The sequence below is a fragment of the Photorhabdus aballayi genome, assembly GCF_026153155.1.
GTDB lineage: Bacteria > Pseudomonadota > Gammaproteobacteria > Enterobacterales > Enterobacteriaceae > Photorhabdus > Photorhabdus luminescens.
In genome coordinates, this window is record NZ_JAPFCD010000022.1 from 1 (window position 1) to 57,671 (window position 57,671).

General features: G+C 51.8%; 4 protein-coding genes and 2 pseudogenes (1 of these 6 running past the window's edge). 4 read left to right on the forward strand and 2 right to left on the reverse strand.

The window, feature by feature from the left end:
- The 4 genes and pseudogenes from OO184_RS12740 to OO184_RS12755 all read left to right on the forward strand — a co-directional run.
- Positions 1–907, forward strand: a pseudogene (locus tag OO184_RS12740) (bacteriophage T4 gp5 trimerization domain-containing protein); the annotation flags it as partial.
- A gap of 2 nt (positions 908–909) precedes the next feature.
- Positions 910–2,268, forward strand: coding sequence for a VRR-NUC domain-containing protein (locus tag OO184_RS12745; protein ID WP_265379510.1), 1,359 nt, complete (start codon positions 910–912; stop codon positions 2,266–2,268).
- A gap of 14 nt (positions 2,269–2,282) precedes the next feature.
- Positions 2,283–3,434, forward strand: a complete 1,152-nt coding sequence (locus OO184_RS12750; protein ID WP_265379511.1) for a DUF3396 domain-containing protein — start codon at positions 2,283–2,285, stop codon at positions 3,432–3,434.
- 37 nt (positions 3,435–3,471) lie between these two features.
- A pseudogene (locus tag OO184_RS12755) lies at positions 3,472–3,819 on the forward strand (type VI immunity family protein); the annotation flags it as partial.
- A gap of 551 nt (positions 3,820–4,370) precedes the next feature.
- On the opposite strand, the gene OO184_RS25010 reads toward OO184_RS12755, so the two are convergent.
- On the reverse strand, positions 4,371–40,775 hold the full coding sequence (locus tag OO184_RS25010) for a non-ribosomal peptide synthase/polyketide synthase (RefSeq protein ID WP_283256297.1): 36,405 nt from the start codon (positions 40,773–40,775) through the stop codon (positions 4,371–4,373).
- A gap of 1,218 nt (positions 40,776–41,993) precedes the next feature.
- On the reverse strand, positions 41,994–57,671 hold the 3' portion of the coding sequence (locus OO184_RS12770) for a non-ribosomal peptide synthetase (RefSeq protein WP_265379512.1). It continues 696 nt past the right edge of the window; only the last 15,678 of its 16,374 coding nucleotides appear in the window; the start codon falls outside the window, past its right edge — the gene reads right to left on this strand; the stop codon is at positions 41,994–41,996.

Below are 57,671 nucleotides of genomic sequence, written 5' to 3' on the forward strand. Positions count from 1 at the left end.
GGCAACGGTTTCGGTTTTATGGCGATCCCTCGCGTCGGGCAGGAAGTGATAGTCAGTTATCTCAACGGCGATATCGATCGCCCGATTGTGACGGGGTGTACCTATAACGGCCTCAACCGCCCGCCGCTTAATTTACCGCTGGAGAAAACCCGTACCACCTTTAAAACCCGGACTCACCGGGGACAGGGATTTAATGAACTGCGCTTTGAGGATGCCAAAGGAAGCGAGGAAGTGTTTATTCATGCTCAACGGGATATGAAAACGCAGATCCTCTGGGATAAAACCGCGCAGAATAGGTAATGACCAGAAAACAGAAGTGGCGCATAACCGCACGGCGATAATTAAAAACGATGATGATGAAGCCGTGCAGGGCTTCCAGACGCTTGAAGTGGGTCAAAATCAGACGGTGACGATTAAAGGTCAGCAAGCCGTTTCCATTGGTAAAAGTCATCAACTGAACATCGCCGATAACCAGCAAATCACCGTGGGTAAACATATCACAGTGCACTCTGAAAGCGGGCAAATCATCATTGGGAACGCAGGCGGGCAGATAGTCATTGACCCGATAGGCAATATCCGTATCGAAGGGGTCAGCATCACGATGACCGACCATATCACCGGCAAGAAATCCGCCGGTGCGCTGTTTGACTACTCCGCCCGTTATACCCTGCTCAGCGAGCAAAGCGATAAGCCGTTGGTGGATGTCCCCTACACCATTACCACTGGCGATGGTCAGGTCATCCCGGGTAAAACTGACGCGCTGGGCAGAACGATGACGGTACAGAGTGCGGCAGAAGAAAATCTGCAACTGAGTTCACCGGAAACCCCACCTAAACCGAAGCAAACCTTATATCAGGCCAGTGATAACACACCGGTAGAGCATGTTATGGAATTTACGGAGGAATAAGTATGGCAATATCCAACAACGGCAAGATGTGCCCGGCTGTCACATCAATCACCTGTACGATGGAAATAGGGGTCTTTCCCGCCGATGAAGATCCCTGTTATCTGGCGAGAAAAGCCGAATACGCTCTGCGCCTGCCGGCAATGATTGTCACCAAACTGGGCGCTATTCGCTTTCTTAATCAAGTCATTATGAGTGGGTTGATTAAGGTTGAGGAGCTTAAGCATGACTTTCTATGGCCCTATAAAGCGGAAGTAGTGTTTGCTATCAGAGGAGAGCAGGATGTCCCCTTACCCATGCTGGCGACTAGCCAAAACTCTAAACAGCGTTATGGTGATAATTTACCGCAATCCAGTAATCCGTTTGCCCGGCCTTCTGCCGAAGACGCGGAGAAATTTGGGATTAAACGTATTCGGCGCCCCGATATTATTCTGGTTAGAGATGAGGCTCTTCGCTGGCCGGGCAGAAATGCCGCCTACTTCGATGGTTCTGTGCATCCCGATAATCTGAAAATGTTGATTGAGGTAAAATTTCCGGGAGATGATCTTTCTGACGATCAAGAAAAGGATTATATCCAGATTGCGACAGAAAAACGTTTTGGTGTAATGCGCGTCATGGATAATCGCACTGAGGAGCAAAAACAGTACGATGAGGCGTGGCGAAAACATTATCAACCCGGTTCCCAACACTATAAAAACCCCATCCCACTGGCCCCGCTGCCGCCCGGTTCGCATTCTGATGACGAAGCTTTACTCACCCCTCCCGTAGAGGGTGTACCGGGGACCATTCCGCAACCCCTGACAAAAAATCCACCGCTGCTCAGCACTTCCCGCTGGTCGTTTTTACCCAGCTATGAAGACTGGGTTATCCTCGGACAGGAGGTGGCTGGTCTGGCTGAAAATGGGTTGAATTATGTCCGAGATAGTACCCGGGAGCTCCTTGCCCAGTTTGGTATCTGGTTCAATCAAGCCGGTAAGTGGGTGTGTGAAGAAATTATTGATCCGGTCACTCATCAAGTCAGCTATGCGTTTTCCTGGGTTAATGAACAAACGGGGAAAATCGTGACCTGGACTGAGAATGAGATAAAAGCCCGGTGGCAAACCGTTCAACAGGGCTCAGATATCACTCTGGAAGAGCTGAAAAACATTAGCTGGATGCAAATATTAAAAGAGGTGGGTGAAGGCATGCTGGAATTAGTTGTAATTATTGCCGGCGTTGCCGTTGTTATCCTGGTCACCGTTGCCGTCGCTGCCGCGCTGATTGCACTGGTGGAAATTTTAGCTGCCGCTGCCGCAGTGAGCGCCGCCGCGTTAGCCGCCGTCCTGGCAATATTGGCGAGTGTGACATTCGCCACTGCCTCATAATTCATGGAGAAAATATGGATACTTTAGATTACTTTGCCCAGTTGAAATCACAACTGGCCGCGTTTACCTTCCTCAATGGCGATGGGCTAACCGTTTCTCGTCTTGGGATTTCTATCACTCTGTTTTTTAAACAAGGCTACACCCAGGAGAAAAAACAACGCATTCTGGCTTGCTACCGCCGCTTTCGCGAAGAATTTGGCCCTCACCTACGTTTTCATCGTCATTCACTGAAAGGACTAAAAAAATATTCCCCAGAAAATATTGCCAAAGTCGAAGAAGGTATTCTTAATCAGAAAAAAAACCAGCTTTCTACTTGGGATATCAGTGACGCCAAAAATATCTATGAAGCTCCCCGCTATCTGATGCACTACCTGGATTCCGATGAAGCTGATGGTGACGACAGTAGTTCTTACCTGAGTCTGGTACTGCCCTGGGATTATCTGAAAGAACAAGAGGGCATGACCCGGTTTATGGCCTGGCTGGACTTTCTGTGTGAACAACTCGAACCGGACAGTGGGGACTGCGGTTATTGTCTGGTGCTGCCCAGAGATTACCATGACTACTTTCCCTTAGAGTACCAGCTAGCGCAGCGTTACCCTGCATTGCAGGTTAATTCTGCGGTTCATACAGCCAAATTACAGTATGGACATTCCATCCGTGGCATTAACTGGATCACCTTACTGTCCAAACGATTTGTAAATCGACTGGGTGGGGAATTCTGGATACGTCATGTGCTGGCCCGCCACCTCTACCCGGATGTGGTGATTACGCCTTACTCTAATGGTCTGATGATCCGGGCCGGTCAATACCCGGACCTAACGCCGCTACCGGGCAGTGTCCCGGAGAGTTATTTTGCCATTAACCAACTGATACGTCCGATCCGGGTGATACCTCGTGAAGGCCATTCATTGCATTTTTATGGCGCTGGTCATTTTGATGATATTTCCACCCTAGCCTGGTATGCCCGTTATGACCGGGGACCGCTGCAAGTGACCCCTTTGAAAGGTAACCATCCGGCACTGGTCAGCGGGATCTGGCAAACCGATAGCCTGCCGGGTCAGCAGTACTTCTTTGCTCAGGGGGCGACGGCTTTTGATGTTGAAGGCGCAGAGACGGGCACAACTGTATGGCATCTGATACGGGAAGCGGCAAACATGTGGGAATAACAGATTATCCACTGCCTCATAATTTACGGAGAAAATGATGGAAACTGTAGATTACTTTGCTCAGTTGAAATCACAACTGGTCGCGTTTACCTTCCTCAATGGCGATGGGCTGACCGTTTCTCGTCTGGGTCTCTCGATTACCCTGTTTTTTAAACAGGGTTACACCCAAGAGAAAAAACAGCCTTGTGGTTGGGTGGTCAGTGATGCCAAAAATGAAGATGAGGCACCTCGTTATCTGGTGCGTTATCTGGATTCCAGAGAAATAGATAGTGGCGATGATAGCTCTTACCTAAGCTTGACACTGCCTTGGGATTATTTGAAAGAACAGGATGGTATGACCCGCTTTATGGCCTGGCTGGGCTTTCCGTGTGAACAACTTGAACCGGACAGTGGGGATTACATCCCGTTTTCTATGAAGATGAGGTGGATATTAATTTCAACCCGAAAATCGGAGCGGATTGGTGTTTCAAAGGACAACAAAAACGGGTTATATTTAGATTGTTTGCAACAAATTAACCATTCGGTGTCTTATCTTAACTATCAATTTGTAATTCTAAATAAGATATTTCATTTTCGTTTCTATTTTTTAATCATTTCCTTTAATTTTCCGCAATTTTCATTAACAAACACTGAATTTCATCATTAAAAGCAGAGCCGTTATCTGTATTTATTATATATGCATGCTAAACCAAATTATATTTTGGCTGCTATATATTAACACCAAAAAATATGATTATTTTCAACTTTATATTAACTCTTATTAATTATTCATAAAAACCAATATCACACAATTAAATATATTTTTATTATATTTTTATATAGTAAGAAATCAGACTTAGATTAAATTCTAAAAATAAGAAAAAATCCGGTATAAATAATATATACCGGATTATCATATCAAGGTTAAATTATTCAGAACTTCTGACTATATCAGTATTACGATGTCTCTTCATCACAACTGATTACCAGCGCCCTATTCAAAGCCTGAGCTAAAGCGGTTTTATTCTCATCATCCTCCAATAAACTGAAATGGTCACCCGGTATCGCAATCAGCTCAAGCGAAGTATCAGACATTATCTGCGCCCAACCCAACGATGGCTCCATGCTCACTGACTCCGGTTTTTCATCCGTCATAAAAGAAATAGCAGGGGAAGGCTCTACCGCATAGAACTGATGCAGCGTTATCGCTAATGCTGGCGGCTCATAATCCGCAACTATTTGCGCGTAACGCTCGATCTGCCCCCAACGTTTTGCGATCACATCCGCATGCAGATTTGCCGGATATAATGCCAATTCTTGTGCTGCTTCAATAAACTGCACAAAATTCAACTCATCGATTCGACGGTATAACTCTGCAATCTCTTCCTTGTACTCCTCCTCCGACTGTCGAGCCAGTTCAATAAAGAACCGATATTTAGGTTGCATGATCTGTTCCCCTAAATAATGCGGCGCAGGCGCATCAATCAACCCCAAGAAATTGACCATTTCACCCGCATTCAAAAGCTGCTGAGCAATAGCATAAGCCAATATTCCACCAGAAGAGTAACCACATAGCCGATAAGGGCCTTCTGGTTGAATAGCCTTTATCAAGGTGATCATTCTCGCCGCTTGCTGCTCCATCGTTACCATCGGCTCTTCATTAATCGACGGCCAAGGTAGCGCATAAATCGGATGGCCCGATGGGATATGTCGGGCCAGTCCGAAGACATAGGAGTAATCCCCCATGCCGCTAGGAACAAAGAATAGCGGCAACCCTGTCCCATCCAGTCGCACCGATACAGCGCTATTTTGCGGCTGAGACAATAGATCTGAGGTGATTTTCGCAGCCAGCTCAGCCAACACCGGGAATTGGAACACAGCATTCAATGTGCAAACCAAACCCCGACCAGCGGCAAGATTTATCATTCGCATGGCAAGCAGTGAATGGCCCCCCAACGTGAAGAAGTTGTCATACCGGCTTATCTGCTCAACCCCTAGCAACTCACACCAGATAGCCGCCAATGCAATTTCCGTTTCCCCTTGTGGCGCTTCATAAATCTGACGGGCAAACGCTTCATTGTCAGGAGCTGGCAAAGCCCGACGATCCAATTTACCGTTCGGCGTTAGCGGAAATGCATCCAGACGCACAAAAGCTGATGGCACCATATAGTCAGGTAAAGTTACACTCAAGTGGGTACGCAGGTTATTGGCCAGCCCTTCATCCGCTGGCACCACGACATAGGCAACCAGCCGTTGGTCTTGCCCTTGCCCCAATGCCAACACCACAGATTCGCTTACTGCCGGGTGTTCCACCAATCGAGCCTCAATTTCCCCCGGTTCAACGCGGAAACCGCGGATTTTCACCTGCTGGTCGTTGCGGCCCAGGAATTCCAGATTGCCATCCGGCAGGTAACGGGCTAAATCCCCAGTACGGTACATACGAGTACCCGGTTGATCACTAAACGGATCAATCAGGAAACGTTCCGCCGTCAGCTCTGGACGATTCAGATAACCCCGTGCTACGCCGGCACCCCCGACATACAATTCACCTGTGACCCCTAACGGCACTGGCTGACCGTATTTATCCAACAGATAGAGGGTTAAATCTGGAATACGGGCGCCAATAGGGCTGGTCGTCTGTTCCACATCATGCGGATTCAGTTCCCGATACGTCACATGAACCGTCGTCTCCGTGATACCGTACATATTCACCAACTTTGGTGATGTCTCTTCACGCAGACGATACCACGGCCGTAACATCCCCGGATCGAGGGCTTCTCCCCCAAAGATGATATAACGCAGCTGGTCCGGCAATGGATTAGCAACATAACTGGCAATAAAGGCTTTGAACGCGCTCGGCGTCTGATTCAATACGGTGATACCGTGCTGACACACAAATTGATGCAGCTCTTGAGGAGAGCGAGCGATCGCGTGCGGCACCAGCACCAGTTTAGCGCCGTAGCGTAACGCTCCCCATAATTCCCATACCGAGAAGTCAAACGCGATGGAATGGAACAGGCACCAAACATCTTGTCGGTTAAAGTGATACCAGGATTCAGTCGCATCAAACAAACGCTGGATATTACGATGTTCGACCATCACCCCCTTCGGCGTCCCTGTCGAACCCGAGGTGTAAATTATATAGGCCAAATGCTGTGCGGTTAATGCCAATACCTGTGGGTTACTATCCGGCTGATCAGGCAAAATATTCGGGTCGAGTACCGTCAGCTCAGTCAACATTTTCTCGCCCAACGTACTACGTCCGGTATCATCCGCCAGCACAATAGCCGGGGCGGCATCAGTCAGAATATGTGCCAGACGCTCGCCGGTATAAACCGGGTCCAGCGGCACATAGGCGCCACCGGCTTTCAGTATTGCCAATACCCCCACGATCATTGCCGGTGAACGTGATACACAAATCGCCACTCGCTGATCGGGCACGACGCCCAGTGCGATAAGCTGATGGGCCAGCCGGTTAGCGCAGGTATTTAATTCCGCATAACTGAAAGTCTGCTCTTCATGCACTAATGCTATCGCATCAGGGGTTTGCTCTACCTGTCGTTCAAACAACTGATGAATACACAATGCCTCAGAATAGGCGGTTCCCGTGGCGTTCCAGTTTTTCAGCAACAGTGTACGCTCTGCTTCCGGTAGAATGCTCAATGTCCGTACCGGTGTTTCCGGGGCCTGCTCCAGCGCTGCCGCCAAACTCTCCAGTGCCTGTTGCATATAGCCGCATACCCGTTCCGGCTCCAACGGCTGTGCAACTTGAACGGTCAATCCCAAGGATTCGCCAAAATCCTCTACCGACAGCACTAACGGATAATTGGTTCGCTCCTGCGCATCAAGGAATTCAATACCATTTACAAGTTCATCCAACGTTGCTGAAAATGCATTATGTCGATAGTTCAACAAGCTGCTAAAGAGGGGGATTTCACCCTGCACACCACTGCAACGCTGAGCCAACGCCAGTGAAGCGTGTTCGTGTTCCAGTAATCCTGCCAGTCGGGTATGGGCGGCCTGCACACTGTCCCGTACCGGGGTATCATCAATGTCCAGCCGCAGCGGCAAGGTATTGATAAACAGCCCCATCCCGTTGTCAGCCCCTTCTCCCGCCGCCATGCGCCCAAACAACACGGTGCCGAACACCACTTGCTCTTGATCGCTGGTACGCGACAACACCTGCGCCCAAGCCAAATGACACAATGCCGCCAGACTGACGCCCAAACGCCGAGCCTGACTACGCAAACGATCATTCAGTTCCGGCGCCAGCATCCGATGGGATTCCGTCACCTGTGAACCATCACGATGCACCTCCGTCAATCCGAATGGCAATGTAGGTTCATCCACCTCCGCCAACATCTCGCTAAAGAAACGGGTATGTTCCTCCTGACTCATCCCCAGCCGAGCTTCAGCCACCAAATTACGGAAAGAAACTGGGGAAGGCAGGCTCTCCTCCTGTTCGGCAAGATACGCCTGAACCTCACCGTTCATCACATCCATCGTCGTATGGTCGCCAATCAGGTGATGCAGCAATTGCAATACCATCCAACGGCCATCAGCCTCCTGCGCCACCACAAACCGCAACAACGGAGCTTGATTCAGGTCAAGACGATAATGACGAGGATTAAAACGTTGAGCCAGTTGATCACAAATCGGTCCATCTGCCGGGTCTAACGTCAATTCAGTGACCGATAAAGGCGCCTGACGCCAGACTACCTGAGCCGGCACAGATAACTCTTGCCAGACAAAGGCGGTACGCAGAATATCATGGCGATCAACCACTTGTTGTACTGCCGTCAGATATCGGTCCAGTAGCGTCCGATCAGCGAAGACCACCTGACCGGCTAACAAATAGGGATCTCCTTCGTTTGCCAGTAAGTGGTGGAACAAAATGCCATCCTGCAACGGCGACAGGGCATAGATATCCTGAATGTTGCTCACCCCACCCGGCACTTGTCTGACGATGCGGTCAATGTCAGCCTGAGTCAAATCAATCAGCGGCAACATCGCTGGTGTCAGGGCCGTAGTTGCCGAAGTGATGACGTTAGGCGGCACTATCACAGCCTGATGCTGTCCCAACGTTTGCGCCAGGTCTGACAACACCGGCGATTGGAACAGATCACGCGCCGTCAGTGTCAATCCTAAATGACGCAAGCGCTCAACCATCCGTATCGCAAGCAACGAATGACCACCCAAGGCAAAAAAGCTGTCGTACCGGCTTATCTGCTCAATCCCTAGCAATTCACGCCAGATAGCCGCCAGCGCTATTTCTGTTTCTCCTTGAGGCGCAGCGTAAACTTGGTGGACAAAGGCGTCACTGTCCGGTTCCGGCAACGCTTGATGATCCAATTTACCGTTAGCAGTCAATGGAAACGCATCCAGCCGCATAAAGGCCGACGGCACCATATAGTCAGGCAAAATAGCACTCAGATGGGCACGCAGACTGCTCACCAATCCGTCACGGGCTTCCGCCGCCACATAGGCCACCAGTCGTTTCTCCTGCCCTTCGCCTCGTACCAACACCGCTACCTCACGTACCGTTGGGTACTCTGCTAACCGAGCTTCAATTTCCTCCGGCTCAATGCGGAAGCCGCGGATTTTAACCTGCTGATCATTGCGGCCCAGGAATTCCAGATTGCCATCCGGCAGATAACGGGCCAAATCCCCGGTGCGGTATAGGCGAGCATCCGGGTTATCACTGAACGGATCAACAAGGAAACGCTCAGCGGTCAATTCAGGCCGATTAAGATAACCACAGGCCACTCCATCGCCCCCAACATAAATCTCTCCGACCGCTCCTAACGGTACTGGCTGACCGCAAGTATCCAACAGATAAACCCGCGTGTTAGCTACCGGTCGTCCGATCGGGATACGGGCCGCTCCGGGCGCTAATGCTGTGATACGGTATGTGGCCGTAAAGGTAGTGCCTTCACTCGGCCCATAGCCATTTAATAGCTGTTGTGGCGGACTGGTATTCAGTACCTGACCGATAACATGGGGATCAAGGGCATCTCCGCCAACAATCAGGCATTTTATCTGTGGAAGAACCGGAGACAGCGCCGCTGCTAACTGGTTAAACAATCCGACACTCAACCACAGAACAGTGATTCGCTGAACCTGTAAAACTTGTACAAACGCCTGCGGCATCAACAAAGTGGCATGATCGACAATCACTAACGAACCACCATTGAGCAACGGCGCCCAAACTTCAAATGTGCTGGCATCGAAAGCCGGATTAGCGGCAAAAGCTACCCGATCATTCGGTTCGATTTCAGCATAGCCATTATTGATAACCAGCCGGACCACCGCACGATGCGGCACCAAGACTCCTTTAGGTGTCCCGGTAGAACCGGAGGTGTACATGATATACGCTAACTCAGTGCTGGAACGCGGTAAGTCAAGGTTAAAGCGATCCTCTTCGTGGCCCATGTCTGTCTCATCCGAGAGACGAAGCAACGGTACAGCCAAGTTAGCCGGAATATCCGCCCGTGTATCGGTGAGCAGTAACTTAGCTGAACAATCACTTATCAGCCAGTTTTTCCGCTCATCCGGTACACTGGGATCAATCGGCACGTAAACAGCGCAGGCTTTGAGAACCGCTAATTGGGCTACCACCAGTTCTATCGAACGCGCTAGCAAGAGCGCAATATGATCACCGGGACAAACGCCTTGCTCGATCAATTGACGAGCCAATCGGTTAGCGCGGATATTTAATTCGGCATAACTAAGCGTTTGCTCTTCATACACTAATGCTATCGCGTCAGGGGTTTTCTCCACCTGTTGTTCAAACAACTGATGAATGCATAATGCCTCAGGATAGACGGTTTCCGTGGCGTTCCAAGTTTCCAGTAACAACTTGCGCTCCGCCGGAGAAAGAATATCAATTTCCCTGACCGGCTGCTGAGGATTAGCTACCATCGCTTGCAGTACTGTGTGCAGATATCCCACCTGCCGCGCCATTGTCGTTGGATCAAACAGGGCGGTAGCATAACTTAATGCCCCCACGATCCTGCCCTCTTCTTCTGACAAGCCCAGTTCAAGATCAAACTTGACAACATCAACAGCTTGATCAACCGGTGAAACTACCAATCCCGGTAATCCCCACTCCGTGTTCTCATTATTCTGCCAGACAAACATCACCTGGAATAACGGGGTATGCGCCAGTCGGCGTGGCGGTTGCACGATCTCCACCACCTGTTCAAACGGTAAATCCTGATGCTCCTGAGCTGTCAATGCGGTTTGCCGAACTCGCGCCAGTAATTCCGTCACAGTCAATTCATCCGATAAATCCATGCGCAACGCTAACGTATTGACAAAGAAGCCAATCAACGGCTCTACTTCCTGATGATTGCGGCCGGCACTCGGGGTGCCAATTACCACATCGTCCTGACCTGATAAACGTGACAGAACTACCGACCAAGCTGACAACAACGTCATAAATAAGGTGACGCCGTGCTGTTCACTCAGGCGTTTAAGGGCGGTCGTTAGCGCCACATCCAGGTTAATCGGCACAGCCTGCCCGGCAAACGACTGCTCCAACGGACGAGGCCGATCTGTCGGCAAATCCAGCAAGACTGGCGCATCAGCCAACATTGCACGCCAATAGTCAGACTGAACCTGAATACGCTCAGCCGACAACCACTGACGCTGCCAGGCGGCGTAATCCGGGTATTGAATCGCCAACGGCGGCAACGGATCGGATTGTCCGTCCATAAACGCCGTATAGAGTGTGTTCAGTTCCTGTATCAGCACATTGGCAGACCAGCCATCGGAAATTATGTGATGCAAGGTCAGCAAAAACTGATATTCGTCATCAGTGATCCGAATGAGAGCAGCACGGATAAGCGGGCCGCTTTCAAGATCAAATGACGCATGGGCTTCCTCCACGCTCAGACGCTCAAGAACAACATCAGCATCTGGTATCCCGCGCAGGTCATATTGAGATAACAGTAAGCCGCTATCCGGCTCCAATAGCCGCACTTGCGGCTGACCATCTACAGAGACAAAGACAGACCGTAACGCTTCATGACGAGCAAACAAGGTATCCAGCGCCTTTTGCCAAGCCATAATATCCAACTGTCCAGATAAACGCAGGACCATTGGGATATGATACGTTTCACTGACACCCTCAAGCTGGGCCAAAAACCACAAGCGCTGTTGAGCAAATGACAACGGTAACGCTCCATCACGGGATATCGGCAAGATATTATCTGGTTGACCCGGCCGAGCCTGCATAACCTCAGCAAACGCCCTCAATGAAGGAGTCTTAAACAGGGTGGTTAGAGGTAGTTCGATACCCAAAGCGGCTACCCGGTTCATCACCCGCACCGCCAACAATGAGTGGCCTCCCAGAGCAAAGAAATTGTCATATCGGCTGATCTGTTCAATTCCCAAGATTTCACGCCAAATCGCCGCCAGAGCCATTTCCATTTCTCCTTGCGGCGCTTGGTAAACCTGACGGGCAACGGCTTTATTGTCCGGCGCTGGCAGCGCTTGACGATCTAATTTACCGTTCGGCGTTAATGGCAATGCATCCAAACGCACAAAGGCCGTCGGAACCATGTAATCAGGCAAAATAGCTTGCAGGTAAGCACGCAGACTAGTCACCAACCCCTCATGGGCTTCTGCCACTACATAGGCCACCAGCCGTTTTTCTTGCCCTTCCCCTTGAGCCAATACCACAGATTCACTCACCGTCGGATGTTCCACCAACCGAGCCTCAATTTCCCCCGGCTCAATGCGGAAACCGCGAATTTTAACCTGCTGGTCATTACGGCCCAAGAATTCCAAGTTGCCGTCCGGCAAATAACGGGCTAAATCCCCAGTGCGGTACATCCGGGCATCCGCCACATCACTAAACGGATCGATCAGGAACCGTTCCGCCGTCAAGTCTGGGCGATTGAGGTAGCCACGCGCCACTCCCGCGCCACCGATATAAATTTCCCCCACCACGCCCAACGGCACCGGTTGACCATACTCGTCCAGTAAGTAAAGACCAGTGTTGGCTATTGGACGACCGATACTTTCAATGATCCTGTCACCCCTCTGTATCGGCAGCCAGGCAGAATAGGTTGTCGTTTCAGAAGGTCCATAAAGATTACACAACCGCTGTATTTGTGTTTCTGCGAAGATCTGCTCAATTAAGGCGCCCTTAAGCGGCTCCCCTGCCAGATTGACAGTATGAACCGAGTCCATCAACGCCTGAGCCTGCAATAACGGTTTCATCGCCGATGGAACTGAGTTAATCAAAGTCACCGGCAGAGCATGCTGCATCAATGACAAGGCATCATCCACCAGATGAATCGCCGCCCCACGAGACAACGGCATAAAACACTCAAAAATGGACAGGTCGAAATTCATCGATGTTGAGAAAAGCACCTCGCGGATCTCTTCCGTCTCAAAGGCCTGCTTAGCCCAATGCAGGAAGTTAACCGTATTGCGGTGCTCAATCATCACCCCTTTGGGTACTCCCGTGGAGCCGGAAGTGTAAATCACATAGGCCAAATGCTGGGAAGTCAGCCCAGATGCCTGTGGATTACTGTCCGGCTGATCAGGCAAAATATTCGGGTCCAGTACCGTGAGTCCAGCCAGCGCTTCCTCGCCCAGTGCAGCCCAGCCAACCTTATCCGCCAGCACCATAATGGGGTCAGCATCATGCAGAATATGTGTCAGACGCTCGCTAGGATAAGCCGGGTCTAGCGGTACATAAGCCCCGCCCGCTTTCAGCACCGCTAACAACGCCACCACCATTGCCGGTGAACGTGTCACACAAATCGCTACCCGTTGGTCAGGTACAACGCCCTGTGCGATAAGTTGATGAGCCAGACGGTTAGCACGGGTATTTAATTCGGCATAACTGAGGGTCTGAGCTTCATACACTAACGCTGTCGCATCAGGAGTTTGCTCCACCTGTTGTTCAAACAATTGATGAACACATAACGCTTCAGGATAAGCGCTTTCCGTCGCGTTCCAGGTTTCCAGCAACAGCGTACGTTCCGCTTTCGGCAAGATTTCCAATGCCCGAACAGGCATGTCCGGCACTTGCTCAAGGGCATCCACCAGACTTTCCAGTGCTCGCTGCATATAACCACATAGGCTTTCCGGATCAAACGGCTGTACTACCTGAGCCGTCAGCCCCAGAGATTCGCCAAAATCCTCCACTGATAGCATTAACGGATAGTTAGTCCGCTCCTGTCCGCCAATAAACTCAATACCACTGATGACGTCATCCGGCGTTGCCAGCAAGGTATTATGCCGATAGTTCAGCAAGCTATTAAACAGAGGGATCTCACCCTGCACACCGCTGCAACGCTGGGCCAGCGCCAGTGACGCGTGCTCATGTTCTAATAGTCCGGCGAGTCGAGCATGGGCGGCCTGCACGCTGCTCCGTACCGGGGTCTCATCGATATCCAGCCGCAACGGCAAGGTATTAATGAACAACCCCATACTGTTGTCTGTCCCTTCCCCAGCTTGCATACGCCCAAACAACACGGTGCCAAACACAACATTCTTCTGACCACTGGTACGCGCCAACACCTGCGCCCAAGCCAGATGACACAAGGCCGCCAGACTGACGCCCAGATGTCTCGCCTGATGACGCAAACGGTCATTTAACCCAGCTGGCAACATCCGGTGAACTTCCGTCACTTGCGAACCATCACGATGTACTTCCGTCAAACCAAACGGCAGGGTCGGTTCATCTACCTCCGCCAGCATGTCAGTAAAGAAACGGGTGTGTTCTTCCTGACTCACCCCTAACCGGACCTGAGCCACCAGATTGCGGAAAGGTGTCGGCACAGGCAGACTATCTTCCTGACCTGTCAGGTACGCGTGCACTTCGCGGTGCATTACTTCCATCGTTTCGTGGTCGCCGATCAAGTGATGATGCAATTCCAGTAACAACCAATGACCATCCGTTTCCTGTGCGACCACAAAACGTAACAACGGCGCTTCGCTCAGGTCGAGACGATGATGACGCGGATCAAAGCGCCGGGTTAACTGTTCACTGACCGGGCCATCAGCCGGACTTAGTGTCAATTCCGTCACCGACAATGGAGCCTGACGCCACACTACCTGCGCCGGAACTGACAATCCCTGCCAGAGAAAAGCGGTACGCAGAATATCGTGCCGATCAATTATCTGTTGAACCGCCGCCAGATAACGATCCAACAACGCTCGATCAGCAAAAGCCATCTGCCCCGTCAATAAATAGGGATCACCCTCATTTGCCAACAAATGGTGGAACAAAATGCCATCCTGCAACGGCGACAGGGCATAGATATCCTGAATATTGGCGATCCCCCCCGGCACCTGTCCAACAATGTGGTCAATGTCAGCTTGGGTCAAATCAATCAGCGGCAACATCGCCGGTGTCAGCGCCGTAGTATCCGGTGTAATACGGTTATCAGGCACTTGAATTTCATTATGCTGAACCAGAGACTGTGCCAAAATACAGAGTGTTGGATGCTGGAATAACGTTTTTACCGATACACTCAGACCGATACGCCGCAATCGTTCAATCATACGGACAGCAAGCAGCGAATGACCACCAAGCGCAAAGAAGCTGTCATGCCGACTAATCTGCTCAACACCGAGTAACTCACACCAAACAGCCGCCAGCATCGTTTCTATCTTCCCTTGCGGAGCTTCATAGATCTGACGGGCAAATGCCTCTTCTCCTGGTGCCGGCAACGCCCGACGATCCAACTTGCCGTTCGGCGTCTGTGGTAAAGTATCCAGCCGCACAAAAGCTGCCGGTACCATATAGTCAGGTAAAATTGCACTCAAGTATTCACGCAAGCGGGCCGCCAACCCCTCATTCGCTTCTGCCGCTACATAGGCGACCAGCCGTTTGCCTTGCTCATCCTCCCATACCAACACTGCCGCCTCTTGCACCGACGGGTGTTTCTCCAGCCGGGTCTCAATTTCCCCTAGTTCAACCCGGAAACCGCGAATTTTGACCTGATGATCGTTACGCCCCAGGAATTCCAGGCTGCCATCCGGCAAGTAGCGAGCCAAATCCCCAGTAACATACATCCGCGCGCCGGAGACCGGACTGAAAGGATCGGGTATAAAACGTTCCGCGCTCAATTCCGGCTGGTTAAGGTAACCCCGCGCCACACCCACTCCGCCAATATACATTTCACCCACGCTGCCTGGCGGGACTAACTGACCGTATTTGTCCAGCAGGTAAACACAGGTATTTTTAAGCGGTCGGCCGATAGAACAATCATCGACGGGGGATAAAACCTCCTTACAGGTCGCTGTGACGGTATTTTCCGTCGGGCCATAAGCGTTCAATAGTCGAGGTCGATGGACCTCCCTCACAAACCAATCCTGAATGGCGCTCTTTTTGACCGCCTCACCACCAATGATAATGAGTCTGAGACAATCCGGTAACGGTAATACATTGTTGTCTCTGACAATCAGTTCAGACCAAAATAACGCTGGCAAAGACATTACTGTGATGCGGTTCTGCCAAGCTAAAGCAATAAACTCCGACATCGACGCCAACCAGCGATCATCACGCATGACCAACGTGGCCCCATTGCATAATGTCGAGAAACATTCCTCCACTGAAACGTCAAACGCAAAAGAAGCAAACTGTAATAACCGATCTTGCGCCGTGACCGCATAGGTCTCATTAAAGCCCAGATGACGTTGATACACCGCCTGATGTTCCACCATCACCCCTTTCGGCTGTCCAGTGGAGCCGGAGGTATAGATGATGTAAATCAGGTGATCTGGTGTCAACTCAGCGACCTGCGGGTTGCGATCCGACTGATCTGGCAAGATATTCGGGTCAAGTACCGTCAGCCCGCTCAACGCCTCATCACCCAGTGCCGCCCGCCCAGTCGCATCAGCCAATACCACTGATGGAGTCGTATCATTCAGGATATACGCCAGACGCTCTAACGGATAGGTTGGGTCCAGCGGCACATAGGCTCCACCGGCTTTCAACACCGCTAACAGCGCCACCACCATTACTGGTGAACGCGACACACAAATTGCCACTGGTTGGTCAGGTACGACACCCAATGCGATAAGCTGATGGGCCAACCGGTTAGCACGGGCATTTAATTCGGCATAGCTGAGGGTTTGCTCCTGATACACCAGCGCCGTCGCCTCCGGGGTTTTTTCCACCTGTTGTTCAAACAATTGATGAACACATAACGCCTCAGGATAGGCGGTTTCCGCCTCATTCCAGGTTTCCAGCAATAGCTTGCGTTCCGCCGGGGCCAGAATATCAATTTCCCCGATCCGCTGTTGGGGGTTAACCACCATCGCTTGCAGCACCGCATGCAGATATCCCACCTGCCGTTCCATTGTCGATGGATCAAACAAAGCAGCGGCATAACTCAACGCCCCAACAATCCTGTCCTCCTCCTCTAACAAGCCCAGCTCCAGATCAAACTTGACAATATCGAAAGCTTGATAGACCGGTGAAACCGCCAGTCCCGGTAATTCCCATTCCGAGTTCTCATTGTTCTGCCAGGCAAACATCACCTGGAACAACGGGGTATGCGCCAGTCGGCGCGGCGGTTGCACGATTTCTACCACCTGCTCAAACGGTAAATCCTGATGCTCCTGAGCCGTCAATGCAGTTTGCCGCACTCGCGCCAGTAATTCCGTCACGGTCAGCTCACCTGATAAATCCATGCGCAACGCCAGTGTATTAACAAAGAAACCAATCAACGGCTCCACTTCCTGACGACCACGGCCTGCGCTCGGGGTGCCAATCACCAAATCGTCCTGACCTGACAAACGTGACAAAACCACCGTCCAAGCAGATAACAGCGTCATAAATAAAGTGACGCCGTGCTGCTCACTCAGACGCTTAAGGGCTGCCGTTAATTCCACATCTAAGTTAACCGGCACGGCATCTCCGGCGTACGACTGCTCCGGCGGACGAGGTCGGTCAGTGGGCAAATCCAGCATAACCGGCGCGTCAGCCAACATTGCACGCCAATAGTCAGATTGAACCTGAACACGTTCAGCCGACAACCACTGACGCTGCCAAGCGGCGTAATCCGGGTATTGAATCGCCAATGGCGGCAACGGAGCCAGTTGCCCGGCCATAAACGCCGTATAGAGCGCATTCAATTCCTGCATCAATATATTGGCAGACCAGCCATCGGAAATAATGTGATGCAAAGTCAGCAAAAATTGATATTCGTCATCAGTGAGCCGGATGAGAGCAACACGGATAAGCGGGCCGCTTTCAAGATCAAATGACGCATGAGCCTCCTCGGTGCTCAAGCGCTCAAGAACCTCATCAGCATCTGGAACTCCGCGCAGGTCATATTGAGATAACAGTAAGCCGCTATCTGGTTCCAATAGCCGCACTTGCGGCTGACCATCAATAGAGATAAAGACAGAACGTAACGCTTCATGACGGGCAAACAAGGTATCCAGAGCCTTTTGCCAGGCCACAATATCCAGTTGACCAGACAAGCGCAGGGCCATCGGGATATGATAAGTTTCACTGACTCCCTCAAGCTGTGTCAGGAACCACAGGCGCTGTTGAGCAAATGATAACGGTAATTCCCCTTCTCGGGATATCGGCAGGATGGACGGCAGGATAGTATCCGATTGCCCCATCCGAGCCTGCATGACCTCAGCAAACGCCCCTAGCACTGGGGATTTAAACAGGGTAGTCAGCGGCAATTCAATACCTAAAGCAGTTACCCGATTCATCACTCGCATCGCCAGTAATGAGTGACCGCCCAAGGCAAAGAAATTGTCATGTCGGCTGATCTGTTCAACCCCCAAGACTTCACGCCAAATCGCCGCCAGCGCCATTTCCGTTTCCCCTCGCGGCGCTTCATAAACTTGACGAGCAACCGCTTCACTGTCCGGCGCCGGTAATGCCCGACGATCCAGCTTACCATTCGGCAGTAACGGGAATGCATCCAGCCGTACAAAAGCCGCCGGCACCATATAACCCGGTAATAGGGCACTCAAGTGGGTACGCAGACTATTAACCAACTCGTCATTTGCTTGCGCCGCCACATAAGCAACTAACCGTTTATCCTGCCCATCATCCAGAGCGAGTACCAATGCTCCGCGGACCTCAGGGTGTTCTGTCAGTCGGGCTTCAATTTCCCCCGGTTCAATCCGGAAGCCACGGATTTTAACTTGCTGATCATTACGGCCAACAAATACCAGATTGCCGTTTGGCAAGTAACGGACCAAATCCCCGGTTCGATACATCCGCGCATCAGGTCTATCACTAAACGGGTCAGGCAGGAAACGCTCAGTCGTCAATTCTGGCCGATTCAGGTAGCCGCGGGCAACGGCGATTCCCCCAATATAAAGCTCACCGGTGACACCCATTGGAACAGGTTCCCCACGGGCATTGAGAATATAGATTTGAGTATTGGATATTGGGCGGCCAATCGGTACGTTATCAACAAAACGGCTCGGGTGATTGGTATCGAACACAGTACAACCCACGACAGTTTCGGTTGGACCATACTCGTTAATGATGCGTGATCCAGGCGATAATGTTCGCCAGAGTGCAACCGTGGAACCGGGTAGCGCCTCTCCGCCCACGATGAAGCAGTGCGCAGGGCATTCTCGTTCCGCTGTTTTTAATTCCTGACCCATCGCTGAAAGATGGCTAGGGGTAATTTTAACCAGAGCGCCCGATTCCATTGACAGCAACGCGGGGAGCAGTTCAATCAGCTCCTGCCCGTCACGAATCAAGCGGATCTTGCCGCCACACAGTAAAGGCAGGTAAAGACTGGTGACCGTGGCATCAAAGGCTAGCGGTGACGAAACGATACTATCGAATTGCCTTTCAGTTAAGTAATCACTCCGCGCCCATAGCAGATAGTTGCAGACACCGCGATGTTCCAGCATCACTCCTTTCGGTGTCCCCGTCGAACCCGAGGTATAAATGACATACGCCAGATGTCGTGAGGTTAATTCAGGTATTTGCGGGTTGTCGTCCGGCTGGTTAAACCGTGTATCTGGGTCAAGTACCGTGAGTTCTGCCAGTGCCTGCTCACCCAACGCAGCGCGTCCTGCCTTATCCGCGAGTAAAATAGCTGGAGCGGCATCAGTCAGAACATATGCCAGACGCTCCCCAGGATAGGTTGGGTCCAGCGGTACATAAGCTCCCCCAGCTTTCAATACGGCCAACAATCCCACCACCATTGCCGGTGAGCGCGCCACGCAAATCGCTACCCGCTGATCGGGTACGACACCCAATGCAATCAATTGGTGAGCCAGTCGGTTAGCACGAGCATTCAGTTCCGCATAACTGAGGCTCTGCCTTTCATAAACTAGTGCCGTAGCATCAGGATTTTTCTCTACTTGACTCTCGAATAGCTGATGAACGCATAACTGCTCAGGATAGACGGTTTCAGTCTCGTTCCACGTTTCCAGCAACAGCCTCCGCTCCGTTTCTGGTAGAATATTCAGTATCCGTACCGGCGTTTCCGGCGCCTGTTCAAGCATCTCTACCAAACTTTCCAATGCCTGCTGCATATAACCGCATAGTCTTTCTGGTTCAAACGGCTGCACCACCTGAGCCGTTAGTCCCAAAGTAGAGCCGCCATCCTCCACCGACAGCACAAACGGATAGTTAGTGCGCTCTTGCCCTCCCAAGAACTCAATGCCCTGCACTGCCTCATTCGGGGTCATCGGATTCCCATTATGCCGGTAGTTCAACAGGGTACTAAAGAGCGGAATATCACCCTGTACACGACTGCAACGCTGGGCCAACACCAGCGACGCATGCTCATGCACCAGCAATCCAGCCAGCCGGGTATGTGTTGTCTGTACGCTGTCGCGTACCGAGGTATCATCAATATCCAGCCGCAGCGGTAAGGTATTAATAAACAGCCCCATACCACTGTCGGCGCCATCTCCCGCCTGCATACGTCCAAACAGTACCGTGCCGAACACGACTTTCTCCTGACCACTGGTATGCGACAACACCTGTGCCCAGGCCAAATGACACAATGCAGCCAGACTGACGCCCAAATGTCTCGCCTGATGACGCAAACGGTTATTTAGCTCGGTCGGCAACATTCGGTGGGATTCGACCACCAGCGAGCCATCACGGTGCACTTCCGTCAGCCCAAACGGTAGAGTCGGTTCATCTACTTCCGCCAGCATGTCAGTAAAGAAGCGGGTGTGTTCTTCCTGACTCACTCCCAACCGGACCTGAGCCACCAGATTGCGGAAAGGTGTCGGCGTAGGCAAGCTGTCCGCTTGATCTGTCAGATACGCTTGGACTTCGCGGTGCATCACTTCCATCGTTTCATGGTCGCCAATCAAATGATGCTGCAATTCCTGCAACAACCAACGACCATCCGTTTCCTGAGCGATGACAAAGTGCAGCAATGGCGCTTGTCTCAAATCGAGACGATACCGACGCGGATCAAAACGCCGGGCTAGCTGCTCACTGACCGGACCGTCAGCCGGGTCCAGAACCAATTCAGCCACTGATAATGGGGCCTGACGCCAGACCACCTGAGCCGGGACTGATAATCCTTGCCAGATAAAGGAAGTACGTAAAATATCATGCCGATCAACGGCCCGTTGAATCGCCGCCAGATAACGATCCAACATCGCCCGGTCAGCAAAGGCCATCTGCCCCGTCAACAGATACGGATCACCTTCATTCGCCAGTAGATGGTGGAACAAAATGCCATCCTGCAACGGTGACAAGGCATAGATATCCTGAATATTTTTGAGTCCGCCCGGTATTTGCTCAACGATGAGGTCAATCTCAGTTTGAGTCAGATCAATTAACGGCAGCAGATCCGGTGTCAACGCCACGGTATCCGGTGTAATACGGTTGTCAGGCACCCGAATTTCATTATGCTCAGCCAAGGACTGCGCCAGAACACGAAGTGTTGGATTCTGGAATAGCGTTTGCACCGATATACCCAGACCTACACGCCGCAATCGTTCAATCATCCGTACAACGAGCAATGAATGGCCGCCCAGAGCAAAGAAGTTGTCATGTCGGCTAATCTGCTCAGTGCCTAACAACTCACGCCAAACAGCCGCCAACATCGTTTCTATCTTCCCTTGCGGGGCTTCATAGACCTGACGAGCAAACGCCTCCTCTCCCGGCGCTGGCAATGCCCGGCGGTCCAACTTACCATTCGGGGTCTGCGGGAAAACATCCAGACGCACAAAAGCTGCCGGTATCATGTAGCCAGGCAAAATAGCACTCAAATGGATACGTAAGCTATTAACCAATTCATCATCTGCTTCCGCCGCCACATAGGCAACCAGCCGTTTGTCCTGCCCGTCATCCAGCGCCAATACCAGCGCTTCGCGTACCGCAGGATACTCTGTCAGCCGAGCTTCAATCTCCCCCGGTTCAATTCGGAAGCCACGAATTTTAACTTGATAATCATTACGGCCAAGGAATTCCAACTCACCATTCGGCAGGTAGCGAGCTAAATCCCCAGTGCGATACATCCGGGCGCCGGATACCGCACTAAAGGGATCGGGTATGAAACGCTCCGCACTTAATGCCGACTGGTTAAGATAACCCTGCGCCACACCGACGCCGCCAATATACATTTCGCCGGTGCAACCTAATGGCACGGGTTGATCATCTTTGTCTAACAGATATACACAGGTATTTTTAATCGGCCGACCGATAGAACGATCATCTGCCGACGAGATGACTTCTTTACAGGTCGCCGTCACGGTATTTTCCGTCGGACCATACGCGTTCAATAGCCGAGGTCGGTGGCCTTCCTGCTTAAACCAATCCTGAATGGCATTCTTTTTGACCGCCTCACTGCCAATGATGATCAGCCTGAGACACTCCGGCAGCGGTGATCTATTATCTCTGGCCGCCAGTTCAGACCAGAATAAGGTCGGCAGAAACATCACTGTGATATGGTTTTGCCGGGCTAAAGCAATAAATTCCGGCATCGAAGTCAACCAGCTATCATCACGAATAATCAGCGTAGCCCCGTTGCACAACGTCGAGAAGCACTCTTCTACTGAAACATCGAATGCAAAAGCAGCAAATTGCAATACCCGGTCTTGCGCGGTGATAGCATAGTGTTCATTCACCCCCAGATGACGTTGATAGACCGCCTGATGTTCCACCATCACCCCTTTCGGCTGCCCGGTTGAACCGGAGGTGTAAATCACATAGGCCAGATGTTGTGGCGTTAATGCAGTCACTAATGGATTGCCGTCCGGCTGGTCAGGTAACAAATTCGGGTCCAATACGGTCAACCCCGAAAGCGCCTCCTCGCCCAATACTGTCCGTCCAGTACTATCCGCCAGCAAAATAGACGGCGCGGCATCAGTCAGAATATGAGACAGACGCTCACCCGGATAAGCCGGGTCCAATGGCACATAAGCTGCCCCGGCTTTCAGCACCGCCAGCACGCCCACTACCATCGCTGGTGAACGTGTTACACAAATCACCACCCGCTGATCGGGTATTACGCCGAGCGCAATCAATTGATGAGCCAGTCGATTGGCGCGAGCATTCAGCTCAGCATAGCTGAGAGTTTGTTCCTGATATATCAGCGCTATGGCATCAGGATTTTTCTTCACCTGTTGTTCAAACAACTGATGAATACATAACGGGTCAGGATACGGGGTGTCCGTGGCGTTCCAGGTTTCCAGTAATAACGTGCGTTCAGCCTCGGGCAGAATACTGAGCGTCCGTACCGGCGTCTCTGGGGCCGACTCAAGCGCCTCCGCCAGATTTTCCAGCGCCTGCCGCATATAGCCGCATACCCTTTCCGGCTCATATGGCTGGACAACTTCAGCCGTCAACCCCAGTGCATTACCAAAATCTTCCACCGACAAGGAAAACGGATAGTTACTACTCTCTTGCCCACCAAGGAATTCGATACCACTCATGGTTTCATCCGAAACCACTGGCAACGCGTTATGCCGATAGTTCAACAAGGCGCTAAAGAGCGGCATTTCACCCTGTACCCTACTGCAACGCTGAGCTAACGCTAATGAGGCATGCTCATAATCTAACAATTCAGCTAATCGGGCGTGTGCTGCTCGTACACTATCCCGTACCGAAGTATCATCAATATCCAGCCGCAACGGCAAGGTATTGATAAATAGCCCCATCCCACTGTCAGCACCTTCCCCCGCCGCCATGCGCCCAAACAGAACGGTGCCAAACACCACTTTCTCCTGACCACTGGTATGCGACAATACCTGTGCCCAGGCCAAATGACACAACGTTGCCAAACTAACGCCCAGACGTCTCGCCTGACTGCGCAGACGATCATTCAACACCTGAGATAACATTTGGTGTGATTCCATCATCTGCAAGCCATTACGATGTACCTCCGTAAGTCCGAAGGGTAACGTTGGTTCATCCACCTCAGTCAGCATATCGGTAAAGAAGCGGATATACTCTGCCTGATTAACCCCCAATTGAGCCTGAGCAATCAAATTACGGAAAGGCGCCGGAACGGGCAGGCTATTCCCTTGCCCGGTAAGATACGCTTGAATTTCCCGGTTCATGACTTCCATCGTCGTATGGTCGCCAATCAGGTGGTGCTGCAATTGCAATACTCGCCAGCGGCCATCGGTTTCCTGCGCCGCCACAAACCGCAACAACGGCGCTTGATTCAGGTCAAGGCGATAATGACGCGGACTAAAACGTTGAGTCAACTGATCGCCAATCGCCCCATCAGCCGGGTCGAGTGTCAATTCAGTGACCGATAAAGGCGCCTGACGCCAGACTACCTGCACCGGCGCAGATAATCCTTGCCAGAGAAAAGCGGTACGTAGGATATCGTGACGTTCAACCACCTGTCGCACCGCCGCAAAATAACGGTCTAACAAAGAGCGATCAGCAAAGACCATCTGACTAACCACTAAATACGGATCACCTTCGTTTGCCAGTAAGTGGTGGAACAAAATACCGTCCTGCAACGGTGACAAGGCATAAATATCCTGAATATTAGTCATCCCACCCGGCACTTGCTCGATGATACCGTCAATGTCAGCCTGAGTCAGATCTACCAGCGGCAACATTCCCGGAGTGAGTGTCGTCGTCGCTGGCGTAATGACATTCGGCGGCACCACCACAGCCCGGTGCTGTCCCAACGTTTGCGCCAGTTCAGACAACACTGGAGACTGGAACAGATCACGCACGGCCAGTGTCAGCCCCAGATGATGCAAACGTTCAATCATCCGTACCGCCAGCAGAGAGTGACCACCCAGTGCGAAGAAGCTATCGTGTCGGCTAATCTGTTCAATACCTAGCAACTCACGCCAAATGGTCGCTAATGCAATTTCCGTTTTCCCTTGTGGCGCTTCATAAACCTGACGAGCAAACGCTTCGCCGTCTGGTGCCGGCAAGGCTCGACGATCCAATTTACCGTTCGGCGTTAGCGGAAACGCATCCAGACGCACAAAGGCCGTTGGCACCATATAATCTGGTAAAAGAGCGCTTAGGTAGGTACGCAAGCTATTTGCCAGCCCTTCATCCTCTGGCGCCACGATATAAGCAACTAGCCGTTTTCCGTGCTCTTCGCCCAACGCCAACACCACCGATTCACTCACCGCTGGGTGTTCTATCAATCGGGCCTCAATTTCCCCCGGTTCAATGCGGAAACCACGGATTTTAACCTGCTGGTCGTTGCGGCCCAGGAATTCCAGATTGCCATCCGGCAGATAACGGGCTAAATCCCCAGTACGGTACATACGAGCGCCCAGTTGATCACTAAACGGATCAACCAAGAAACGTTCCGCCGTCAGTTCAGGGCGGTTCAGATAACCCCGTGCTACACCGGCACCCCCAACATACAATTCCCCTATTGTCCCCAACGGTACTGGCTGACCGTATTTATCCAACAGATAAAGGGTTAAATCTGGAATACGCTCACCAATAGGGCTGGTCGTCTGTTCCACATCATGCGGATTCAGTTCCCGATAAGTCACATGAACTGTCGTCTCCGTGATACCGTACATATTCACCAACTTTGGTGATGTCTCTTCACGCAGGCGATACCACGGTCGTAACATTCCCGGTTCAAGAGCTTCTCCCCCAAAGATGATATAACGCAACTGGTCCGGTAATGGATTGTCAACATAACTGGCAATAAAGGCTTTGAACGCGCTCGGCGTCTGATTTAATACCGTGACGCCGTGCTGGCACACAAATTGATGCAGCTCTTGAGGAGAGCGGGCAATGGCGTGCGGCACCAGCACCAGTTTAGCGCCGTAGCGTAACGCCCCCCATAATTCCCATACCGAGAAGTCAAACGCGATGGAATGGAACAGGCACCAAACATCTTGTCGGTTAAAGTGATACCAGGATTCAGTCGCATCAAACAGACGCTGGATATTACGATGCTCAACCATCACCCCCTTCGGCGTCCCCGTCGAACCCGAGGTGTAAATTATATAGGCCAGATGCTGTGCGGTTAATGCCGGTACCTGTGGGTTGCTATCCGACTGATCGGGCAAGATATTAGGATCGAGTACCGTCAGAGCAGTCAACGTTTTCTCGTCCAGCGCATTACGTCCAGTATCATCCGCCAGCACAATAGCCGGGGCGGCATCGGTCAGAATATGTGCCAGACGCTCCCCGGTATAAACCGGGTCCAGCGGCACATAGGCGCCACCGGCTTTCAGTATTGCCAATACCCCCACGATCATTGCCGGTGAACGTGATACACAAATCGCCACTCGCTGATCGGGCACGACACCCAGTGCGATAAGCTGATGGGCCAACCGATTAGCGCGGGTATTTAATTCGGCATAGCTGAGAGTTTGATCTTCATATACTAATGCTATCGCGTCAGGGGTTTGCTCTACCTGTTGTTCAAACAACTGATGAATACATAACTGATCAGGATAGGCGGTTTCCGTGACGTTCCAAGTTTCCAGTAACAGCTTGCGCTCCGCCGGAGACAGGATATCAATTTCTCCGATTAGCTGTTGAGGATCAGTCACCATCGCTTGCAGCACCGCGTGCAGATATTCCACTTGCCGCTCCGTCGTCGATGGATCAAACAGGGCGGTGGCATAATTCAACGCCCCAACAATCCTGCCCTCCTCTTCTGACAAGCCCAGTTCAAGATCAAACTTGACAACATCAACAACTTGCTCGACCGGTGAGACTGCCAGCTTCGGCAGTTCCCAGTCCGTACCCTCATTGTTCTGCCAGGCAAATATCACCTGGAACAATGGGGTATGCGCTAATCGGCGCGTCGGTTGTACGATTTCCACCACCTGTTCAAACGGTAAATCCTGATGCTCCTGTGCCGCCAATGCGGTTTGCCGGACTCGCGCCAGCAACTCAGTCACGGTCAGCTCACCCGATAAATCCATACGCAATGCCAACGTATTGACAAAGAAGCCAATCAACGGCTCTACTTCCTGACGACTACGGCCTGCGCTCGGGGTGCCAATCACCACCTCTTCCTGACCTGACAAACGTGACAGAACCACCGACCAGGCTGACAACAGCGTCATAAATAAGGTGACGCCGTGCTGCTCACTCAGGAGTTTCAGAGACGTCGTTAGCGCCACATCCAAGTTAATCGGCACGGCCTGTCCGGCAAACGACTGCTCCGGCGGACGGGGCCGGTCAGTAGGCAAATCCAGCAAGACTGGCGCGTCGGTCAACATCGCACGCCAATAGTCAGACTGAACCTGAATACGCTCAGCCGACAACCACTGACGCTGCCAGGCGGCGTAATCCGGGTATTGAATCGCCAACGGCGGCAACGGATCTGATTGCCCTTCCATAAATGCCGTATAGAGCGTGTTCAGTTCCTGTATTAGCACATTGGCAGACCAACCATCGGAAATAATGTGATGCAAAGTCAGCAAAAACTGATATTCGTCATCAGTGAGCCGGATGAGAGCAGCACGGATAAGCGGGCCGCTTTCAAGGTCAAATGACGCGTGGGCTTCCTCCACGCTCAGACGCTCAAGAACAATATCAGCATCTGGGATCTTGCGCAGGTCATATTGAGATAACAGTAAGCCGCTATTCGGCGCCAACAACCGCACTTGCGGTTGACCATCAATAGAGACAAAGACAGAACGTAACGCTTCATGGCGAGCAAATAAGGTATCCAGCGCCTTCTGCCAAGCCGCAATATCCAGTTGACCACACAAACGCAGGGCCATTGGGATATGATAAGTCTCACTGACGCCCTCAAGCTGCGCCAGAAACCACAAGCGCTGTTGAGCAAATGACAATGGTAATTCCCCTTCACGGGATATCGGCACGATAGCGGGCAGGATAGTATCCGATTGCTCCTGCCGAACCTGCATGACCTCAGCAAATGCTTTTAACGAAGGGGATTTAAACAGGGTGGTTAATGGCAGTTCAACACCCAAAGCAGCTACCCGGTTCATCACTCGCACCGCCAGCAACGAATGGCCGCCCAGAGCAAAGAAATTGTCGTACCGGCTGATCTGCTCAATCCCCAGGACTTCACGCCAAATCGCCGCCAGAGCCATTTCCGTTTCTCCCTGAGGCGCTTCGTAAACCTGACGGGCAACGGCTTCATTGTCCGGCGCCGGTAACGCTTGCCGATCCAACTTACCGTTAGGCGTCAATGGCAATACGTCCAGCCGCACAAAGACCGCCGGTACCATGTAGTCAGGTAATTGAACACTCAGATGTTCACGTAAACTGTTAATCAACCCTTCGTGGTCTTCTGCCGCCACATAGGCAACCAGCCGTTTCTCTTGCCCGTCCCCTTGAGCCAATACTACAGATTCACTCACTGCCGAATGTTCTACCAACCGGGCCTCAATTTCCCCCGGTTCAATGCGGAAACCGCGAATTTTGACCTGCTGATCATTTCGGCCTAAAAATTCCAGATTGCCGTTCGGCAAATAACGGGCTAAATCTCCGGTGCGATACATCCGGGCATCCGGCACACCACTAAACGGATCAATCAGGAAACGTTCCGCCGTCAAGTCTGGGCGATTGAAGTAGCCACGCGCCACTCCCGCGCCGCCGATATAAATCTCCCCCACCACGCCCAACGGCACTGGTTGACCATACTCGTCCAACAAGTAAAGACTGGTGTTGGCTATCGGACGGCCGATACTTTCAATAATCCGTTCACCCCGCTGTATCGGCAACCAAGCAGAATAGGTTGTCGTTTCAGAAGGTCCATAAAGATTACATAACTGCTGTATTTGCGTTTTTTCGAAAATCTGTTCAATTAAGGCGCCTTTAAGCGGTTCCCCCGCCAGATTGACAGTATGAACCGACGCCATCAGCGCCTGCGCCTGCAATAACGGTTTCATTGCCGACGGAACTGAGTTGATTAAGGTCACCGGCAGAGCATGCTGCATTAATGATAGGGCATCATCCACCAGATAAATCGCCGCCCCACGAGACAACGGCATAAAACATTCAAAAATGGACAGGTCAAAATTCATTGACGTTGAGAAAAGTACTTTACGAATCTCTTCCGTCTCAAAAGCCTGCTGAGTCCAATGCAAGAAGTTAACCGTATTCCGGTGCTCAATCATCACCCCTTTAGGCGTTCCCGTAGAACCGGAGGTGTAAATCACATAGGCCAGATGACGAGAAGTCAGCCCAGATATCTGTGGATTACTATCCGGTTGATCAGGCAAGGCATTCGGGTCCAGTACCGTTAATCCAGCCAGCGCTTCCTCGCTTAGTGCAACCCTGCCAGCCTTATCCGCCAGCACAACCGCCGGAGCAGCATCAGTCAGAATATGTGTCAAACGCCCACCAGGATAAGTCGGGTCTAGCGGCACATAAGCCCCGCCCGCTTTCATCACCGCCAGCAATCCCACCACCATTGCTGGTGAACGTGACACACAAATCGCCACCCGTTGATCCGGCTTTATCCCTAATGTAATAAGCTGATGGGCCAACCGGTTAGCATGAGCATTTAATTCAGCATAGCTGAGAGTCTGCCCTTCACACACTAAGGCTTCCGCTTCTGGAGTTTTTTCTACCTGTTGTTCAAACAATTGATGAACACATAACGTCTCAGGGTAGGCTGTTGCCGTGGCGTTCCAAGTTTCCAGCAACAACTTGCGCTCTGCCGGAGAAAGGATATCCATTTCTCTGACCGGCTGTTGGGGATTAGCCGCCATCGCTTTCAGCACCGCATGCAGATATTCCACCTGCCGTTCCATTGTCGATGGATCAAACAGAGCCGTAGCATAACTCAATGTACCAACAATCCCGCCTTCCTCTTCTAACAGGTTAAGCTCAAGATCAAACTTAACAACATCAACGACTTGATCGACCGGCGACACCGCCAGCCCCGGTAATCCCCATTCCGTAGTTTCATTGTTCTGCCAGGCAAACATCACCTGGAATAACGGGGTATGCGCCAGTCGGCGCGGTGGTTGCACGATTTCCACCACCTGTTCAAACGGTAAATCCTGATGCTCCTGTGCCGCCAATGCGGTTTGCCGAACTCGCGCCAGTAATTCCGTCACGGTCAACTCACCCGATAAATCCATGCGCAACGCCAGCGTATTGACAAAGAAGCCAATCAACGACTCAACTTCCCGACGGCCACGGCCTGCGCTCGGTGTGCCAATCACCACATCGTCCTGACCTGACAGGCGCGATAGGACTATCGCCCAAGCTGACAACAGCGTCATAAATAAGGTGACGCCCTGCTGCTCACTCAAGCGCTTAAGGGCGGTCGTTAACGCCACATCCAGGTTAACCGGCACGGCTTGTCCGGCAAACAACTGTTCCGGCGGACGAGGCCGATCTGTCGGCAAATCCAACAGAACCGGAGCATCAGCCAACATTGCACGCCAATAGTCAGATTGAGCCTGAATACGTTCAGCCGACAACCACTGACGCTGCCAGGCGGCGTAATCCGGGTATTGGATCGCCAACGGCGGCAATGGATCTGACTGTCCGGCCATAAACGCCGTATAGAGCGTGTTCAATTCCTGTACCAGCACATTGGCAGACCAGCCATCGGAAATTATGTGATGTTGGGTCAACAAAAATTGATATTCGTCATCGGCGATCCGGATAAGACAGGCGCGGATAAGCGGACCACTGTCAAGGTCAAATGACGCATGGGCTTCCTCCACGCTCAGGCGTTCAAGCACCTTATCCACATCTGGAACCCCGCGCAGATCATATTGAGATAACAGTAAGCCACTATCCGGCGCCAACAGCCGCACTTGCGGCTGGCCATCTACAGAGACAAAGACAGACCGTAACGCTTCATGACGGGCGAATAAGGTATCCAGCGCCTTTTGCCAGGCCACGATATCCAACTCACCACACAAACGCAGGGCTATCGGAATATGATACGTTTCGCTGACCCCTTCAAGCTGCGCCAGGAACCACAAGCGCTGTTGAGCAAATGACAACGGCAACGCCCCATCACGGGATATCGGCACAATGGCTGGCAGGATAGTATCCGATTGCCCCTGCCGGGCCTGCATGGCCTCAGCAAACGCCTTTAACGAAGGTGATTTAAACAGGGTGGTTAGCGGCAATTCAATACCCAAAGCAGCTATCCGGTTCATCACCCGCACCGCCAGCAACGAATGGCCGCCCAGAGCAAAGAAATTGTCATACCGGCTGATCTGTTCAACGCCCAGAACTTCACGCCAAATCGCCGCCAGAGCCATTTCCATTTCTCCCTGAGGCGCTTCATAAACCTGACGGGCAATGGCTTCATTATCCGGCGCCGGTAGCGCTTGACGATCTAATTTACCGTTCGGCGTTAACGGAAACGCATCCAGACGCACAAAAGCTGACGGCACCATATAATCCGGCAATAGGGCACCCAAGTAAGTATGCAGACTATTTACCAGCCCCTCATGGGCTTCCGCCACTACATAGGCAACCAGCCGTTTTTCCTGCCCTTCTCCCTGCGCCAATACCACAGACTCACTCACTGCCGGGTGTTCCACCAACCGGGATTCAATTTCCCCCGGTTCAATGCGGAAACCACGAATTTTAACCTGTTGGTCATTACGGCCCAGAAATTCCAGATTGCCATTCGGCAAATAACGGGCTAAGTCCCCAGTGCGGTACATGCGGGCATCAGGTTTATCACTAAACGGATCAATCAGGAATCGTTCCGCCGTTAAGTCAGAGCGATTAAAGTAGCCACGCGCCACTCCCGCGCCACCGATATACATTTCCCCCACTACACCCAATGGCACTGGTTGACCATACTCATCCAGTAAGTAAAGGCAGGTGTTGGCTATCGGACGCCCGATACTTTCAATGATCCTGTCACCCCGCTGTATCGGCAGCCAGGCAGAATAGGTTGTCGTTTCAGAAGGCCCATAGAGATTACATAACCGCTGTATTTGCGTTTCTGCGAAAATCTGCTCAATTAAGGCGCCTTTAAGCGGTTCCCCCGCCAGATTGACAGTATGAACCGACGCCATCAACGCCTGAGCCTGCAATAACGGTTTCATCGCCGATGGAACTGAGTTGATCAAAGTCACCGGCAGAGCATGCTGCATCAATGACAAGGCATCATCCACCAAATGAATCTCCGCCCCACGAGACAACGGCATAAAACATTCAAAAACAGACAGGTCGAAATTCATCGACGTTGAGAAAAGCACCTTACGGATCTCTTCGGTTTCAAAAGCCTGCTGAGCCCAGTACAGGAAGTTAACCGTATTGCGGTGCTCAATCATTACCCCTTTGGGCACTCCTGTAGAGCCGGAAGTGTAAATCACATAGGCCAGATGACGAGAAGTCAGCCCAGATACCTGTGGATTACTATCCGACTGATCAGGCGAGATATTCGGGTCCAGTACCGTCAGCCCAGCCAGCGCTTCCTCGCCCAGTGCAGACCAACCAGCTTTATCCGCCAGCACCACGGCCGGAGCAGCATCAGTCAGAATATGAGCCAGACGCGCGCCAGGATAAGCCGGGTCTAACGGCACATAAGCCCCGCCCGCTTTCATCACCGCCAGCAATCCAACCACCATTGCCGGTGAGCGTGTCACACAAATCGCTACCCGTTGGTCGGGCACAACGCCCTGTGCGATAAGTTGATGAGCCAGACGGTTAGCACGGGTATTTAATTCGGCATAACTGAGAGTTTGTTCTTGATACACTAACGCTGGCGCGTCCGGGGTTTGCTCCACCTGTTGTTCAAATAATTGATGAATGCACAACTGGTCAGGATAGGCGGCTTCCGTGGCGTTCCAGGTTGTTAACAACAAGGTACGCTCCGCTTCCGGTAGAATTTCCAACTGTCGTACCGGCATTTCCGGGGCCTGCTCTAGCGCTGTCACCAAGCTCTCCAGCGCCTGCTGCATATAACCGCATAGGCTTTCAGGATTAAACGGCTGCACTACCTGAGCCGTCAGCCCTAGAGCATCGCCAAAATCCTCCACCGATAGCATTAATGGATAGTTGGTCCGCTCCTGCGCGCCAAGAAACTCAATACCGCTTATCAAATCACCTGACGTTACCGGCAAAGTATTGTGCCGATAGTTCAATAAGCTATTAAACAGAGGGATCTCACCCTGCACACCGCTGCAACGCTGGGCCAGCGCCAGTGACGCGTGTTCATGCGCTAATAATCCGGCCAATCGGGTATGGGCGGTCTGTACACTGTCCTGTACTGGGGTATCATCCATATTCAACCGCAACGGCAAGGTATTAATAAACAGCCCCATGCCATTGTCAGCCCCGTCTCCCGCAGCCATACGCCCAAACAGCACAGTACCGAACACCACTTGATCTTGCCCGCTAGTACGCGCCAATACCTGCGCCCATGCCAAATGACACAAGGTCGCCAGACTAACACTCAAACGTCGAGCCTGACTACGCAAACGATTATTAAGCTCAGACGCTAACATCCGGTGAGATTCAGCCACCTGAGTGCCATTACGATGCACTTCCGTTAACCCAAACGGTAACGTAGGTTCATCTACCTCCGCTAACATGTCAGTAAAGAAACGGGTATGTTCTTCCTGACTCATCCCCAACCGAGCTTGCGCCACCAGATTACGGAAAGGCGCCGGTGCAGGCAGGCTCTCCTCCTGACCTGTCAGGTACGCCTGCACTTCACGGTGCATCACTTCCATCGTTTCATGGTCGCCAATCAGGTGATGCAGCAATTGCAGCAGGACCCAACGGCCATCAGTTTCTTGTGCCGCCACAAAACGTAATAACGGGGCTTCCTTCAAATCAAGGCGATGACGACGCGGATCAAAACGCCGGGTTAACTGGTCACTGATCGGACCATCAGCCGAGTTCAGTGTCAGTTCCGTCACCGATAAAGTAGCCTGACGCCAGACTACCTGTGCCGGAATTGACAATCCTTGCCAGATAAAAGCAGTACGCAGAATATCATGGCGATCAACCACTCCCTGAACCGCTGCCAGATAACGATCCAACAGATTCCGGTCAGCAAAGGCCATCTGACTGATTAACAGATAGGGATCACCTTCATTCTCCAGCAAATGGTGGAACAAAATACCATCCTGCAATGGCGACAGCGCATAGATATCCTGAATATTGGCTACCCCTCCCGGCACCTGTCCGACGATGCAATCAATATCAGCTTGAGTCAAATCAATCAGCGGCAACATTGCCGGTGTCAACTCTGTGGTTGCTGGCGTAATGACGTTAGGCGGCACTATCACTGCCTGATGCTGTCCTAACGTTTGCGCCAAGTCTGACAGCACCGGCGACTGGAACAGATCACGCGCCGTCAATGTCAATCCCAGGTGACGCAAGCGTCCAATCATACGCACAGCGAGCAGCGAATGACCACCCAAAGCAAAAAAGCTGTCATACCGACTTATCTGCTCAATCCCCAGTAATTCACGCCAAATCGCCGCCAATGCGATTTCTGTTTTCCCCTGAGGTTCGACATAAACCTGACGGGCAACAATTTCATTGTCCGGCGCCGGTAGCGCCCGATGATCCAACTTACCATTCGGGGTCAACGGAAAAGCATCCAGCCGCACAAAGGCCGTTGGTACCATATAGTCAGGTAAAATGGTACTCAGGTGAGTATGCAAGCTGTCCACCAGCCCGTCATTCTCTGATTCCACCACATAGGCCACCAGCCGTTTGTTCTGTCCTTCGCCCTGTACCAACACCGCAACCTCACGCACCGTTGGGTGTTCTGCCAACCGGGCCTCAATTTCCTTTGGTTCAATGCGGAAACCGCGGATTTTAACCTGCTGATCATTGCGGCCCAAGAACTCCAGATTGCCGTCCGGCAGATAGCGCGCCAAATCCCCAGTGCGGTACAGACGAGCATCCGGGTGATTACTGAACGGATCGACAAGGAAACGTTCAGCGGTCAATTCAGGCCGATTAAGATAACCACAGGCCACCCCATCGCCACCCACATAAATCTCTCCGACCACCCCCAACGGTACCGGTTGACCATAAATATCCAACAAATAAACCCGCGTGTTGGCTACCGGTCGGCCAATCGGGATGTTGGTCGCTCCTGGTGCTACTGCATTGATACGGTATGTGGCCGTAAAGGTGGTGCCTTCGCTCGGCCCATAGCCATTTAATAGCTGTTGTGGCGGGTTCGTGCGCAATACCTGACCGATAACATGAGGATCAAGGGCATCTCCGCCAACAATCAGGAGCCTTATCTGCGGCAAAACCGGAGACAATTCCTCTGCCAACTGGTTAAACAATCCGACACTCAACCACAGAACAGTAATTCGTTGAATCTGTAGAACCTGTACAAACTCTAGCGGCGTCAGCAAAGTGGCGTGATCGACAACCACTAACGCGCCGCCATTGAGCAACGGCGCCCAGACTTCAAACGTGCTGGCATCGAAAGCCGGATTAGCGGCAAAGGCCACTCGGTCATCTGGTTCAATTTCAGCGTAGCCATTGTTGATGACCAGCCGGACCACCGCACGATGCGGCACCAGAACCCCTTTGGGCATCCCAGTAGAACCGGAGGTGTACATAATATACGCCAACTCAGTGCTGGAACGCGGTAAGTCAATATTAAGGCGATCTTCTTCGCGGCTCGTATCTGCCTCATCTGAGAGATGAAACAGCGGTACAGCCAGATCCGCCGGGATATCTCTTTGTGTATCGGTGAGCAGTAATTTGGCGGAACAATCACCTATTAGCCAATTTTTCCGCTCATCCGGCATATTGGGATCTATCGGCACGTAAACAGCACCGGCTTTGAGAATCGCCAGTTGGGCCATCACCAGTTCTATTGAACGCGCTAGCAGGAGCGCGACATGATCGCCGGAACATACCCCTTGTGCAATGAGCTGACGAGCCAATCGGTTAGCACGGGCATTTAATTCGGCATAACTGAGAGTCTGCCCTTCATACACTAATGCTATCGCGTCAGGCGTTTTCTCCGCCTGCTGTTCAAATAACTGATGGATACATAACTGATCAGGGTAGATGGTTTCCGTGGCGTTCCAAGTTGTCAGCAACAAGGTACGCTCCGCTTCCGGCAGAATTTCCAATGCCCGAACAGGCATATCCGGGGCTTGCTCAAGGGCCTCCACCAGACTCTCCAGCGTCTGTTGCATATAGCCGCATACCCGTTCCGACTCAAACGGTTGCACTACCTGAGCTGTCAATCCCAGCGCATCGCCAAAATCCTCCACCGACAGCACTAACGGGTAGTTGGTTCGCTCTTGTACGCCAAGAAATTCAATACCGGCTATCAGCTCATCTGACGTTGCCGATAAGGCATTATGCCGATAGTTCAACAGAGCGCTAAAGAGCGGCGTACCGCTGGCAACCCCACTGCAACGCTGAGCCAGCGCCAGTGACGCATGCTCATGCGCTAATAATCCGGCGAGTTGGGAATGAGCAACCTGTACACTCTCCCGTACCGGGGTTTCATCGATACCCAACCGCAACGGCAAGGTATTAATAAACAGCCCCATACCATTGTCAGCACCATCCGCTGCCTGCATCCGCCCAAACAGTACGGTGCCAAACACGACTTGTTCCTGCCCACTGGTACGCGACAACACCTGCGCCCAAGCCAAATGACATAACGCCGCCAGACTGACGCCCAAACGCCGAGCCTGACCGCGCAGACGCGCATTCAATTCAGGCGTCAACATCCGGTGGAATTCCGTCACCTGTGAGCCGTCTCGGTGCACCTCTGTTAGCCCGAATGGCAGCGTCGGTTCATCCACCTCCGCCAGCATTTCGGTAAAGAAACGGGTATGTTCTTCCTGACTTACGCCCAGCCGAGCCTGCGCCACCAAATTGCGGAAAGGTACCGGCGCAGACAGGTTCTCCTCCTGACCCGTTAGATATGTCTGTACTTCGCGGTGCATCACTTCCATTGTTTCATGGTCGCCAATCAGGTGATGCAGCAATTGCAGCAAGATCCAACGGCCATCAGTTTCCTGAGCCACGACAAAACGCAATAATGGCGCTTCGCTCAGGTCGAGACGATGCTGACGTGGATCAAAGTGCCGGGTTAACTGGTCACTGACGGGTCCATCAACCGGGTTTAGTGTCAATTCAGTCACCGACAAGGTAGCCTGACGCCAGACCACCTGCGCCGGGACTGACAATCCTTGCCAAATAAAAGCGGTACGCAGAATATCGTGCCGATCAACCACCCGTTGAACCGCCGCCAGATAACGATCCAGCAGAATCCGATCAGCAAAAGCCATCTGCCCCGTCAACAGATACGGGTCGCCTTCGTTTGCCAGCAAGTGGTGGAACAAAATACCGTCCTGCAACGGCGACAGGGCGTAGATATCCTGAATATTAGCGATCCCGCCCGGCACCTGCCCGACGATGCGATCAATATCAGCCTGAGTTAAATCAATCAGCGGCAACATCGCCGGCGTCAGCGCCGTAGTTGCCGGGGTGATGACGTTAGGCGGGACTATCACAGCCTGATGCTGTCCCAATGCTTGGGCCAAGTCTGACAACACCGGCGATTGGAACATATCACGCGCCGTCAATGTCAATCCCAAGTGACGCAGGCGTTCAACCACCCGTATCGCGAGTAGCGAATGACCACCCAGAGCAAAAAAGCTGTCATACCGGCTGATCTGCTCAATCCCCAGTAATTCACGCCAAATCGCCGCCAGCGCTATTTCTGTTTCTCCCTGAGGCGCGGCATAAACTTGACGGGCAAAGGCTTCACCATCCGGTGCCGGTAGTGCACGACGATCCAATTTACCATTCGGCGTCAATGGAAAATCATCCAGCCGCACAAAGGCTGACGGTACCATGTAGTCAGGCAAAATAGCTTGCAGATGATCACGCAGGCTGTTCACCAACCCGTCACGAGCTTCCGCCGCCACATAGGCCGCCAGCCGTTTTTCCTGACCCTCTCCCCATGTTAACACCACCGCTTCACGCACCATTGGGTGCTCTGCCAACCGAGTTTCGATTTCTCCTAACTCCACGCGGAAGCCGCGGATTTTAACCTGCTGATCGTTTCGGCCCAAGAATTCCAGATTGCCGTCCGGCAAATAACGCGCCAAATCCCCGGTGCGGTATAGACGAGCATCCGGGTTATCACTGAACGGATCGACAAGGAAACGTTCAGCGGTCAATTCAGGCCGATTAAGATAACCACAGGCCACCCCATCGCCACCCACATAAATCTCTCCGACTACCCCTAACGGTACCGGCTGACCATAGGCATCCAACAGATAAACCCGTGTGTTAGCTACCGGTCGGCCAATCGGGATGTTGGTCGCTCCCGGCGCTACTGAATTGATTCGGTATGTTGCCGTAAAGGTAGTACCTTCACTTGGCCCATAACCATTTAATAGCTGTTGTGGCGGACTGGTATTCAGTACCTGACCGATAACATGGGGATCAAGAGCATCTCCGCCGACAATCAGCAGCTTTATTTGCGGCAAAACCGGAGACAGTTCCGCTGCCAGCCGGTTAAACAATCCGACACTCAACCACAGAACGGTTATTCGCTGAACCTGTAAAGCCTGTACAAACGCCTGCGGCGTCAGCAAAGTAGCGTGCTCAACAACCACTAACGCGCCGCCATTAAGCAACGGCGCCCAGACTTCAAACGTGCTGGCATCAAAAGCCGGATTAGCGGCAAAAGCCACTCGATCATCCGGTCCGATTTCAGCATAGCCATTATTGATAACCAGCCGGACCACCGCACGATGCGGCACCAATACCCCTTTGGGCGTCCCGGTAGAACCGGAGGTGTACATGATATACGCTAACTCGGTGCTGGAACGCGGTAAGTCAAGGTTAAGGCGTTCTTCCTCGCGATCTATGTCTGTCTCATCCGAGAGACGAAACAACGGCACAGCCAGATTAGCCGGAATATCCGCCTGTGTATCGGTAAGCAACAATCTGGCGGAACAATCACTTATTAGCCAGTTTTTCCGCTCATCCGGCACACTAGGATCAATCGGCACGTAAACGGCCCCAGCTTTGAGAATCGCCAATTGGGCGACTACTAGCTCCATCGAGCGTGCTAGCAGAAATGCAACATGATCACCGGGACACACCCCTTGAGCAATGAGCTGACGAGCTAACCGATTGGCGCGGGTATTCAGTTCCATATAACTGAAGATTTTATCTCCCTCTATCAGTGCCGTTGCCTCCGGTTTTTTCTCTACTTGCTGTTCAAACAACTGATGGATACATAACGCCTCAGGATAGGCGGTTTCCGTGGCGTTCCAAGTTTCCAATAATAGCTTGCGTTCAGACTCAGGTAACAAATTAAGCTGTCCAATGGGGATTTCATCACTCATCCTTTTTGATGACGCCAGCACCTGCAAATGCTCACTCATCCGCAGAATAACTTCTGGACTCAAGCGATTTTCATCATAGATCCAGCGAAAACCGCCCTGCGCATTCATTTGGAACGTCAGCAATTCGCCGGATACCGTCTGATCGCACGATTTGTCATCCTGTATCACAGAAACGGCGATCTGCCACGGCTGGCTTGTTCTTAATTCCGGGATAGCCCGCAGTGAAGGAGAACGGGAGAGAAGATCTCGACTAAATGTGCGGTGCCGCGCCAATCGAGCAAGTTCATCACCAACCCAATCAGCTACCACAGACCACGGCTTATCAAACGCCACCTCAACAACCATCGGCACCACCGGTGACAACCCGGTCAATATATCTGGTTTATCGTTTGCCTCATCCACATACCAACCGATTTGCAGTTCAGTCTGCTGAGTCAAACGCGCAAGATAGATAACGAATACCTGCAACAATGCCTGTAATGGATCTTCTCCAGCGTTTTTTAGCAATGGAAGCTGCCAGGGACTCATTCCCCATCGGGGTTCTGCCTGTTTCCCAATCATTTCAAAAGGTAACTGGAGGGGTTGTAACGAGGCAAGACGCTTATACCAAAATGGTTCACTGGGTGCGAGTGTTTGCAGGGTATCTTTTACATTCTGCGCTTGTTGTGAGGAGAGCAAAGGAAGCTGTTTGCCCGGCCTAAGTTCCGATATATCGGCAAGTTCTTTGGCAGACAACAAATGACCTTCAAGGGTAGCGAATCCCCCGATCCGCACATCCTCACTGCCGGTCGTCACCTGCCAGGCATCCTCCTCCACACTAATCAACGTACCGGGTATCCCCTCAGAGCATGTGTTCAACCGCTCAAGCCAGGAAATTTGTACCGGGCCATGCCTCAGTAACAGTTTCGGGCAACCCAATGGATTTAAATAATTTTCCCCAAAATCCAATGCTCGCACTAAAGCTGACAGGACTTCTGCCGACTGCTCCCAACACAAATATCCCCCCCAATCGGGACGACGCGACTGAGCATAAAAACTCCGTTGCGAGAGATCTTGAGGATAAGTCACCAGTGCGTCGCGCCCCAGATTTTTTAGTAGTTCAACAAATCCTTTCTGAGCCGCTTGATAACACTTCAGATTCAACGAGAAAGCGTTATCCTGTTCTTCAATTGATACTGGCGATTGCACAGCAATATCGCCGGCATCTACACCACCTTCAATGCAGTGCCAAGAAATAGCATAATCAGTCTCTCGGGCTAACAACGCCCAAGAAGTCGCATGACTGCCCGCATAACGTGGTAATGGGCTATTGTGATAATTAAAAGCCCCGCTACGAATTTGTTTAATTAATGACTCTGGCAAAATGATTGGGTTGACGATTGAAAAAAGCCAATCGACAGGCTGTGACGTGATTTGTTCTTGTAATGCCTCAACCGAGTTCACACAAGCAATCCCTTGCTGGGCAGCCCACGTTTGTAGAACATTATCAGTAGGTAGCACTGCTTGTATGGTATGCCCAGCCGCCAGAATTTGCTCGGCGCAAAACACCGCAAGGGTTGTTCCCCCCACCACAACGCATTCTCGTGGTGGAATCGATGTATCATACGTATTATGAGTTATATTTTCACATGACATCTGAGAGAGAGCTTCATCTTTAAGAACATTTCCCGCTGTAGCAATGTTACCTTTCATTTATTACCTCAACGAATCTGTTAGAAATTTGAAAACTGTCATACCTGACAGCCATCACCAATATTTCTTTCTTACTTCTTGCCCCCAAGAAATAAAAACGGACATATCCGAAATCAATTCAAAATATTAAGACACTTTGCCATCGTTCGATTAATAACGGTCAATTGATCATTTTTTATTCCAATCCACCTAGTAACCGAACAAATAACCAACATTAATTGCACAAATAAAAAACTCTATTCTTAATCCTACAAGGGCATTATTATATCCAATACCATAAAGAAACATTACAAATTACAATTAATATCACTACATATTATTTCAAAATAATAAAATAAGGTGACATGTATAATAGTTAACGCAATAAAATATTGATTGTAACGAGATGTATTCCAATTAGAGCGTTTTGTGATGTTATTTTTCTGATGCCCCGCAATATTTACCAACACGTGATGCAAGACAGGATAAATCTTAATATTATTCAATTAGATACTCCTCCCAACATATACATTTACTACCTATCAAAGAGGGCTATTTTTTTGCTATTTTTTGCCATAAGCGAGGCGAATCACCCCTCACACACTGCGTGTATACGCTGGGTTTTCCGCACTGTCCGTGTTTGCTGTTCATTTATACCCGTCATCTTTCAAGTTGCCTCTTTGTTGGCTGCACTCGCTCACCCCGGTCACATAGTTATCTATGCTCCCGGGGATTCACTCCCTTGCCGTCGCGATGCATCTTGAAATCTATAAGGTATATAAGAATAGCCAGCAACAATTATCTCTAATAGGTAAGGCTTTTAATTATCACAGGTATTTAAAATAAACCTAATATATTCTAGAGCGAGATCATGAAATTAAGGATAATTAAAGCATCCTATATCACTACCCGAAAACACATTGCCATGATCATATCTTCTATTATCTTCTCATAATTATCTATCACAAGAAATATTCCCAACAATAACACTACAATTAAAAATATAATTTTGATACCAAGGCAATCAATAAAACAAAATAAAATCAACAATAAAATCCGTTTGAGATCACACAATATAAAATAGCAACAATAATAACAAAAAAACCTAAAAAAATAACTTATATGTAAATGATAACTTCCCTTATTCTATTTTAATGCATAAAAAATCCGGTATAATAAATACATACCGGATTTTCACACCATAACTAAATAATTGAGTACCTCCTTAATATATCAGTATTACGAAGTCTCCTCGTCATAGTTGGTTGTCAACGCCCTACTCAAAATCTGAGCTAAAGCGGTTCTATTTTCATCATCCTCCAATAAACTAAAATGGTTACCCGGAATAGCAATCAACTGGAGTAAAGTGTCGGGCATTATCCGCCCCCAACCTAATGATGGTTCTATGCTCACAGACTCTGGCTTTTCATCTGCCACAAAAGAGATAGCAGGAGAAGGTTCTACCGCATAGAACTGATGCAGCGTTATTGCTAATGCTGGCGGCTCATAATCCGCAACGATTTGTGTGTAATGTTCGATCTGCTCCCAACGTTTTGCGATCACATCAGCACGCAGATTTGCTGGATATAACGTCAACTCTTGCGCCTCAGCAATAAACTGAACCAAATTCAATTCATCAATTCGCCGGTATAGCGCCGCAATCTCTTCTTTGCACGCCTCCCCTGACTGCCGGGCCAGCTCAGTAAAGAAATGATGTTTGGATTGCATGGCCTCTTTGCCAAAATAGTGAGGAGCAGGCGTATCAATCAACCCCAAGAAACTGACTTGCTCACCAGTACTCAAAAGCTGCTGAGCAATGGCATAAGCCAATATCCCACCAGAAGAGTAGCCACTTATCCGGTATGGACCTGCTGGTTGAATGGTTTTCATCAAGACGATCATTCTGGCAGCTTGCTCTTCCATCGTTAACATCGATTCTTCAATGATGGATGGCCAAGGCAGCGCATAAATCGGATAGCCCGACGGAATATGCTGAGCCAGCCCGAAGACATAAGAATAATCACCCATGCCGCTGGGAACAAAGAACAATGGCAGACCAGTTCCGTCAGGTCGCACCGATATAGCGCTGTTTTGCGGCTGAGATAGCAAATCTGAGGTGATTTTCGCTGCCAATTCGGACAACACCGGGAATTGGAATAAAGCATTCAACGTAAAAATCAACCCCCGACCAGCGGCAAGATTCATCATTCGCATAGCGAGCAGCGAGTGACCGCCCAACGCGAAGAAATTGTCATACCGGCTAACCTGCTCAATCCCTAACAATTCACACCAGATAGCCGCCAACGCGGTTTCCGTTTCGCCTTGTGGCGTTTCGTAAGCCTGATGAGCAAACGCTTCACTGTCCGGCTCCGGTAACGCCCGACGATCCAGCTTGCCGTTCGGGGTCAATGGAAAGGCATCCAGACGCACAAAAGCTGACGGTACCATATAGTCAGGCAAAATGGCGCTCAGGTAGGTACGCAAACTATTCGCCAGCCCCTCATCCGCTTGCGCCACCACATAAGCCACCAAGCGTTTGTCCTGCCCTTCACCCAATGCCAGCACCACAGATTTACTGACCGCAGGATGCTCTACCAAGCGGGCCTCAATTTCACCCGGTTCAACACGGAAGCCCCGAATTTTCACCTGATGATCATTACGCCCCAGGAATTCCAGATTGCCATCCGGCAGGTAACGGGCCAAATCCCCGGTGCGATACATGCGGGCATCGGGTTGATAGCTAAACGGATCGGTAAGGAAGCATTCAGCCGTCAGTTCAGGACGGTTGAGATAACCCCGTGCTACACCAACGCCCCCGATATACAACTCTCCCACCGCTCCTAACGGCACTGGCTGCCCCTGAATATCCAGCAAGTAAACACGTGTATTCGGCAGCGGACGGCCAATGATATTAGCCTGCCCCATCCCCTCGTTTAGGCAGGATGTCGTCGTGGTAATCGTGGCCTCTGTAGGACCGTAGCAATTAGCGAGAACTGGGTATTCACCGTGAGCCGATAACCAACGTTGTAACTCATGATCCGATATCGCTTCCCCACCAATACAAATCGTCCTTAAGCCTTTATAGATATCGCCTTCATTAACATTTGATATTATCCGCCAGAATTGGGCCGGTATCGCAATGTAGGTAATTTGATAAGACTCACATAGACGCCAGAACTCCTGCGCACTCAGAAGCCATTGATTTGTCCTCAAGACTAATTGCGCCCCCTGTGTTATTGCACAAAATATTTCTGATGCGCAAACGTCAAAAGAAGGGTTGCAAAACTGTAATAGACGGTCAGATGCGTTAAACAACCACTTCGTGTTCAGCGAAGTAATTTGACTAACCAGTTGCTTATGTTCAACCATCACCCCCTTCGGCGTGCCGGTCGAACCGGAGGTGTAAATCACATACGCCAGATGTCGTGAGGTCAATTCAGGTCTCTGTGGATTGCTGTCTGGCAGGTCAGGCAATGTATTCGGATCAAGCACTGTCAACCCGGTCAGCACGTTCTCGCCCAAAGCGGTACGCCCAACAGTATCAGCCAGTAAAATAACCGGTGAAACATCGGCCAAAATATGCGTCAGACGTTCGCCCGGATAATCCGGGTCCAACGGCACATAAGCCGCGCCAGCTTTCAGCACCGCCAACAATCCCGCCACCATCGCCGGAGAGCGCGCCACGCAAACCGCCACCCGTTGATCCGGTTCTACACCTAGCGCAATTAGTTGATGAGCTAACCGGTTAGCACAGGCATTCAGTTCCGCATAGCTGAGAAATTGTTCTTCATACACTAACGCTATCGCGTCAGGGGTGTTCTCCACCTGTTGTTCAAATAACTGATGAATACATCCCGGATTAGTATATGGGAGTCCCGTTGTCGCATTCCAGGTTTCCAGTAATAAGGTACGTTCCGTTTCCGGTAGGATGCTCAATGCCCGTACCGGCGCTTCGGGGGTCTGTTCCAATGCCTCCAGCAGACTCTCCAACGCCTGTTGCATATAACCGCATACTCGTTCCGACTCAAACGGTTGGACAACTTGAGCCGTCAGCCCCAGTGCGTTCCCAAAATCTTCTACCGATAAGGCGAACGGATAGTTGGTAAATTCCTGTGCGCTAAGGAATTCAACACCGTTCATCATTTCATCCAAAGGATCCGGCTGATCATTATGTCGGTAATTCAACAGAGCGCTAAACAGTGGAATTCCATCCCGTACACCACTACAACGTTGAGCCAACGCCAGTGACGCATGTTCATGTTCCAACAACCCCGCCAGCCGATTATGCGCCGCCAGTACACTATCACACACCGACGTATCATCTATGTCCAGCCGCAACGGCAAGGTATTGATAAACAGCCCCATACCGCTGTCAACCCCTTTCCCCACTGCCATGCGACCAAATACAACCGTTCCGAACACCACCTTTTCCTGCCCGCTAATATGTGACAACACCTGTGCCCAGGCCAGATGACATAAAGCAGCCAGACTCACCCCCAGACGCCGGGCTTGACCACGCAAACGGTCATTCAGCTCAGGCGCCAGCATCCGCTGCGATTCCGTCACCTGTGAACCATCACGATGCACCTCTGTCAATCCAAACGGCAACGTGGGTTCATCCACCTCCGCCAGCATCTCGGTAAAGAAGCGGATATGCGCGGCCTGATTCACCCCAAGCCGAGCCTCAGCCACCAGATTACGGAAAGAGACTGGAGGCGGTAGGTTCTGCTCCTGTTCGGTAAGATACGCCTGAACTTCATTATTCATCACGTCCAGCGTGGTATGGTCGCCAATCAGATGATGCAGCAATTGCAGGACAATCCAACGGCCGTCCCTTTCCTGTGCCACCACAAAGCGCAATAACGGTGCTTCGCTCAGATCCAGACGATGATGACGGGGATCAAAACGTTCAGCCAATTGTTCGCTAACCGGTCCATCGTCCGGGTTTAGCGTCAGCTCAGTCACCGACAAGGATGCCTGACGCCAAACCACTTGAGCGGGTACTGACAACCCTTCCCAGATAAAGGCTGTGCGCAGGATATCGTGTCTATTAATCACCTGTTGCACCGCCGCCAGATAACGGTCCAACAGAGTCCGCTCAGTAAAGACCATCTGGCCGGTTAACAAATACGGGTCCCCTTCGCTTGCCAGTAAGTGGTGGAACAAAATACCGTCCTGCAACGGCGACAAGGCATAGATATCCTGAATATTGGCAACCCCGCCCGGCACTTGCCCGACGATGCGGTCAATATCAGTTTGAGTCAAATCAATCAGCGGTAACATCGCCGGCGTCAGCACCGTAGTTGCCGGTGTAATGACATTCGGCGGCACAATTACAGCCTGATGCTGTCCCAACGTCTGCGCCAAATCTGATAGCACCGGAGACCGGAACAGATCACGCGCCGCCAATGTCAACCCTAAGTGACGCAGGCGTTCAATCATGCGTACAGCGAGCAGTGAATGGCCGCCCAGCGCAAAGAAACTGTCATACCGGCCAACCTGTTCAATCCCCAGTAATTCACGCCAAATCGCCGCCAGCGTCATTTCCGTTTCACCTTGCGGCGCTACGTAAACCTGACGGGCAATAGCTTCACTATCTGGCGCTGGCAGCGCCCGACGATCCAACTTACCATTCGACGTCAACGGAAACGCCTCCAGACGCACAAAGGCGGACGGCACCATATAATCAGGTAAGATTTTACTCAGGTGAGCACGCAAGTTATTCACCAGATCATCATCTTCGGCTGCCGCCACATAGGCCACCAGCCGTTTCTCCGCACCATCACCTAACGCCAACACCGCCGCCTCACGCACCGCCGGGTGTTCTACCAGACGCGCCTCAATTTCTCCCGGTTCAATTCGGAATCCTCGGATTTTAACCTGTTGGTCATTACGGCCCAGAAATTCCAGATTACCGTCCGGCAAATAGCGGGCCAAATCCCCGGTGCGGTACATGCGCGCCTCCGGGCTATCACTGAACGGATCGACAAGGAAACGTTCGGCGGTTAACTCAGGACGATTGAAATAACCTTGAGCGACCCCATCGCCACCGACATAAATTTCACCGATCACCCCCGGCGGTACTGGCTGACCATAAGCATCCAGCAGATAAACCCGCGTATTGGCTATCGGCCGACCAATGGGGATTCGGGTCGCTCCCGGTGGTAACGCCTCGATAGGATACATAGTGGTAAAGGTGGTGCCCTCACTCGGACCATAAGCCTGCAATAATTGCTGTGGCGGACGATTATCCAGAACCTGAGCAATCACCTGTAAATCGGGTATATCTCCGCCAAAAATCAGGATCTTAATTTGCGGCAGAATTGGCGATAACTCTGCCGCCAACCGGTTAAACAACCCGATAGTCAGCCACAGAACCGTGATGCGGCGCTCTTGTAAAGTCAGCACTAACTCCTGTGGCGTCAATAATGTGGCGCGATCGATAACCACTAAAGCCCCCCCGTTAAGCAACGGCGCCCACACTTCAAATGTGCTGGCATCGAAAGCGGGATTAGCGGTAAAGGCAACTCGATCCTCCGGTCCGATGTTGGCATAGCCATTATTGATGACCAACCGGACCATAGCGCGATGCTGGACCAAAACCCCTTTCGGTGTGCCGGTAGAACCAGAGGTATACATGATATACGCCAACTCAGTGCTGGAACGCGGCAAATCAGGATTGACACGATCTTGCTCTCTGTTCGCACTTTTCTCATCCGAGAGACGCAGTAGCGGAATAGTCAAGTTAGCCGGAATATCAGTCCGAGTATCGGTAAGAAACAATCGGGCGGAGCAATCACTTATCAGCCAGTTTTTCCGCTCATCCGGCATACTGGGATCAACCGGCACGTAAACAGCGCCGGCTTTGAGAATCGCCAATTGGGCCACCACCAGTTCTATCGATCGTTCAAACAGGATCGCAACGTGGTCATCCGGGCGAATCCCCCGTTCGATTAGCTGATGAGCCAACCGGTTAGCACATGTATTCAGTTCTGTATAGCTTAAGGTTTTATCTCCCGCTATCAGCGCCGTCGCTTCTGGGGTTTTCTCTACCTGCTGCTCAAACAGTTGATGAATACATAACGCATCAGGATAGGCGGTTTCCGTGGCGTTCCAGGTTTCCAGCAACAACGTGCGTTCCGTTTCAGGCATGATATTCAACGCCCGTATCGGTGTCTCCGGCGCTTGCTCCAAAGCTTCTACCAGACTTTCCAGCGCCTGTTGCATATAACCGCATAGGCTTTCCGGGTCAAACGGTTGCACTACCTGAGCCGTCAGCCCCAGAGATTCACCAAAATCCTCCACCGACAATACAAATGGATAGTTGGTTCGCTCCTGTCCGCCCAGAAATTCAATACCGCTGATAAGTTCATCTGACGTTGCCGATAAGGCATTATGTCGATAGTTCAACAGGGCGCTAAAGAGTGGCGTACCGCTGGCAACCCCACTGCAACGCTGAGCCAGTGCCAATGAAGCATGTTCATGCGCTAATAGCCCAGCGAGTCGAGTATGTGCAGTCTGTACGCTATCCCGTACTGGGGTCTCATCAATATCCAGCCGCAACGGCAAGGTATTGATAAACAACCCCATGCCATTATCAGCACCATCCCCTGCCTGCATCCGCCCAAACAGTACCGTACCAAACACGACACTCTGCTGACCACTGGTACAGGATAACACCTGCGCCCAAGCCAGATGACACAGCGCCGCCAGACTGACGCCCAAACGCCGGGCCTGACTACGCAAACGATTATTTAGCTCAGGAACCAACATCCGATGGGATTCTGTCACCTGCGAACCATCACGATGTACCTCCGTCAGCCCGAATGGTAATGTCGATTCATCCACCTCCGCCAACATATCGGTAAAGAAGCGGGTGTGCTCTTCCTGACTGACACCCAGCCGAGCCTGAGCCACTAAATTGCGGAAAGGAACTGGCGCAGACAAGTTCTCCTCTTGCCCCATCAGATACGCCTGCACTTCACGGTGCATCACTTCCATCGTTTCATGGTCGCCGATCAAATGATGATGCAACTCCAGTAAGAACCAGCGACCATCAGTTTCCTGAGTGATGACAAAACGCAGTAGCGGCGCCTGACTCAGGTCAAGACGATGATGACGCGAATCAAAACGCTGAGTTAATTGGTCGCTGACCGGGCCGTCAGCCGGGTTCAACGTCAGCTCCGTCACGGACAGTGGGGCCTGACGCCAAACCACTTGTGTCGGCGCGGATAATCCTTGCCAGATAAAGGCGGTGCGTAAAATATCATGCCGATCAATTATTCGTTGAATCGCCGCCAAATAACGATCCAACAGAACCCGGTCAGCAAAAACCATCTGGCTGATTAACAGATACGGATCACCTTCCTTCTCCAACAGATGGTGGAACAAAATGCCATCCTGCAATGGCGACAGGGCATAGATATCCTGAATATTCGCCACTCCGCCCGGTACCTGTTCGACGATATGGTCAATATCAGCCTGAGTTAAATCAATCAGCGGCAACATTGCCGGTGTCAGCATCGTCGTATCCGGTGTAATACGGTTGTCAGGCACCCGGATTTCATCATGCTGAACCAGAGACTGGGCCAGAACACGAAGTGTTGGATATTGGAATAGCGTTTGTACCGATACACCCAAACCAATACGCCGTAATCGTTCAATCATACGCACAGCGAGCAGTGAATGACCACCCAACGCAAAGAAACTGTCATGCCGACTAATCTGCTCAACGCCCAATAATTCACACCAGACAGCCGCCAGCATCGTTTCTATCTTCCCTTGCGGAGCTTCATAGACCTGACGAGCAAACGCTTCCTCCCCCGGTGCTGGCAACGCCCGGCGATCCAGCTTGCCATTCGGGGTCTGCGGGAAGCTATCCAACCGCACAAAGGCCGCCGGGACCATATAGTCAGGTAAAACGGCACTCAGGTGTTCACGCAAACCGGCAGCTAACCCCTCATTCGCTTCCGCCGCCACGTAGGCAACCAGCCGTTTGCCCTGTTCATCATCCAGCGCCAGCACCGCCGCCTCTTGCACCGCCGGGTATTCCACCAGCCGGGTTTCAATTTCCCCTAACTCAACCCGGAAACCACGAATTTTCACCTGTTGGTCGTTACGGCCCAAGAATTCCAGCTCACCATCCGGCAGGAAGCGGGCTAAATCCCCAGTCCGATACATCCGTGCATCGGACATCGGACTAAAGGAATCTGGCAGAAAACGTTCCGCGCTCAATGTCAGCCGGTTCAGATAACCCCGTGCCACACCCACGCCGCCAATATACATTTCGCCAATGCAGCCTAACGGCGCCGGTTGGCCATTTCTGTCCAGTAAGTAGACGCGCGTATTCCTAATCGGCCGACCGATAGAACGATCATCTGCTGGAGATAATATTTCCTTGCAAGTCGCCGTCACGGTATTTTCCGTCGGACCATAAGCGTTCAATAGCTGAGGTCGGTGGCCTGCCTGTCTAAACCAGTCCTGAATGGCGTTTCTTTTGACCGCCTCACTGCCAATGATGATGAGTCTGAGATCATCCGGCAGCGGTAATCCATTGTCTCTGGCCGCCAGTTCAGACCAAAATAAGGTCGGCAAAAACATCACCGTGATACGGTTCTGCCGGGCTAAAGCAATAAATTCCGGCATCGACGCCAGCCAGCTATCATCGCGAATAATCAGCGTAGCCCCGTTGCACAACGTCGAGAAGCACTCTTCTACTGAAACATCGAATGCAAAAGCAGCAAATTGCAATACCCGGTCTTGCGCGGTGATAGCATAGTGTTCATTCACCCCCAGATGACGTTGATAGACCGCCTGATGTTCCACCATCACCCCTTTCGGCTGCCCAGTTGAGCCAGAGGTGTAAATCACATAGGCCAGATGCTGCGGTGTCAACGCCAAAACCTGCGGGTTGCTGTCCGGCTGGTCAGGCTGGCTATTCGGGTCAAATACCGTCAGCCCGGCTAGCGCTTCGTCACCCAGCGCAGCCTGTCCAGTCGCATCAGCCAATACCACTGATGGGGCAGTGTCATTCAGGATATACGTCAGACGTTCCGCCGGGTAGGTTGAATCCAACGGCACATAGGCTCCACCCGCTTTCAGCACTGCCAACAACGCCACCACCATCGACGGGGAACGTGCCACGCAAATCGCCACCGGCTGATTTGGTGTTACGCCGAACGCAATCAGTTGATGAGCAAGACGGTTAGCACGGGTATTCAGTTCCGCATAACTCAGCGTCTGATCTTGATACGCCAGTGCTGTAGCCTGCGGGGTTTTCTCCACCTGTTGCTCAAATAATTGATGAATACATAACGCCTCTGGATACGGAGTCTCCGTGACGTTCCAAGTTTCCAGTAACAACGCGCGTTCCGTTGCAGGCAGGATGTTCAATGTCCGTACCGCTGTTTCTGGCGTTTGTTCAAGGGCTTCAACCAAACTCTCTAACGCCTGCTGCATATAATTGCATAGTCTTTCCGGATCAAACGGCTGCACCACATGAGCGATCAACCCTAACGTAGCGCCATCATCCTCCACTGACAGCCCAAAGGGGTAGTTAGTACGCTCCTGCTCGCCCAAGAATTCAATCCCGTCTATCGTTTCATCCAAAGGATCTGACTGATCATTATGCCGGTAGTTCATCAAGGCGCTAAAGAGCGGCGTACCGCTGGCAACCCCACTGCATCGTTGAGCCAGCGCCAGTGAAGCATGCTCATGTTCCAACAATCCCGCCAACCGGGCATGTACAGCCTGTACGCTATCTCGTACCGGCGTATCATCCATATCCAGCCGTAGCGGCAAGGTATTGATAAACAGCCCCATACCATTATCAGCTCCTTCTCCCGCCGCCATGCGCCCAAACAGCACGGTGCCAAACACCACCTTCTCCTGACCACTGGCGCAGGACAACACCTGCGCCCAAGCCAGATGACACAACGCCGCCAAACTGACGCCCAAATGTCGGGCCTGGCTACGCAGACGATCATTCAAGCTGGCCGTCAGCATCCGATGAGATGCCATTTCCTGAGACCCATCACGATGCACGTCCGTCAGCCCGAACGGCAGAGTGGGTTCCTCTACCTCCGCCAACATCTCAGTAAAGAAGCGGGTATGTGCTGCCTGACTCACCCCTAGCCGGGACTGAGCCACCAGATTGCGGAAAGGGACCGGGTCAGGCAGGCTATTACCTTGTCCGGCAAGGTACGCCTGCACTTCACGGTTCATCACTTTCATGGTGGTATGGTCGCCAATCAAGTGATGCTGCAATTCCAGTAACAACCAGCGACCATCGGTCTCCTGCGCCACCACAAAATGCAACAGCGGCGCCTGCCCCAAATCCAGACGAGAATGACGAGGATCAAAACGTTGGGCCAGTTGATCGCTAATCGGCCCATCAACTGGGTCCAGCGTCAATTCAGTCACGAATAAGGAAGCTTGACGCCAGACTACCTGAGCTGGCACCGACAACCCTTGCCAGATAAAAGCGGTACGTAGAATATCGTGGCGATCAACCACCTGTTGCACAGCCGCTAAATAACGGTCTAGCAAAGACCGATCAACAAAAGCCATCTGACTGACTACCAGATACGGATCACCGTCATTTGCCAGTAAGTGGTGAAACAAAATACCGTCCTGCAACGGTGACAACGCATAGATATCCTGAATATTGTCCACTCCGCCCGGCACCTGCCCGACGATACAATCAATCTCAGCCTGAGTCAGATCAATCAGCGGCAACATTTCCGGGGTGATTTTCGTCGTCGCTGACGTAATCACATTCGGCGGCACCACCATAACCGGGTGTTGCCCCAGTGTTTGCGCCAATTCAAACAACACTGGCGACTGGAACAAGTCACGTACCGCCAGCGTTAAACCCAAGTGACGCAGGCGTTCAACCATCCGCACCGCGAGCAGCGAATGACCACCCAACGCAAAAAAGCTGTCATACCGGCTGACCTGTTCAATCCCCAGTAATTCACGCCAAATCGCCGCCAGCGCCATTTCAGTTTCACCTTGCGGCGCAGCGTAAGCTTGACGGGCCAAAGCCTCATTGTCCGGTGCCGGCAGCGCCCGGCGATCCAGCTTACCATTCGGCGTCAATGGAAACGCCTCCAGACGCACAAAGGCTGTCGGCACCATGTAATCCGGTAAAATAGTACTTAGGTGATCACGCAGACTAATCGCCAACCCCTCATGGGCTTCCGCCGCCACATAGGCCACCAGTCGTTTGTCCGGCCCATCGCCTAACGCCAACACAGCCGCCTCACGTACCGCCGGATGCTCCACCAGACGCGTCTCAATTTCCCCCGGTTCAATACGAAAACCGCGGATTTTAACCTGTTGGTCATTACGGCCCAGGAATTCCAGATTGCCATCCGGCAGATAACGGGCCAAATCCCCGGTCCGGTACATACGGGCATCCGGTTGATCACTAAAGGGATCTGTCAGGAAACGTTCAGCAGTCTGGTCAGGACGATTAAGATAGCCGCAAGCAACCCCATCGCCACCGACATAAATCTCACCGATCGCACCTAACGGTACCGGCAGACCGTAAGCATCCAGCAGATAAATACGTGCATTGGCTATCGGCCGACCAATGGGTATCCGAGTCACTCCCTGCGCTAATGCCACGATAGGATACATGGTGGTAAAAGTGGTTCCCTCACTCGGCCCATAAGCCTGCAAGAGTTGTTGTGGCGGGCGATGACTTAGAACTTGAGCAATCACATGTAAATCGGGTATGTCTCCCCCGAAAATCAGAATTTTAATCTGCGGCAGAACCGGAGATAACTCTGCCGCCAGCCGATTAAACAAGCCGATAGTCAGCCACAGCACTGTGATGTGGTTAACCTGTAAAACCTGAACTAATTCCTGTGGCGTTAATAACGTAGCACGGTCAATAACCACTAATGTCCCGCCATTAAGCAGTGGCGCCCAGACTTCAAATGTGCTGGCATCGAAAGCGGGGTTAGCCGTAAAGGCAACCCGATCATCCTGGCCGATTTCGGCATAACCATTATTGATGACCAGCCGGGCCACCGCACGATGCGGCACCAACACCCCTTTGGGGGTACCTGTAGAACCAGAGGTGTACATGATATACGCTAAATCGGTGCTGGAATGCGGTAAATCAAGGTTGAAGCAATCTTCCTCTCTGCTCGTGTCTGTCTCATCCGAGAAACGAAGCAGCGGAACAGCCAAGTTAGCCGGAATATCCGTCTGTGTATCGGTGAGCAGCAACCGAGCGGAACAATCATTTATCAACCAATTTTTCCGTTCATCCGGCACGCTGGGATCAACCGGCACGTAAACAGCGCCGGCTTTAAGAATCGCCAATTGGGCCACCACCAGTTCTATCGACCGTTCTAGCAGAAACGCAATATGATCACCGGGACACACCCCTTGTTCGATTAATTGACGAGCCAGCCGATTAGCACGGGTATTCAGTTCTGTATAGCTCAGAGTTTTATCTCCTGCTATCAACGCCGTCGCCATTGGGGTTTTCTCCACCTGTTGTTCAAACAACTGATGGATACATGACTGATCAGGATAGACGGTTTCCGTAGCGTTCCAGGTTTCTAACAACAAGGTACGCTCTGCTTCCGGCAGGATATCCAATACCCGAACGGGCATTTCTGGGGTTTGTTCCAGCGCTTCCACCAGACTCTCCAACGCCTGTTGCATATAACCGCATAGAGTTTCCGGATCAAACGGTTGCACTACCTGAGCCGTCAGCCCCAGTGTAGAGCCACCGTCCTCCACTGACAGCACAAACGGATAGTTAGTTCGCTCCTGTTCGCCCAGAAATTCAATCCCGGCCATTGTTTCATCCAAAGGATCTGGCTGATCATTATGGCGATAGTTCAACAGGGCGCTAAAGAGTGGCGTACCGCTGTCAACCCCACTGCATCGTTGGGCCAGCGCTAACGGAGCATGCTCATGCTCCAATAATTCAGCCAGTCGCAGATGCGCCTCTCGCACACTATCCCGTACCGGGGTCTCATCCATATCCAGCCGCAGCGGCAAGGTATTGATAAACAACCCCATTCCTTCTCCTACGGCCATGCGCCCAAACAGGACAGTGCCAAACACCACTTTTTCCTGTCCACTGGTACGCGATAACACCTGCGCCCAAGCCAGATGACACAACGCCGCCAGACTGACGCCCAAACGCCGAGCTTGACTGCGCAGACGGTCATTTAGCTCAGGGACCAACATCCGGTGGAATTCTGTCTTCTGAGATCCATCACGATGAACACCCGTCAGCCCGAACGGCAAGGTTGGCTCCTCCACTGCCGCCAACATATCGGTGAAGAAGCGGGTATGCGCAGCCTGACTCACCCCCAACCGGGCTTCAGCCACCAGATTGCGGAATGGCACTGGCGCCGGCAGATACTCCCCCTGTCCGGCAAAATAGGCCCGTACTTCACGATGCATGACTTCCATCGTTTCGTGGTCGCCAATCAAGTGATGCTGCAATTCCAGTAACAACCAGCGACCATCGGTTTCCCGGGCGATAACAAAATGCAGTAGCGGCGCCTGACTCAAGTCAAGACGATACTGAGCGGGATCAAAACGCCGAGTTAACTGGTCAATCACTGGGCCGTTAGCCGGATCTAATGTCAATTCCGTCACAGGCAACCGTGCCCGACGCAAGACCACCTGTGCCGGGACTGACAATCCTTGCCAAATAAACCCCGTCCGCAAGATATCATGGCGATCAATCGCCTGTTGTACCGCCGCCAGATAACGCTCCAACAAAGAGCGGTTAGCAAAAGCCACGGGATAGAGCACCAGATAGGGGTCGCCTTCCTGTTCCAACAGGTGGTGGAACAGGATACCGTCCTGTAACGGCGACAACGCATAGATATCCTGAATATTCGTTATCCCACCCGGCACCTGCTCGACGATGCGGTCAATGTCAGCCTGAGTCAAATCAATTAGCGGCAACATCTCCGACGTCAGCGCCGTGGTTGTCGGTGTAATAACGTTAGGCGGGACTATTACAGCCTGATGCTGTCCTAACGTTTGAGCCAATGCTGACAGCACCGGCGACTGGAACAAATCACGCGCCGTCAGTGTCAAACCTAGGTGGCGCAAACGCTCAATCATCTGTACGCCGAGTAGGGAATGACCGCCCAACGCAAAGAAACTATCATGCCGGCTTATTTGTTCAATACCCAATAACTCGCGCCAGATGGCCGCCAAGGTGATTTCAGCCTTCCCTTGTGGGGCTTCATAAATCTGACGGGCAAAATCGTCTTCCCCCGGTGCAGGCAACGCCCGGCGATCCAGCTTGCCGCTCGGGGTCTGCGGGAAGGTATCCAAACGCACAAAAGCCGCCGGTACCATATAATCAGGTAAAATAGCACTCAAGTATTCACGCAAATCAGCCGCCAATCTCTCATTCGCTTGCGCCGCCACATAAGCCACCAGCCGTTTGCCCTGCTCGCCATCCAATGCCAACACTACCGCCTCTTGTACCGCCGGGTGCTCCGTCAGTCGGGTTTCAATTTCCCCCAATTCAATCCGGAAACCGCGAATCTTAACCTGTTCATCGTTACGGCCCAGAAATTCTAAGTCACCATTTGGTAGGTAGCGGGCCAAATCCCCAGAGCGATACATCCGCGCACCGGATACCGGACTAAAAGTATCCAACATAAAACGTTCCACACTTAACGCCGGCCGGTTCAGATAACCTCGCGCCACTCCCACGCCGCCAATATACATCTCACCTACGCAGCCTGTGGGTACCAGTTCGCCATATTTGTCCAGCAGGTAGATACGGGCATTTTTAGCCGGTCGGCCGATAGAGCGGGTATCTTCCGGGGATAACACATCCTTATAGGTCACCGTCACGGTGTTTTCCGTCGGGCCATAACCATTCAATAGCCGGGGCCGGTGGCCTGACTGCTTAAACCAGTCCTGAATGGCGCTCTTTTTCACCGCCTCACCCCCAATGATGATGAGCCGAAGGCAATCTGACAGCGGTAATCCCGGATCTCTGGCCGCCAGTTCAGACCAGAATAAGGTTGGCAGTGACATCACCGTAATACGATATTGTCGGGTTAAAGCAACAAATTCTGGTATCGAAGCCAGCCAGCTATCATCCCGGATAACCAGTGTGGCCCCGTTGCATAATGACGAGAAGAAATCTTCCACTGAAACATCAAACGCAAACGCGGCAAATTGCAATAGCCGATCTTGTGCAGTGACGGCATAGGTGTCATTAAAGCCCAGATAACGTTGATAAATCGCCTGATGTTCCACCATCACCCCTTTCGGCTGCCCGGTAGAGCCGGAGGTGTAAATCACATAGGCCAGATGTTGTGGCGTCAACGCCGGGATCTGCGGGTTACTGTCAGGCTGGTCAAGTTGGATATTCGGATCAAGTACCGTCATTCCTACCAGCGCCTGTTCGCCCAGCGCCGCCCGGCCAGCTTCATCAACCAGTACCACTGACGGGGCGCTATCACTCAAGATATACGCCAGACGTTCCTGCGGGTAAGTTGAATCCAGCGGCACATAAGCCCCGCCGGCTTTCAGCACTGCCAGCAATGACACCACCATCATCGGAGAGCGTTCCACACAAATCGCTACCCGCCGGTCCGGTGTGACGCCTAGCGCAATCAGTTGATGAGCTAGCCGGTTAGCACGGATATTCAGTTCCGCATAACTGAGGGTCTGCTCTTGATATTCCAACGCTGTGGCGTGCGGGGCTTGTTCTGCCTGTTGCTCGAATAATTGATGAATACATAATGGGTCAGGATAAGGGGTTTCCGTAGCGTTCCAGGTTTCCAGTAGCAAGGTACGTTCAGCCTCAGATAACAAATTAAGCTGCCAGATAGGAATTTCCTCTCCCTGCCTTTTTGACGCTGCCAGCATCTGTAAATGTTCACCCATGCGCAGGACCACTTC

Bases quoted from the DNA above. Each gene is read 5' to 3' on its own strand.
- OO184_RS12745 (WP_265379510.1), top strand. From the start codon at position 910: ATGGCAATATCCAACAACGGCAAGATGTGCCCGGCTGTCACATCAATC.
- OO184_RS12750 (WP_265379511.1), top strand. From the start codon at position 2,283: ATGGATACTTTAGATTACTTTGCCCAGTTGAAATCACAACTGGCCGCG.
- OO184_RS25010 (WP_283256297.1), bottom strand. From the start codon at position 40,775: ATGAAAGGTAACATTGCTACAGCGGGAAATGTTCTTAAAGATGAAGCT.